Below are 56,295 nucleotides of genomic sequence, written 5' to 3'. Positions count from 1 at the left end.
TCAGGGTGTCGCGAGTCATGTTGTTAGACAGCGCTTTATCAACGGCCGCACGCAGACGCGGGTTGGAAGCCGGATCGCCGCCGCCCAGACGCGCGGCGGTGACCAGCTCGCGAATGATTTTCGTAAAGATTTTACCGCGTTTGGCATCCTGTGCCGCTTTGCGGTGTTTGGTGTTGGCCCATTTACTATGACCTGCCATAAAAAACTCTCCAAAAAGCGCGCCCTTTCAGGCGGCGTTAATTACAAATTCTTCAATCGCCTGCCGGTTGCTCCACGACTTGGTCAGCGCAGCGGCTTCCGTCGCGCTGACCCAGCGATAGGCCAGATGTTCGGTGAAAGTAATCTCCCGCTCATGAGGCAGCGCAAGACAGAACCAGAATTCCGTATTGCGCTCTACACCCGGCGCATAGCGATGACGCAAATGAGAAAATATCTCGAACTCCACCGTGCGCTGACAGTCGATTAAGGTCAGTTGCTCGCAGGCAACGTCAATGGCGACCTCTTCCTTTACTTCACGCGCGGCGGCCTGCAGCGCGGTCTCTCCAGCTTCCAGGCTGCCGGTGACCGACTGCCAGAACGCGGGATCGTCGCGCCGCTGCAACATCAGCACCCGTTTCGTATCTTCGGCGTAAATCACCACCAGCACCGAAACGGGCAGCTTAAATGACATATTACTTGTTCTCCAGAGACGCTTTTGCCTCTTTCTCCACAACCTGAATACCCAGTTCACCGAGCGCCGCAGGATTGGCGAAGCTTGGCGCTTCGGTCATCAGGCAGGCGGCCGCGGTGGTTTTCGGGAAAGCGATAACGTCGCGGATGTTATCGGTACCGGTCAGCAGCATGGTCAGACGGTCAAGACCGAAGGCCAGACCCGCATGCGGCGGCGTACCGTACTTCAGCGCATCCAGCAGGAAGCCGAATTTCTCACGCTGTTCCTGTTCGTTAATGCCCAGAATACCAAATACGGTCTGCTGCATCTCGCCGCGGTGGATTCGCACCGAACCGCCGCCGACTTCATAACCGTTAATAACCATATCGTAGGCGTTGGCTACAGCCTCTTCCGGCGCGGCTTTCAGCTCATCCGCGGTCATATCTTTCGGCGAGGTGAACGGATGGTGCATCGCCGTCAGGCCGCCTTCGCCGTCGTCTTCGAACATCGGGAAGTCGATCACCCACAGCGGCGCCCATTTGCTCTCGTCAGTCAGACTCAGGTCTTTACCCAGCTTCAGACGCAGCGCGCCCAGCGCGTCGGCCACTACTTTCTTGTTGTCGGCGCCGAAGAAGATCATGTCTCCATCCTGCGCGCCGGTGCGGTCAAGGATCGCTTCCACGATTTCAGCGGTCAGGAATTTGGCCACCGGGCTGTTGATCCCGTCCATGCCTTTGGCACGCTCGGTCACTTTAATATAGGCCAGCCCTTTCGCGCCGTAGATCTTCACAAAGTTGCCGTATTCGTCAATCAGCTTGCGGGTCAGAGAGGCCCCGCCCGGGACGCGCAGGGCCGCCACGCGCCCTTTCGGATCGTTGGCCGGGCCGGCAAAGACCGCGAATTCCACAGACTTCAGCAGGTCGGCGACGTCCACCAGCTCCATCGGGTTACGCAGATCCGGTTTATCGGAGCCATAGCGACGTTCGGCTTCGGCGAAGGTCATGATCGGGAACTCGCCCAGGTCGACGCCTTTCACTTCCAGCCACAGCTGACGCACCATCGCCTCCATGATCTCACGCACCTGCGGCGCGGTCATAAAGGAGGTTTCCACGTCGATCTGGGTGAATTCAGGCTGACGGTCGGCACGCAGGTCTTCATCGCGGAAACATTTAACGATCTGATAATAGCGATCGAAGCCGGACATCATCAGCAGCTGTTTGAACAGCTGCGGCGACTGCGGCAGCGCGTAGAATTTGCCTTTGTGCACGCGGGAAGGCACGAGGTAATCGCGGGCGCCTTCCGGGGTGGCTTTAGTCAGCATCGGGGTTTCGATGTCGAGGAAGCCATGGTCGTCCATAAAGCGGCGCACAAAGCTGGTAATTTTCGCGCGGGTTTTCAGGCGCTGCGCCATCTCCGGACGACGCAGGTCGAGGTAGCGGTATTTCAGACGCGCTTCTTCGGTGTTGACGTGATTGGAGTCCAGCGGCAGCGATTCTGAGCGGTTAATGATCGTCAGATCGGAAGCCAGCACTTCGATAGCGCCGGTGGCCATGTCCGCGTTGATGTTTTTCTCTTCACGCGCGCGAACGGTGCCAGTGACCTGAATGCAGAACTCATTACGCAGTTCAGAGGCTAACTTCAACGCATCCGCACGATCCGGATCGAAAAACACCTGAACGATGCCTTCGCGGTCGCGCATATCGATAAAAATGAGGCTACCGAGATCGCGACGGCGGTTGACCCAACCACACAGAGTCACCTGCTGCCCAACGTGGGACTGTCGAAGCTGTCCGCAATATTCTGTACGCATGAGATATCCCTTAACTTAGCCGTCGGCGGATTGTCGTCTGCCCTGCAGGCGACGAGGTCGCAGCTTTAGCTGATGTCACAACTGAATGAAAAAAGGCGGCTATTATACTGGAAATTCTGTCGTTCGATAAGTCCGACGCACGATGTACGCTGCTTTGCTGCGCGCTTAACATCCACACTCACATAAATTAACAAAATTTGTTACTCTTTTGCTGAAGCCGCAAAGGTATTGTAGCCGCCTGACAACAGATGAAGATACGGGGATACCATGTTAGAACTCAATGCAAAAAACACGGCGCTGGTGGTAATCGATCTGCAGGAAGGCATTCTGCCTTTCGCCGGCGGCCCGCATCGGGCTGACGAGGTGGTGGCGCGCGCCGCTCGCCTGGCAGACAAGTGCCGGCAACAGGGTTCGCCGGTCATCATGGTCCGCGTGGGCTGGTCGGCCGATTTCGCCGAAGCGCTGAAACAGCCTGTCGACGCTCAGGCCGGGGCGCATACGCTGCCCGAAAACTGGTGGACCTACCCGGCCACGCTGGGTAAGCAGGAGAGCGATATCGAAGTGACCAAACGCCAGTGGGGCGCGTTCTATGGCACCGACCTTGAGCTTCAGCTGCGCCGCCGCGGGATCGACACCATTATTCTCTGCGGCATCTCCACCAACATCGGCGTCGAATCCACCGCCCGCAATGCCTGGGAGCTGGGTTTTAACCTGGTCATCGCCGAAGATGCCTGCAGCGCCGCCTCCGCCGAGCAGCATCAGGGCAGTATGACGCATATTTTCCCGCGCATCGGCCGGGTGCGCAGTACCGAGGAGATCCTCACGGCGCTATGATTTATATTGGGCTTCCCCAGTGGTCGCACCCGAAATGGGTGCGCCTTGGCATCACCAGCCTTGAAGAGTACGCCCGCCACTTTAACTGCGTGGAGGGCAACACCACCCTGTATGCGCTACCAAAGCCGGAGATTGTCGCCCGCTGGTACGAACAGACCCACGATGACTTCCGCTTCTGCTTCAAATTCCCGGCCACCATCTCGCACCAGGCCGCCCTGCGCCATTGCGACGAGTTAAGCAGCGAATTTTTTGCCCGCCTGGCGCCGCTGGCCTCGCGCATCGGCCAGTACTGGCTGCAGCTGCCGGCGACGTTCGGTCCTCGCGATCTCCCCGCGCTATGGCATTTTCTCGACGGACTGCCGAAGGATTTCACCTACGGCGTCGAAGTTCGTCATCCCGAGTTTTTCGCCAAAGGGGAAGCGGAACAGCAGCTCAACCGCGGGCTGCACGAGCGTAACGTCAACCGCGTGATCCTCGACAGCCGCCCGGTCCATAGCGCTGCGGCCACCAGTCCGGCGATGATCGATGCCCAACAAAAGAAACCGAAGGTGCCGGTACATGCGGTGATGACCGCCCGACAGCCAATGGTGCGCTTTATCGGCGGTGACGATATGGCCCATAACCGGGAACTGTTTCGCGTCTGGCTTCAGACCCTGGCGAAGTGGCATCAGTCGGGGACCCCGTGGTTGTTCCTGCATACTCCGGACATTGCCTTCGCCCCGGCGCTGGTGGATACCCTGTGGGGTGACCTGCGCGCTGCCCTGCCGGCGGCAGGAAATGCGCCGTCGATTCCGCAGCAATCTTCTCTTTTCTGATATCCTGCTATCATATCCGGAGCCATCTGCCAGAGTTAAAGGGAGTTTTCGTATGGTCAGCGCGCTGTATGCCGTTTTAGGTGCGTTATTGTTAGTGAAGTTCTCATTTGACGTGGTGCGTCTGCGCACCCAATACCATGTAGGCTACGGTGACGGCGGCTTTAGCGAGCTGCAGGTTGCCATCCGCGTTCACGGCAATGCCGTCGAATATGTGCCGATTGGCCTCATTTTGCTGTTATTTATGGAGATGAACGGCGCTCAGACCTGGATGGTGCACGTTTGCGGCATTTTATTGATTGTCGGGCGACTGATGCACTCCTGGGGTTTTCATCACCGCGTCTACTACTGGCGCCGCTCCGGCATGAGCGCCACCTGGTGCGCGTTGTTGCTAATGGTGCTGGCCAATCTCTGGTATATGCCCTGGGAGTTGGTTTTCTCCCTCCGTTAGCGCACAATACGCCGTTTTCGTTTTTTCGGGTTTAACGTTATGTCTCACCGCGATACGCTTTTTTCCGCGCCGATTGCCAGCCTCGGCGACTGGACCTTTGATGAACGGGTTGCTGAAGTCTTCCCCGATATGATCCAGCGTTCTGTGCCCGGCTACTCCAATATCATCTCGATGATCGGCATGCTGGCCGAGCGCTTCGTTCAGCCCAACACTCAGGTTTACGATCTTGGCTGTTCGCTGGGCGCCGCCACCCTCTCCGTGCGCCGCAATATTAGCCATCCGGGCTGTCGCATTATCGCTATCGATAACTCTCCCGCGATGGTGGAGCGCTGCCGTCGCCATATTGACGCTTATAAAGCGCCGACGCCGGTCGAAGTGATTGAAGGGGATATCCGCGACGTGACCATTGAAAACGCCTCGCTGGTGATCCTGAACTTTACTATTCAGTTCCTTGAGCCGGGCGATCGCCAGGCGATCCTCAACAAAGTCTATCAGGGGCTGAATCCGGGCGGCGCGCTGGTGCTCTCGGAAAAATTCAGCTTCGAAGACGCCCACGTTGGCGAACTGTTGTTCAATATGCATCATGACTTTAAGCGCGCCAACGGCTACAGCGAACTGGAGATCAGCCAGAAACGCAGCATGCTGGAAAATGTGATGCTGACGGACTCCGTCGAAACCCATAAAGCCCGCCTGCGTCAGGCTGGGTTTGAACATGCCGAACTGTGGTTCCAGTGCTTTAACTTTGGCTCGCTGGTGGCTGTTAAAGCCGGGGAGCAGGCATGATCGACTTCAGTAACTTCTATCAGCTGATCGCCAAAAGCCCGCTGTCTCACTGGCTGGAGACGCTGCCTGCCCAGGTAGCCGCCTGGCAGCGCGATGCCCTGCACGGCAAGTTTCGTGAATGGGAGCGCGCCGTAGAATTTCTGCCGGAGTTAACGCCCTGGCGTCTGGATCTTCTGCACAGCGTCACCGCCGAGAGCGAAACGCCGCTCAGCGAAGGCCATCAGCGGCGGATCGAAAATCTGCTTAAAAACCTGATGCCGTGGCGCAAAGGCCCTTATTCGCTGTACGGCATCAATATCGATACCGAATGGCGATCCGACTGGAAATGGGAGCGCGTTCTGCCGCACCTGTCCGATCTCACTGGCCGGACTATCCTCGACGTGGGCTGCGGCAGCGGCTATCACATGTGGCGGATGATCGGCGCCGGCGCACATCTGGCGGTCGGTATCGATCCCACCCAGCTGTTCCTGTGCCAGTTTGAAGCGGTGCGTAAGCTGCTCGGTAACGACCAGCGGGCGCATTTGCTGCCGCTGGGCATCGAGCAGCTGCCGGCGCTGGAGGCCTTCGACACCGTGTTCTCGATGGGGGTGCTCTACCACCGCCGCTCGCCGCTGGACCATCTGTGGCAGCTGAAAGATCAGCTGGCGCCAGGGGGCGAGCTGGTGCTGGAGACGCTGGTGGTTGAAGGAGATGAAAATACGGTGCTGGTACCGGGCGACCGCTATGCGCAAATGCGCAACGTCTATTTTATCCCCTCGGCGGCGGCCCTGAAAATGTGGCTGGAGAAGTGCGGGTTTATTGACGTGCGCATCGTCGACGCCTGCGTCACCTCGACAGAGGAGCAGCGACGCACCGAATGGATGACGACCGAATCGCTGGCCGATTTCCTCGACCCACAGGATCAGCGCAAAACGGTGGAAGGCTATCCGGCGCCATTACGAGCTGTGATCATTGCCACCAAACCGGAAACCCAGCAGTCGCTGGCGAAAAAAGCGAGATAAAAAAAGGCCCCTGTTTAATGGGCAGGGGCCTGGTACGGGCAATCATCATATTGGGCGACATGATGTGCAGCAAAAAACCGTTTAACTTCTCCAGGCGGAGATAATCCTTTTCATCTCCGCCACCGCTGCGCCATTCACGGCGTAGCGTCTGTATTCATCGGCATCGGGATCGGCTGACATCGAAACGCCCGGATGACGAAAGCGCATTTCCGACGGCAACCAGTGGCCAGCCGAGCTATGGACCTCTTTCACCCCCGCCTGCAGAAACAGCGACAGGTTCGCGGCGCGGACTCCCGCACCGGCCATAATGATTGGAGTATCCCCTGCGGCAATAAGTTCCGTAATTAATGAAATACCTTTCTCCGCCGAGGATTGCTGACCGGAAGTCAGGATACGTTTGACCCCCAGCTCACCCAGCGTTTTCCAGGCCTGACGCGGGTCAGCGCACAGATCGAACGCGCGATGAAAGGTCACCGCCAGCGGCCCCGCCGCGGCCATTATTTTTTTCATCCGCGGGATATCGACCTGGCCATCAGCATCCAGCACGCCGGTCACCAGCCCGGGAAAGCCCAGATCCCGCACCATGCGAATATCGTTAAGCATCGCGGCGAACTCTTCCTCGGTGTAGCAGAAATCGCTGCCGCGCGGGCGAACGATCGGATGCACCGGGAGAGTAATCGCCTCGCGGGCCGAGACCAGCACCCCATAAGAGGGGGTTAATCCCCCTTCCTGCGGCGCGGCGCAGAGCTCAATACGATCGGCGCCGCAGCGCTCAGCCTCCCGGGCGCACGCCATGCTGTAGCAACACACTTCCAGTACCGCCATTCCTCTCTCCCTGATCCAGACAACCTTTGCAGCATGTCACAATTTCACGCGGCAGACGCCGCGCGGCTTCACACTGTTACGTATCGGCTTGCTCGCTGGCGACGATTTGTTCAATAGACCACGGATGAAATTTGACCGTCACGCTGCCGTCGGTCACCGCCAGGGTAGGATTCGGCAGGCGCTCATGCTCCCCTTTCGGCGAGCTGGTTTTGACCACGATCCCCGGCTGGCTGAGTCCGTCATCGGCCAGCAGCGCCAGCGCGCGGGCATTTAAGGTTGCCGGATCGCCGGGCAGGACGATTTCGATATGCTCCCAGCCTTCATGGGGATAACGCTTTTCACCCGGCCACGGCAGCTCAACGATATGGAAGCGCCAGTGCGCCACGCAGACCGGCTCCGCCAGTTTGAACAGGCAAATGGGCCGGCCGTTGATCATATTCTCCGACAGCAGGGTGCCGCACTGCTCCAGACCGCGGCGCCAGCGTTCCGCAGTGGTATTCTGATGACAGCGCAGGGAGATATGGTCGGCGTCGAGCCCGGCGATCTCCAGTCCCAGTCGCGCAGTGAAGCGCTGAAGCGCATCGGAAAATCGCGGGAGATCCGCCGTAATATCGGCCAGTTGTTCATTTTGCTGCCAGTTTGCCATGGGTTTGCTCGTCAATAATGCTCGTCAGTAATGAAAAGGTAATTTACCGTGTTTCGGCCTGCGGACCAACCGCCGCCCCGCTGATGGGCAACTGACCGGCGATGGATTGCGCACGCCGGCGCGCCGCGCGCAATGCTGACGGACGGGGACAAATGCAGTATACTCCCGCCCTAATTTGTCCACATTATGGCGCCGCCTCCCTCGGGGGCAGGCGCATTACACGTAAGGTATTCCGGTGAATATTCAGGCTCTTCTCTCAGAAAAAGTCAGCCAGGCCCTGATCGCGGCAGGCGCGCCTGCCGATTGCGAACCCCAGGTCCGCCAGTCAGCAAAAGTTCAGTTCGGCGACTATCAGGCCAACGGCGTGATGGCTGTCGCCAAAAAGCTGGGTATGGCGCCGCGACAACTTGCAGAGCAGGTACTGTCTCATCTTGACCTCAACGGCATTGCCAACAAGGTTGAAATCGCCGGGCCGGGCTTTATCAATATTTTCCTCGACCCCGCGTTTCTGGCGGACAACGTCAACCGCGCGCTGCAGTCTGAGCGCCTGGGCGTCACGAAACCGCAGGCGCAGACTATCGTCGTCGACTACTCGGCACCCAACGTAGCGAAAGAGATGCACGTCGGCCATCTGCGTTCGACCATCATTGGCGATGCTTCAGTCCGTACCCTGGAGTTCCTGGGTCATAAGGTGATCCGCGCCAACCACGTCGGCGACTGGGGCACCCAGTTCGGGATGCTGATCGCGTATCTGGAAAAACAGCAGCAGGAAAACGCCGGCGAGATGGCCCTGGCCGACCTCGAAGGTTTCTATCGCGAAGCGAAAAAGCACTATGACGAAGACGAAGCCTTCGCCGAGCGCGCGCGCAGCTACGTGGTTAAGCTGCAGGGCGGTGATGAGTATTTCCTACAGATGTGGCGTAAGCTGGTCGACATCACCATGTCGCAAAACCAGATCACCTACGATCGCCTGAATGTGACCCTGACCCGCGATGACGTGATGGGTGAGAGCCTGTACAACCCGATGCTGCCGGGGATCGTCGCCGATCTGAAAGCCAAAGGGCTGGCGGTTGAGAGCGAAGGCGCTACCGTGGTCTTCCTTGATGAGTACAAAAACAAGGAAGGCGAACCGATGGGCGTCATCATCCAGAAAAAGGATGGCGGCTATCTCTATACCACCACCGATATCGCCTGTGCGAAGTATCGCTATGAAACGCTGCACGCCGACCGCGTGCTCTACTACATCGACTCTCGTCAGCACCAGCACCTGATGCAGGCGTGGACCATCGTGCGCAAGGCAGGCTACGTGCCGGACTCCGTGCCGCTGGAGCACCATATGTTCGGTATGATGCTTGGGAAAGACGGCAAGCCGTTTAAAACCCGCGCCGGCGGTACCGTGAAGCTGGCGGATCTGCTGGACGAAGCGCTGGAGCGCGCCCGTCGCCTGGTGGCCGAGAAGAACCCGGATATGTCGGCTGACGAGCTGGAAAATCTGGCGAAAGTGGTGGGTATCGGCGCGGTTAAATATGCCGACCTGTCGAAAAACCGCACCACCGACTACGTCTTCGACTGGGATAATATGCTGGCGTTCGAAGGCAACACCGCGCCGTATATGCAGTATGCCTATACCCGCGTGCTCTCCGTGTTCCGCAAAGCCGGCATCGACGAAAACGCGATGATCGACGCGCCGGTGGTCATCGCCGAAGATCGCGAAGCTCAGCTGGCCGCGCGCCTGCTGCAGTTTGAAGAGACCCTCTCCGTGGTCGCTCGCGAAGGGACGCCGCACGTGATGTGCGCCTACCTCTACGATCTGGCGGGCCTGTTCTCCGGCTTCTACGAGCACTGCCCGATCCTCAGCGCGGAAAGCGAAGAGACCCGCAACAGCCGTCTGAAGCTGGCGCTGCTCACGGCGAAAACCCTCAAGCTGGGTCTCGATACCCTCGGTATCGAAACCGTCGAGCGTATGTAACAAGCAACCCGGCGAAAGCCGGGTTAGTTTTATTCGGCGCCTCGCCAGCGGGGCGCCCTGCTCAGAAGTACTTGCGTAGATACTCCGTCAGACAAAGGATCGCCATCGCCTGACCGTAGGGCATCGAGGTAAGCGGGATCTGGCGATAAAAGTCGAGGTCTGACCCCATCCCGGTGCCAAATGAGGTCTGCAGCAGCTCCCCCTGCGGCGAAATATTCTGCACAATCCCGCGAATCGCTTTTTCAGCCACCCCGGCGTAGTGCTGCCCGACGTAACGCTTGCGCACCGCTTTGAGAATCCCGTAGGCAAAGCCGGCGGTCGCCGAGGCCTCAAGATAAGAGTGCGGGTCGTCCAGCAAGGTATGCCACAGGCCGCTGTCGTCCTGGCATTCTGCTAAGGCGGCAATCTGTGCGTCGAGGACTGTAATCAGATAGCGCCGTACCGCATTCCCCTCGGGGAGATCCACCAGTTCCAGAAAATCCGGGATCACCATGGTGAGCCAGCTGTTGCCCCGCGCCCAACGCGCCCGGGCAAAGTTATGCCGCCCCTCATAGTTCCAGCCGTGAAACCACAGCCCGGTCTCCCGGTCCATCAGGTTCTGCACATGGAGCAGGAACTGGTAGGTTGCCTCCTCCACATACTGGGGGCGGTTAAGCAGCTTGCCAATTTTGGCTAACGGCAACACGGTCATCATCAGCGTGTCATCCCACATTTGCTGATGGTTCTCCTCCGCCAGAGTCATGTGCTGCATACCGCCCTGCTCGGTGCGCGGCATCTCGTGCATCGCCCACTCCGCCCAGCTCTCCAGCCACGGCAGATACGCCATACGGCCGGTCTCTTCAAAGCGGTAAGCCAGGGTCAGAAACGGGGCCATAGTATTGACGTTTTTGGTCGTTGCTCCCTCGGCGAAGCGGTCGGCAAACCAGCGATCGATGATATCACGCATCTCGATATCGCCGGTTTGCTGGTAATACTGATAGATGCCGTACAGCCCAACGCCGTGGGTCCACTCCCATCCGGCCCAGCCTTTGGTATCGATCACGCGCCCGTCATCCAGGCGTAGTAAAAATTGCCCGCTCTCATCCTTAATATTCACCAGGTTTTGCGTCACGTTGCGGATCAGCGCCTGCAGTTCGCTGCGGGCGATAAAACGCTCAGGCTGACGCAGTAATGGGCTATGTTTGACCGGCCAAACTTTCATGTTGTTAACCTCGGGTATATGTCGAATTCAAAGCGCCGCCCTTAATGAGCGCCGGGGCAGCAGGTTTATGACGATTCAGATAGCCAATATTGTTATTGCCCCACAGACAGTCGTAAGGCATCCCCGCCAGCAGCTCGACCACCGCACGGTGTTCCGCACTGGTTTGTTCCGACTGAGCGTAGCCGAGCTCGCGCATTCTGAGGGTCTCGCTGCGCAGGACGCTGTGGGTGTGCAGGTTGAGCTTGAAGCGCAGCGAGACGAGGAAGCCGCAGGCTAACACCACCAGAGTGCCGACGCTGAGGATCAGCAGAATGGTATGGCTGACCCCTTCAGGCTGTATTTTTTGCCCGGAAACAAACCCCGACAACTGCATAATGATCCCCACCAGCATCACCGCCCCCGCCTGCGAGGCTTTGCGGGTCAGGGTCATGATGCCGGCAAAAATCCCCTCCCGGCGCTGGCCGGTGATCGCTTCGTCGACGTCGGCAATATAGGTGTAGGTATTCCACGGTACGTAATTTATCCCGCCGCGTCCCAGTCCGGCGACAGCAGAGATGAGCAGCAATAAGGAATAGACGTCGCTCAGTCCGGCGTAATAGAGCAGCGCGTAGGAGAGTGAGCTCAGGCCAAACAGGACCACCACCATGCGGTACGACGGCGCGGGGCCAAAACGAATGCACAGCGGGATCATGGCGATTACTGCAATAAACTGGAAGATGGCCATCGTCCCCAGCAGGTTCGAGGCGACGGCGGCTTCCTGCATCAGAACAAAGACCACGTAATAGGTAAACACGGCATTGAAGACGTCCTGGGCGATATAGCCCCCCAGATACATGCCGAGGTGCTGGCGGAAAATTTTTATCCGCAGCGTAGAACTCAGCTCAATCACCAGGCGATTGAGGCTCTGAGCAAGGGTTAAGTTTTGTTTTTCCGCTTCCGCCCGCAGGGCCGCTTCCGACCACGCCTCCCGCGGTCGTTCCCAGGTGAAACACCAGACCAGAGTCAGCATCACCGCGCACAGCACCGAGAACACCAGACTGGCATAGAAGAACGAGCTGGCATTATCTTTGCCGAGCCAGGAGAGAAGGATCCCCGGCAGGAAGGAGGCTAAAATCGCCGACATCTGCGCCATCGAAATGCGCGCGCCGGAGAATTTGGTTTTCTGTTTAAAGTCATCGGTCATCTCCGGCACCAGCGTCTCATAGGGCACCAAAATCATGGTATAGACCATATCAAACAGCAGATAGGTCGCCAGGTAGTACCAGAAGCCCATCTCGCCGACCCACATCGCTGAATAGCTGAATACGCAGGGGATGCCGAGCAGAATAAAGAATTTTCTGCGGCCGAAGCGCTTACCAAGCCAGGTGGTGCCAAAGTTATCGGTGAGAAAGCCCATCAGCGGGCTTACCACCGCGTCCAGCACGCGGGCGGCAGCAAAAATAAGCGTGGCCTCAATCGGGGTCAGTCCGCAAAAGGTCGTGTAAAAGTAGAGCAGCCATGCGGCGGTTAACGCCGTCGTGCCGGCGCCGAGAAAATCGCCCGCGCCGTAGGCCAGATAGTTAGCCAGTCCAATTTTTCGTGTTTTCATCGCCGTGATCCTGTGTCTTTTTTTTAAAAGAACGCCGACAATCGTTCCGGATTTGCCACCGGAAGGGAGTGGGTACCTGGCTACACTAAAAGCTGTGAAAGGAGGTTACCTTTGTACTTTTGCCACGGAACAGTCGCCGGTGGCAAAATGACAAAGAGATGACGTCGCCACTTCACTCATTTATAAAACAGCATTTCTTTTTAATCAAAAGATGGGTTCATTGATGTGATCGGGTTGGAAGGTCGCCGACTAACGAACAGGCTCGCAAATCCCGGGATCGGCCCTTGCGCAGTCGGGGAAACAGGAGTAAAGAATGGAAGAAAGGGTTATTCCGCGTATCTCAAGGAGGCCAGATGCCTTATACCCATCTGCTGGTTGCCGTCGCGCCAACGCCGGAGAGTCAGGTGTTAATTAAAAAAGCGGTGTCGATAGCCCGCCCCGTTAACGCGAAAGTGAGCTTAATCACTCTCGCTACGGATCCGGAGCTGTATAACCAGTTCGCCGCACCGATGATGGAAAATCTGCGCGAAGTGATGCAGGAAGAGACGCGGGAGTTTCTCAATGAGCTGGCTCGCCACGCGGACTACCCAATAGAAAGAATGACCATCGCCTGCGGCGAGCTAGGCCATCATATTAAGGACTTCTGCCGGTCGCACCGTGTTGATCTGGTGATCTGCGGCAATCACAACCATTCCCTCTTCTCACGCGCCACCTGCTCGGCGAAAAGTATCGTCGGCAGCTGCGGCGTTGATGTCCTGTTGGTTTCCCTTGAAAAGGGCTAACGCCGGTTAGCCCTTTTCCTGAACTAGGCCAGTTTAGGGAAGGTGGCTATCTTCCCCCGCAGACGGCTCTCCTCGCTGCGCGGTGAAATATGCTGCAGATCCTCGACAAAGCGCGCCTGCCAGTTATGAATATCATTTTCTCTGATCACGTCCAGCATCGCTGAATGACGGGCGATACGTTCCGCCAGCGGCATGCTGAGCGCGCGATCCAGCGCGGCGGCAACCTCGTCGCGATCGTAAGGATTGACGATCAGGGCGCTGGTCAGCTCCTGCGCCGCCCCGGCAAACTGCGACAGGACCAGTACGCCAGGGTTATCCGGATCCTGCGCCGCGACGTACTCCTTCGCCACCAGGTTCATACCATCGCGAAGCGGCGTCACCAGCCCGACGTCAGAATAGCGGAAGACCTTCATCAGCAGCTTACGATCAAAATGCTGGTTCAGATAGTAGAGCGGTGTCCAGCCAAGCTGACCAAACTGTCCGTTGATGCGTCCGGCTGCGGTTTCCAGCTGGTGGCGGATATCCTGATAGGCCTGCACATCGCCGCGGGAGGTCGGTGCGATCTGGGTATAACGGATTTTGCCGTGGTGCTGAGGGTACTTCTCGAGCAGCGTCTCGTAGGCGAGGAATCGCTCCGGCAACCCTTTCGAATAGTCAAGACGCTCCACGGAGAAGATATTCTTCACATTTTTCAGCTCGTTCTTCAGCTGGGCCAGCTTCGGCGGCAGCGGACCTTTAGCGTTGCGCGTAATTTCGTCCGGATCGATCCCTATCGGATAAACCTCGGTACTGAACGCCTTACCCCATGCCTGATAGCGTTTATCGCCGAGGTCGGATAGGCGAGTCTGCATAGCAATGCTGTCGAGAAAAGCGGTTCTGTCGCTTTCGGTCTGGAAGCCCAGCAGATCGTAATCGCACAGTTGCTCCAGCAGCTCAGCGTGCGGCGGCAGAGCGTTAAAAATCTCCGGCGTCGGGAACGGAATATGTAAGAAAAACCCGATGCGATTATTCACTCCGCGCTTACGCAGCTCGCTGGCGAAGGGCAGAAGATGGTAATCATGGATCCACAGCGTATCGTCTGGCTCAATCAGCGGTAGAAGCTTGTCCGCCAGCATGGCGTTAACCCGCAGATATCCCTCCCAGGCTTCGCGCTGAAAGCTGACCAGATCAAGGCGATAGTGGAAAGCCGGCCACAGCACGGCGTTAGAGAACTGGTTGTAGTATTCATCATGGTCCCGTTCATTAAGGTTGAACGACGCCCATGAAATATTCCCGCGGGAGACCTGCTTGAGCGGCTGCTGGTCATCGCCAATCTCGCCGCTCCAGCCAAACCACAGACCCCCCGCCGCTCTCAGTGCCCCCAGGATGCCGACGGCCAGACCGCCAGCGCTCGATTTTTTATCGTCCGGTAAGGCGATACGGTTAGAGACTACGACTAAACGACTCATGGTCATCCCTCCTTTCGGTTTGCGCGTCATACGCCAGATGTTGCAACCACGTCCTTACAGCGGCGGCATCCGCCAACCGCCAGTGCGCCTGAGTTTCCCCGGCGCCAACTTTTACCGACATTCCCTGCAGTTGATTAACGACGCTGAATCCCGCCTCGTCGGTCAAATCATCGCCGACAAAAACCGGTTCGCGGCCGGCGAATGGCGCCTCCTGCATGAACGCGGTAATCGCCTCCCCTTTGTTGACGCCGCGGGGTTTAATCTCCACCACGCACTTGCCAAGCTGTAACGCCAGCAGCGGATAGCGCTGAACAATCCGCTGCGCCAGCTCCAGCACGGCGCTCTGCTGCTGCGGGGCCTGGCGATAGTGGAGCGCGAAAGCCATCTCTTTACTCTCCAGCTCACATCCCGGGAGCGCTTCCAGCGCCGACGTCAGCTCAGCCGCGATCTCATCGCGCAGCGCTGTCGGCAGAGAGACGATGTAGGTTTTACCATTGATATCACGGCGCTCGGCCCCGTGAACGCCGGCCAGCGGTAGCCGCCAGGGATGGGTTAGCGTGTCAAGTTCAGCCATTGAGCGCCCTGAAATCAATGCCACCGCGCCCCCCTGCTGCTGGGCCAGCGCATTGAGCGCCTGCAGCGTGCTGTCGGGTATCACCACCTGATCGGGGTGCGGCTGGATATCGGCAAGAGTACCGTCGAGGTCAAAGAAAAAAGCGTAGTTTCCGGTTAGCGCAGGCGGTACAGATATCTGGTTATCCACCCTGTTTCCTCCTTATCATGGCCAGCCGAAGCTGGTTGTTAATTATATGTGAGCCATGTAAGTATAGACAGTGTGACCAACCTCGCCATTTTTGATAGTTACCGCCAGCGAAACGGGCGCTGGCGGCAATTACTCTGTAAACTAAAAAGTTCGGTTTAAATTCAGGCCGCACGTTTGGCTTTTTGTTTGTAGCGGTCGAAGATCACCGCCGCCAGCAGGATCACCCCGCGCACGACGTATTGTGAGAATGGCGAGATATTCAGCAGGTTCATCGCATTTTCCACGGTTCCGAGGATCAGGATCCCGGCCACCACGTAGGAGATCTTGCCGATCCCGCCCTTCAGCGACACCCCGCCCAGCACGCAGGCCGAAATAACAATCAGCTCATAGCCAATCGAGGTCATCGGCTGGCCGCTGGTCATCCGCGACGCCAGAATGATCCCCGCTGCGGCCGATACCAGACCGGAGAGCACAAAGATAATAATCTTGGTGCGCACCACCGGGACGCCGGCCAGGCGCGCCGCCTCTTCATTGCCGCCAATAGCCAGCGTATTACGGCCAAAGGTGGTTTTGTTTAGTAATAATCCGAAAACCACCAGGCAGGCGACGGTCAGCCAGATCGGCGCCGGCAGACCAAACCAATTGGCATAGCCGAGGGTGAAGAAACGTTCATCTTCGATCCCCACCGCTTTGCCGTCGGAGATAATATAGGCCAGGCCGCGGACAATCTGCATGGTGGCCAGCGTGGTGATCAGCGCGTTGATCTTAAGGCGCGCAATGACAAAGCCGTTAACCAGGCCACTAAGCGCCCCCAGCAACAGGCCTGCGGCGATCCCCAGCCACAGGCTTTCGCTGAGATTAATCACCACCGCGGTGGTGACCCCGGCGCAGGCGATAACCGACGCCACCGACAGGTCAAAATCGCCGGAGGCCAGGCAAAACAGCATGCCGCAGGCCACCATCCCGGACATCGAGATCGCCAGCCCCAGCCCTTTCATATTGACGAATGAAGCAAAGTTGGGCACAAAAATCACACAGCCGATAAACAGCACCGCAAACACCACCAGCATGCCAAACTGATCCCAGATGCGGGCAAAGCTAAAGGTTGAGCGGGTAGCCCCGGACGTAGTCACTGATGACATCATTTACTCCTTACTCAGGCGACAGCCTGGCTCACTGTTGGCATCGCAAGGCTTAACGCCTGCTGTTCATTGGCTTCTTCATGCAGCAGTTCGCCGGCGATTTGTCCTTCGCGCATCACCACGATGCGGTCAGCGACGCCCAGCACTTCCGGCAGGTCGCTGGAGGCAAACACCACGGCGACACCGGAGGCGGCGAGGCCATAGATCACATTGTAAATTTCATGTTTGGCGCCGACGTCGATGCCGCGGGTTGGCTCATCAAGCAGGATCACCTTCATCTCTTCCGACAGCCAGCGGCCAAGGATCGCTTTCTGCTGGTTGCCGCCCGACAGGTTCATAATCAGCTGTTCCGGGCCCGGCGTTTTAATATTCAGCGACTGGATATGTTGATCGGCGTTGTCCGCCTCCCAGGCGTTGTTGATCAGGCAGCCAGCGTGAATATGCTTGCGCCGGGCGCTGATATTGATGTTATCGCGCACGGAATGCACCGGAATAATCCCCTCCGCTTTACGATCCTCCGGGCACAGCATCATCCCGGCCTGGATGGCCTGGGCCGGTTTGCGAATGGAGACGGGCTGGCCATCGATATACACCTGACCGCCGGTTATCTGCGTGCCGCCAAACAGGCCTTTCATTAGTTCGCTGCGCCCGGCACCCACCAGTCCGAACAAACCGACAATTTCACCGCTGCGCACCGAGAGACTAACCGGCGTGCGCACGCCCGGCGCTTTGACCTCCTCCAGGCGCAGCCGCTCCTCGCCATAGGGGCGAGGCTTCCAGCCATAAATATCGCCCAGATTGCGGCCTACCATTGCCTGGACCAGGGCGTCGTGGCTGACGCTCGGCATATCGTCAAAGGTGCAAACGTAGCGGCCATCTTTAAAGACGGTGATGGCATCGCTGAGGGCAAAAATCTCTTCCATCCGGTGTGAAACATAGATGATGACCCTTCCCTCCTCACGCAACTCGCGGATGACGCGAAACAGGTTGTCGATCTCTCTGGCGGAGAGCGAGCTGGTCGGCTCATCGAACGCGATAATCTTGGCGTTACGCGCCAGCGCTTTGGCAATCTCCACCATCTGCCATTGACCAATGGAGAGATATTTCAGCGGCGTCTCCGGGTCGATATCCAGACCCAGATGCTCCAGCTGCAGGCGGGCCTCATAGTTGAGCAGCGAGCGATTGACGATGCCGCCTCTGTGCGGCAGCTGACCGAGATAGATATTTTCGGCGACGGTCATCTCCGGGATCAGATGCAGCTCCTGGTAGATAATTGCCACGCCGGCGTTCAGCGCCTCCATGGTATTGGCGAATGCCATCTGCTGGCCGCCGATCTGCAGATGACCCGCGGTCGGGATATAGTTGCCGCTGAGAATTTTCAACAGCGTCGATTTGCCTGCGCCATTTTCGCCCATCAGCGCGTGGATCTGTCCCGGGTAGCAGTCAAAACTGATATCGGACAAGGCCTTTACGCCAGGGAACGTCATGGTGATGCCGCGAAATGAGAGATAAGGGGTAGACTGTTGCATAACGACTCCGCTCTTCTGCACTCAGCCCCCGCGCCGCGGCGGGGGCCAGTTTAATCAGGCTGTTACAGCCCTTTTTTCGCCAGCTCTTCTTTGAAGTTATCGCGGGTAATCAGCACCACATCGGTCACCGCCGTGAACTTCGGCGGCTCGACGCCCTTGGTGACCCAGTTGTAGAGCATTTCGCTGGTTTTGTAGCCGTGGATATCCGGGCTTGGCAGCAGAGAGCCATAGAAGCCGGTCGGCTGCGCCTTCGACAGTTCGTTGACGGCATCCACGCCGTTGATGCCGATGCCAATCACATCGGGAGCTTTAAAGCCCTGACCTTCGGTCGCGCGCACGCCGCCGAGGACGGTGTTGTCGTTCATCCCGACGATCAGCCAGTGTTTAACCTGCGGATGCTGGACCAGCATCGAGTTACCGGCGTCGAACGCTCCCGGGATATCGTTGGATTTTGTCGGCACGCGGTAGATTTGCGCGTCCGGGAAGCCGGCCGCCTTCAGGGCATCGATGGAGCCGGTGGTGCGACGGCGCGCGGTATCCAGCTCATCGGCGGTGATCGCCATTACGGCGGTGTCTTTGACATCCCAGCCGCGCTTTTGCATCTCTTTATAGAGTTCCTGCCCCTGACGGGCGCCAATTTCGCTCGCCGCCATCATCACCAGCGGTACGCTCTCCATCGGTTTGCCCTTCGCATTGACGAACTGGTCATCGACGGTAATCACCTTCATGTCATAGCCACGCGCTTTGGCGACAATCGCCGACCCGAGCTTGGGATCGGGGGTACAGATGACAAAGCCCTTCGCGCCGCTGGCCGCCAGGCTGTCAATGGCATTCAGGGTTTTCTCCCCATCCGGGACCGCAATTTTAATAACGTCAAAGCCTAAATCTTTTCCTGCTTTATCAGCAAATTTCCACTCAGTCTGAAACCATGGCTCTTCCGGCTGTTTCACCAGAAAACCCAGTTTAAGATTTTCCGCCATAGCTGATTGTGACATAACCGCAGCGAGACCAATGGCCGCCAGCGCTTTAGTAAATTTGTGCATGGTAAACTCCAGCTTTAATTCGCTTTCATGTAGGGAAAAATCGGAATTAACAATTTAATCGGCATCAAAACAAGGCATTAGAAAAATCGCATTCCCCACTGCCGTTGTTAGAGTAGTAATACCCGGAAATTATTTCTCCATACGAGAGCATTATCACATCGCGGAATTACAGTAATTGCGTACATACATTTAGCAAAAAATGACATAAAAAATGACACAATTGTCATACAATTTTACCGGGGCATAGCAGGATCATCTATACCATCAGCAGGCTTATCCTTGTGTTGTCAGAGGATGTTTAACGGTGGGTTACAGCACTGTTATCATCAGCGATTGACGGCGTTGCTGCGGGCGATCGCCTGTGCGCCACTCAAATGGCAACCCACCTCGCACCGCTGAGCCACATGGCCCGCTTAATATCGCGAAAAAACGGATCTTTGGCGTAATTTATTCCGAATAGAAAAAATATATTCCTCTTGATAAAAGCGCCTGCAACAAAAAATAAAAATAATGATCATCAACCTGAAACATTACTAATTAAATAACTTATTCCGTTCTCTTCTACGACGAATCTCGTAGTCAAATACTTATATCTTATAACCAATCTGAAACCAGCGAGCCCCTGCCAACGGCGCACAATCTCAGCCCTGGTAGTTTGCACAAATAATGGTGTAACAAAACGTAAATTACCGCGCTTGAGAGTTTTCTTAATTTCGTTGAGCGAGTATTCTTAAATCGTCGGCAAATGGAAAAAATACCCGACTCATACGGAATGTGTAGAGTTTTATTATTCTGCAACAGTGCCGCGTGTCACTATTTTATCTTGTAGTTATCCGCAGGATCCGCTGACGCGCACCAGTAACCCCTTCCCGGTTAATAAGGATATTTTTTATGGCAGTTCCAGGAATGGCACAAAAGCTAAACACCCAAATGAACCTTGAGTTTCACGCCTCTAACGTTTACCTGAACTTAAGCGAGTGGTGCGCCCGGCATCGCTTCGACGGCGCCGCGACGTTTCTGCGCACCCGCGCGCAAAGCAGCATCACCCTCACCATGCGCGTATTTGACTACCTGAAAAAAGCCGGCAGCTGGCCGATCGTCAATCCCGACCACGCCTGTAACCCTGAGTGCACCTCGCTGGAAGATCTGTTTACCCAAACCCTGAGCGATTACCAACAGCGCAGTCGTCTGCTGAGCGGTCTCGCTCAGGAAGCCAAAGCGCAAAGCGATGACAGTACCTGGCGGTTTCTCACGCTGTTGGCGGAAGAGCAGCAGCAGGATGGCCTGCTATTGCAAAGCGTGCTTGAGGAAATTCGTAATGCCGATAAAGCCGGTCTCGGGATGGAGCAGACCGATCGGCGTCTGATGGCTATCGTTGGAGAAGCGCAGAAAGCGCATTAATCAAGCCTTTATCGCTCTGCCAGGGGGAGCGCGTCTGCGCTGCCCCGCCCGGTTTATTAATCCATTACGTCTATTTTTTCTCCCCTATTATTCCTTTCAAGAATAAAAAAGTTTTAACTCGATCCCATTCCCTCATCACCGTTACCCCATAAGGGGGATTAGTGAGCGCGGTCACTTTTTGACGAACCATAAAGAAATATAAAAACAGTGTTTCAAAAATATAAAACACGAGGTTTATTTTTTATGGCTAGATACACGGCTTCAGCCTCTGAAGGGCTGCAGGGAAGACCGATCTTGTTACGCCATCAGTTAGCCTACGGCGGCGGAAATCTGTTAGGGAGCGGCGCACTGGCGATAAGCGGCGCATGGCTACTCTATTTTTATACGACCTTTTGCGGCCTGACGCTGATCGAGGCCTCATTTATCTTCTCCGTCGCCAGCATCATTGACGCTATCAGCAACCCGCTGATGGGCTATCTGACGGATAATTTTGGCAAAACGCGCCTGGGCAAGCGCTTCGGCCGCCGGCGTTTCTTTCTGCTAATTGGTATTCCGCTGATGATGTTCTACCCGCTGCTGTGGGTGGAAGGCCTGAGTTTCTGGTACTACCTTAGCACCTATGTGGTGTTTGAGATCATCTACACCTCTATCATGGTGCCTTATGAAACGCTGGCGACAGAGATGACCGATGATTTCTCACTGCGTTCAAAACTGACCGGCTATAAAGCTATCTTTGGTAAGCTGGCCAACTTCCTCGCGGCGTTTATTCCCGGCCAGTTCATTTTGCTGTATGGCAAAGATTCTGCCACCCCTTTCTTCCTCACCGGTCTGACCTATGGCGCGATCCTGATCGTCGCTATTTCCTGCCTGTGGTTGTGCAGCTGGGAGCGTGAGCGCGGGGAAGAGGTGGAAACCAGCGCGAAAAAAGGACTGCTGAGCACCCTGCTGTCGCTGGCGAAAGATATGCGTTCGACTTTTTATCTACGCGTATTCCGCAAACATCTTGGTATGTACCTGTGCGGCTTTGGCGCGGAATGGCTGTTTGCCTCCATCTTCACCTATTTCGTGATCTTCGTTCTACAACACGATCCAGCGATGGTGGCCGGGCTGAACAGCCTGAACTCGATTCTGCAGCTGATCTCTACGGCGCTGTTTATCGGCCTGTGCGTGAAAAAGGGCTTCAGCAAACCCTATATCCTGGCGCTGGGGATCGTGATTTTCGCGGTTCTGCTGTATACCTCGCTGTGGTTTTTCCATCTACCGTCCGGCCTGGCGACAGTGCTGATGTTCGGCATTACCGTGCTGTTCGGCCTGGGTACCGGCGGGGTTTACTATATACCCTGGACCGTTTACACCTTCCTGGCCGATGTCGATGAGATCTACACCGGACGCCGGCGGGAAGGGATCTATGCCGGCGCCATGACCTTCTCAGGAAAAATTCTTCGCTCGATTGTGGTGTTCTCGATGGGGGCGATCCTGAGCTTCTACGGTTTCCAGTCAAAAGCGCACAGCCAACCGGAAAGCGCGGTGACCGCTATCGCAGTGGTATTCTGCGTCGGGGTGATCGCATTAGCCCTGGCCGCCATCGTCTTCAGCAAGCAGATGAAGCTGGACCGGAAGGCCCATCTGGTGGTGCTGCAGGAAGTCGCGCGGATAAAAGCGGGCGGCAAAATTAGCGATATTGCGCCGGACGTGCGGGTTATCGTGGAGGATCTGGTCGGCCATCGCTACGAAGAGTGCTGGGGCAACAGCAAATTGTTCAAAGATGCTGCCCCTGCGCCTGCGCAGACCGTCGTTTCCCATTAAAGAAGAAGGCCCCGCCGGTATCCGGCGAGGCCTGGTATTAATGCGTTTCTTCCTGTGGAGTAAACTTCAGCTCAATCAACGCGATCGCTTTTTGCACCGCGCGAAGGGTCACCGGATCGGCAGAGGCCGGATGGCTGGCGAAGTCGATAGCTTTCAGCTGAGTGGTCATTTTTTCACGCACTTCCACCGGCGCAATGACGTCAATGACATCGAGGATCTGTTTGATAACCAGCTGGCAGGCAACCACATCGGAAACCAGCTCGTCGTGTTCGGTAAGATGTTGAGACATTAATTACTCCTTTTTTCAGGAGCGTAATAGTACCCTAAATCGTTAACGATAATAAAACCTGCCGTCGCAGGTTTTTTTATCTACCCTACTGGCTGGCGGGTCGTCTCCTGCCGCTTTGCACAGGATCACACTCTTGATGGCAGTGACAACATGAATACCGCGATCTCTTCCCGCGATGAACGTGCTTTTTCAGCGCCGGCGCTGCTGGTGGCCGGTGCCTTTTTTATGGAGTTTCTCGACGGGACGGTGATCGCCACCGCCCTGCCCGATATGGCGAGGGATTTTGGCGTCACCGCGGTCGAACTGAATATCGGCATCAGCGCCTATCTGATTACCCTTGCGGTCCTGATCCCGGCCAGCGGCTGGATCGCCGATCGCTTCGGCGCCCGGGCTATTTTTACTCTCGCCCTGGCGATCTTTACCCTTGCCTCGGTCTTCTGCGGCCTCTCCACCGAGGTGCATATCTTTGTCGCCATGCGTATCCTTCAGGGAGTCGGCGGCGCGCTGATGGTCCCCGTTGGTCGCCTTGCGGTGCTACGCACCACGCCGAAACACCAGCTGATCAAGGCCATCGCCACCCTGACCTGGCCAGCGCTGGTGGCCCCCATTATCGGCCCGCCTTTGGGCGGCTTTATAACCCGCTACGCCAGCTGGCACTGGATCTTCTTTATCAATGTCCCGCTGGGCCTTGCCGCCATCATCCTTTCGCTGCGCATTATCCCTGATATTCGCGAAACGGAACGGCGCTCCTTCGATCTCAGCGGATTTATCACTACCTCGGTCGCGATGGTCAGTCTGGTAACCGCGATGGAGCGGCTCGGCGATCGCCAGCCGCAGATCTGGCCGACGCTGGCTCTCGCCGCGCTTGGCTTCGGCTGTCTGTTATATTCCATTCGTCATTTCCGCCGGGTGGCGGCGCCTATGGTTCGTCTCGACGCCCTGCAGGTGCCGACTTTCCGGGTGACAATGTACGGCGGCTCGTTGTTCCGGGCCTCCATCAGCGCGGTGCCTTTTCTGCTCCCCCTGCTGTTCCAGGTGGGATTCGGTATGGATCCTTTTCATTCCGGCCTGCTGGTGCTGGCGGTGTTTGTCGGTAATTTAACCATTAAACCCGCCACCACACCGCTCATTCGCTGGCTGGGCTTTCGTCGGCTACTGCTGATCAATGGCGCGTTGAACGTCTGTTCGCTGCTGGCTTGCGCGCTGCTTACGCCGCAGACGCCGGTCTGGGCCATCATGCTGATCCTTTATCTCGGCGGTGTGTTTCGCTCAATCCAGTTTACCGGTGTAAGCACGCTGGCCTTCGCCGATGTCCCCGCCGCGCAGATGAGTGATGCTAATACGCTGTTCAGTACCGCGTCGCAGCTGGCGGTAGGGCTGGGGATCACGCTCGGGGCGATTGGCATTCGCCTGGGCGAGCAGGTCGGCGACTGGCTGCATCTTACTGAACTACCGGGGATCAGCTTCCGCCTGTCGTTTGTGTTTATCGCCTTGATATGTCTGGTAGGGATGATCGACAGCCTGCATCTGGCCAAAACGGCCGGCAGCAGCGTGTCGGAGAAGAAGAAATAGAAGAAAAAATAAACGACGGAAGGGCCAGCGGCGCTGGCCCTGATGACGGTTAAGCGACGATCTGGCGAACAAAGTCTTCGATTGCTTTATCCTGGCAGTTTTCGAAGAAGCACTGCTGGAAGCGTGGGCCGGAGACTGCGGTTTTCACCAGCTGCGGATCGATGGCGCGCAGGGTATCGAGGTAGTTCTCTTTTACTACTGCCGCTTTGACCTGGTTGAGGATCCCGGCATTGCGCACCTGCGGTTCTTTGCGCTCCGGCGGATAGCCTTCGCCGTTGCGGCCGGTAAAGGCTTTTTCAAAGATAAACCGCACATTCAGTTCGGCGCCCCAGCCGAAGCCTTTGGCAAACGGCAGCGACAGCGCATTACCGTTGTTGATCTGGGCAAACAGGAACGCATCCGCCGGATCGATACAGTAGCCGCAGACCACGCCCGGATGGATGTTCAGCGACATCAGCGCCCCCTGACCGGTACCGCAGCCGGTGACCACGAAGTCAACTGCTTTCGAATTCAGCAGAATACTGGCCATGATCCCAAGATGGATGTAGGTCAGATGATGATCGTTCTCATCGCTCATGCCGACGTTATAGACCGGGAATCCTTTTTCGTCGGCAACCGCGTTAAGCTCCTTGAGGATGATGGCGTTTTTGTTCGCCTGGCTGTTCTCCATCATCAGTGCAATCTTCATGGTTATTCTCCTGAATGCTGTGCGGGCCTGCCCGCAGAATGTCATTGACGTTGACTGCACTTTACTACCTTGAAAACAAACTTTCAAATTTTATGAAAAGTTGTTTTAAAATTTACGCAGTGCTTCACACTTTCGCAGGCTCCCCCTGTCTGTTGACCTCAGCCCTCTGCATGCTGGCGAATCCGCTTCGTCCTCCCTTACCACCCGCCGGCGACAAAGTCCTGACCGCCCAGGCAATAATGAATAATAAATTAAAAGCATTCTCATTTATTATTAAACTGCCAATGCGTGTTATTCCCATTAGCATTTTAAATAAAACATTTTTAAATTTACTTTTTGCAAATAATTAAATAACAAATTATAGTGGCAGCCAATAACATCTATTATTTAATTCCAGGAGTGCAACGATGCTGAAAACGGACATGATTGACAAACTGAATGAACAGATGAATCTTGAACTCTATTCTTCTCTTCTTTATCAGCAGATGAGCGCCTGGTGCAGTTACCACAGTTTTGAAGGCGCCGCGGCCTTCCTGCGTCGCCATGCTCAGGAAGAGATGACCCATATGCAGCGCCTGTTCGACTATCTAACCGACACCGGCAGCCTGCCGCGGATCAACGCTATCGCCTCCCCGTTTGCCGAATATGCCTCACTCGACGAGCTGTTCCGCCAGACCTACGAGCATGAGCAGCTGATCACGCAAAAAATAAATGAACTGGCGCACGCGGCCATGACCAGCCAGGATTACCCGACCTTTAATTTCCTGCAGTGGTATGTTGCTGAACAGCATGAAGAAGAGAAATTATTTAAATCGGTGATCGATAAACTGACCCTCGCTGGAAAAAGCGGCGAAGGTCTGTACTTTATCGATAAAGAGCTGGCTACCCTCGACGCGCAGAATTAATCCCCCGCGCCGCGACAGTCCGTGTCGCGGCCCCCTTAATGTCGGCAGATCTTATTTTCTGCGGTAGTAAAACCTTCCTCTCTGGCAATAAATTTGCCTTTTTTCTCTAAAAACGCCACCAGCTGTGCGGCGCTTAGATTCTCTGCTGAACAGGTGTGAAACCGCGCCTCTTCGCCAAAGCGGCGGCGAATGGCGGCCTCCAGCGAGGCGACCGTCCAGGATTCACCCGAGGCGAGCATCATCTGTAAAACTTCATGACCATGAATGGAAGACATAACCCCTCCTGCAAAAACCGCCAGCTTAGGCCAGACCGTCAACCCGCGCCTTGCGCCAGCGCAGGCTTTCGCCCTCTTATTATGTAAACATTTCATTACACAACTTGTAATCCCGATTTGACGAAAGCCGTAATATCCCCTACTCTGCGCGGCATAATTTATTGTTATTTGCTGTAGGGATAGCGAAAAGCGTGAAAAACCGCACTCTGGGCAGTATTTTAATCGTAGCTGGCACCACCATCGGTGCAGGAATGTTGGCAATGCCATTGGCCGCCGCAGGCGTCGGCTTTACCGTCACGTTGGGTTTACTTTTCACCTTGTGGGCATTGATGTGCTATACCGCCCTTTTGCTGCTGGAAGTCTACCAGCATGTCCCTGCCGATATGGGGCTCGGTTCTCTGGCGGCGCGCTATCTGGGCCGTTATGGGCAGTGGGTTACCGGATTCTGCATGCTGTTTCTGCTGTACGCCCTCACGGCAGCCTATATCAGTGGCGCCGGTGAATTACTCGCTTCCAGCCTCAACCAGTGGCTGGACTGGCAGCTACCACCGGCCGCAGGCGTACTGATCTTCACCCTCCTCGGCGGGGCGGTAGTGTGCATTGGCACTGCGCTGGTGGATCTGTTCAATCGCTTCCTGTTTAGCGCCAAAATCGTCTTCCTGGTGATTATGCTGGCCCTGCTGATGCCGCACATTCATCAGGTGAACCTTCTGACGCTGCCGGTTGAGCAAGGCCTGGCCCTGTCGGCCATTCCGGTGATTTTCACCTCCTTTGGTTTTCACGGCAGCGTCCCGAGCATCGTCAGCTATCTGGGGGGGGATATTCGCAAATTGCGCCGGGTATTTATCATCGGCAGCTTTATTCCTCTGGTGGCCTATATTTTCTGGCAGCTGGCGACGCTGGGCAGTATCGACGCCCCGGCCTTTACCGCCATGCTGGCAAATAACGCTGGTCTGAAGGGCCTGCTGGAGGCGATCCGCGAAGTGGTGGCGTCACCGCATGTGGAGCTGGCCGTTCACCTGTTTGCCGACCTTGCGCTGGCGACGTCATTCCTCGGCGTCTCGCTCGGCCTGTTTGATTATCTGGCGGATATGTTTCAGCGTAAAAACAGCGTCGGCGGGCGTCTGCAGAGCGGGATAATCACCTTCCTGCCGCCGCTGGCGTTCGCCCTGTTCTATCCCCGCGGTTTCGTCATGGCCCTCGGCTACGCCGGGGTGGCATTAGCCGTGCTGGCGCTGATAATGCCGGCCCTGCTGGTCATGAAGAGTCGCCGAGAGCATCCGCAGGCTACCTGGCGGGTCGCCGGCGGCGCACCGACGCTATGGCTGGTTCTGCTGTGCGGGATCGGCATCGTGGCTATTCAGTTCAGCATCGCTGCCGGGTTGTTGCCCGCGGTGGGATAAAAAAGGGGCCTGCTGGCCCCTTGTTCATTTCGCTAAGCAACACTGCTTATACTTTTTACCGCTGCCGCATGGGCAGGGATCGTTGCGTCCGACTTTCGCTTCATTTCTTATTGGCTGCGGGGCCTCCACCGGCTGCGGATTCGCTATCCAGTACTGGTAAAGCGCCAGCGCCGCCGGCGTGATACGCTCGATGCTGGCGATAAATTCATCCGCCGTCAGATTATCCAGCGCGCTAAACTGTTCTTCGCTGCCGTGGAGCGCGATAGCGTCCAGCTCCGGCTGGAGTTCAGCGGGCAACGTCGACCAGTCGCTCAGCGCCACGCCGCGCAGATAGCCAAAGCACCACTCCTCAACTATGGTCAGCTCCTGACCTTCCGCTTCGCGGGTGCCGAACAGCGGTTCGAACTGATCGGGATAAGACTCCAGCCGTTCGGCGATATCGCTCATATGCTGCAGCGTCAGATTGACAAAGCGATCGCGCTCGCGATCGTTGGCCCAGCGCGGGACATTATCCGCCCCGCCCCAAATCGCCAGCAGCCACTGAGCGGGTTCGATGTCGGTCGGCGCAGAGAGGATCGCCGTCAGCAGGCCATCCAGTTCAGAGACATCCAGAATGGCGCCTTCGGCGGCGTATTTCGCCAGAGTGTCATCCAGCCATTCCAGTTCGTTTTCGTTCAAAGGTCCGGTATTCATTCACAGGCTCGCATGGTAAAAATCGGGCCTACAGTAGCCGAATTGCCGACAGAAAGCCACCCGGCGATACCTATTGCGCCGGTGTCAACGATACGCGATCAGGCCAGGCCGCGCAGCGCCGACGCCACCTCACGACAGGCCTCCTCCCCTAACGAAAGCAAAGGACGGGGAAGCGAGTCTGGATCGCAGAGTCCGAGCACCGCTGCGGCGCTGGCTATCACTCGCAGGCTACCACCATAGCGATCAAAGCATCGCCATAGGGGGGCCAGCTGCTCATTCAGTGCCGCAGTCTGCGCCACATCGCCGCTACGTATCGCTCTTACCAGCGCCAGTGAGCAGCGGGGAAAGAGTCCGCCGCAGACCGAATACCAGGCTTCGCAGCCGGCCTGCAACCCGGCAGTGGCCCACGCATCGCCGCTGACGCCAAGCGTAACGCGAGAGGGAAGATGCTGACGCAGGGCCGCTACACGTTCGCTCGCCTGTGGCGCGGGCAGGCCGGGAATTTTAATCGAGGCAATGGCCGGCAAGGCGGCGATGCGCCCCTGCAGCTCATCCGCCAGCATTACGTGGGTAGTGCGGGGATTGTCATACAGGCAAACCGGCACCGAGACATGCCGACAGACTTCTTCGTAAAAGGCAAAGATCTCCTCCGCGGAAAGCGGCTGATAGGACATCATCGGCAGTAATAACGCATCCGCCCCTGCCTCCTGAGCATCCTCCACCAGGCGTAGCACCTCGTTAGTCGCAATGGCGCCGACGCCGACCATCATCGGGATCGACCCCGCATGCGCCTTCGCCACCTGCACCACTCGTCTGCGCTGCTCACGGCTGAGATAAGCGTAGCTACCGGTTGAACCTAAGATGCCCAGAGAGTCGACTCCGGCATCGGTAAGACGGGCGAGAATACGAATAAACGCTTTTTCATCAAAATCTTGCTGATGCAAAGGTGTCAAAGGAAATGCGCAAAGTCCACTGAACATGCTGCCTCCGGCAGGCTGGGCTGAGAGTCCTTTTGATAGTAGCAAGGCGCGATCGTTTTGTCCTGGGACAAATGAGAAATTGACTGTAAGGCAAGAGTTAACCGAAAAACGCCGTGGCGTCAGGCTGGCGGGAAAGGTATCAGAAAGCGAAAGTACAGAAACAAAAAAACCACCCGTAGGTGGTTTCACGACACTGCTTATTGCTTTGATTATTCTGTATTTCCCAATGGTACCCGGAGCGGGACTTGAACCCGCACAGCGCGAACGCCGAGGGATTTTAAATCCCTTGTGTCTACCGATTCCACCATCCGGGCTCGGGATATAAAGTGGAGGCGCGTTCCGGAGTCGAACCGGACTAGACGGATTTGCAATCCGCTACATAACCGCTTTGCTAACGCGCCTTTAATACTGAAGCACCCGCAACTGCCGATGCTGTTAATCTGGAGCGGGAAACGAGACTCGAACTCGCGACCCCGACCTTGGCAAGGTCGTGCTCTACCAACTGAGCTATTCCCGCATCATCAAGTTATTTGCTAATCACTTGATTTTGTTATCGTCTGGAAGACTGTGCCGCCGTTCGATGCGTTGCATTCTACTTATCTCTCGCGGTGAGTCAACGGTATTTTTCGCAACTTTGTATCGTTTGCTGAAAATAACGGCGAAACGATCACTGATCAAGCAAATCGCCGCGCGCCGCGTTCAAATACTGCAGCATCGACCACAGCGTCAGCACCGCCGCCACGAGGAAAAGCGCGATCCCGGCCCACTCCACCCACGGATAAGGACGCCACAGCATCCATACCAGGGCGGTCATCTGGGCGGTCGTTTTCACTTTGCCAATCCATGAGACCGCCACGCTGCTGCGTTTCCCCAGCTCCGCCATCCACTCACGCAGCGCGGAGATAATGATCTCACGGGCAATCATGGTCGCCGCCGGTAGCGTGACCCACCAGGTGTGATAGTGTTCGGCAACCAGCACCATGGCGATAGCCACCATGACTTTATCGGCAACCGGGTCGAGGAAGGCGCCAAAACGGGTGCTCTGATTCCAGCGACGAGCGAGGAAACCATCAAACCAGTCGGTTACCGCGGCAACAAAGAAGATCAGCGCGCAGGCAAACGGCGCCCAGCTAAAGGGCAGATAAAACGCCAGCACAAAAAACGGGATCAGGATGACGCGAAACAGAGTAAGCAACGTAGGGATATTAAATTGCATAGTGACGGGTAACTATCTGTTGTAAGTAAAAATTAGCCCTATGTTGCTACAGAGCCCCTAATGTTTCAACGAGTAGAAGATCTTTTCTGCCAGAGCGTGAGAGATGCCCGGTACTTTAGCAATTTCTTCGACGCTGGCCTGCTGTAGCCCCTGCAGCCCACCCATATACTTCAGCAGCATCTGACGACGCTTCGGCCCCACCCCCTCGATAGTCTCAAGCGAGCTGGTGCTCTTCACTTTCGCCCGTTTTTTGCGATGCCCGGAGATCGCATGATCGTGCGATTCATCGCGAATATGCTGGATCACATGCAGGGCCGGCGAATCCGGCGGCAGGCTAAACCCTTCCCCTTCCGGCTCAAAGAATAACGTTTCCAGACCCGCTTTTCGATCGCTACCTTTCGCCACGCCCAGCAGCAGCGGATGATGTTTATCCCAGGGGACGTCCAGTTCAGCAAACACAGCTTTCGCCTGGGCCAGCTGTCCCTTGCCGCCGTCTATCAGGATCACATCCGGGATCTTGTTGTCATCAATCGCTTTACCATAGCGACGGCGCAGGACCTGATTCATCGCCGCATAGTCATCGCCAGGGGTAATGCCGGTGATGTTGTAGCGCCGATACTCCGCGCGCAGTGGGCCATTGCTGTCAAACACCACACAGGATGCTACGGTCTGTTCGCCCATGGTGTGGCTGATGTCAAAACACTCCATTCGCTTGACGGCCGGCAGCTCCAGTACGCTGGCCAGCGCCTGCAAACGCTGATGAATGGTCGATTGCTGAGACAATTTGGTCGTTAACGCTGTCGCGGCGTTGGTCCGCGCCAGCTTAAGATAACGCGCTCTGTCGCCGCGCGGCTTAGTCTGCACATTGATTCGACGACCCGCCAGCTCCGACAGCGAGTCGGCCAGCAGCGTCTTATCCCCAAGGTTAAAGTCGAGCAAAATCTCCCCCGGCAGCGTGCGCATTTGGCTGCCCTGCAGGTAGAACTGGCCGACAAAGGTCTCCACGACCTCTCCCAGCTCGGTGCCGCCCGGCACTTTCGGGAAGTAGCTTCGGCTGCCCAGCACTTTGCCCTGACGGATAAACAGCACATGCACGCAGGCCATGCCGGCATCGAAGGCGACGCCGATCACGTCGAGGTCGTCACCGGTGTTGGAGACAAACTGTTTCTCCGTCACGCGGCGGACGGCCTGAATCTGGTCGCGGATGCGCGCCGCCTCTTCGAACTCCAGGTTCTGGCTCGCCTTCTCCATCCGCGCGATGAGCTGGGTCAGCACCTGGTCATCCTTGCCGGCGAGAAACAGCCGCACATACTCTACCTGCTGAGCATACTCTTCTTCGCTGACCAGCCCGGCCACGCACGGCCCCAGGCAGCGACCAATCTGATACTGCAGACAGGGGCGGGAGCGATTGCGGTAGACGCTGTTTTCACACTGACGGATGGGAAAGATTTTCTGCAGCAGCGCCAGGGTCTCGCGCACGGCATAGCCGTTGGGAAAAGGACCAAAATATTCGCCCTTCGCATGTTTGGCGCCGCGATGCATCGCCAGACGCGGATGAGTATCGCCGCTGAGAAAAATAAAAGGATACGATTTATCGTCGCGTAACAGCACGTTGTAACGTGGCTGGTACAGCTTAATATAGTTGTGCTCAAGCAGCAGCGCTTCCGTCTCGGTGTGGGTGACGGTCACGTCGATTTGCGCGATCAGCGCTACCAGCGCTTCCGTTTTACGCGACGCAAGGTTGCTGCGGAAGTAGCTACTGAGCCGCTTTTTCAGATCTTTGGCTTTGCCAACATAGATGACGGTTCCGCCAGCATCATACATCCGATACACACCGGGCTGGCTGGTCACCGTTTTCAGGAAAGCTTTTGCGTCAAAAACATCACTCACTGGCTTGCTAACGACTCCGCATTACACAGGCCATGGCGAATTGCCAGGTGGGTCAGCTCGACATCGCCATGAATGTTTAATTTACTGAACATCCGATAGCGGTAGCTGTTAACCGTTTTAGGACTCAGATTTAGCTGCTCTGAGATCTCATTCACCTTCTGACCTTTGGTGATCATCAGCATAATCTGCAATTCGCGTTCAGACAAACTGGCAAACGGCGATTCTGTCTTTTCGGGTTCAATCTGACTTAACGCCATTTGCTGGGCAATATCGGAGGCAATATAGCGCTGCCCGGACGCGACGCAGCGGATGGCATTCACCACTTCCTGCGGCGCGGCGCCTTTACTGAGATAGCCTGCCGCGCCCGCCTGCATGACCTTGGCAGGTAAAGGATTCTCGGTATGCACGGTCAACATGATCACTTTGGTGCCCGCCACGGAGCGCGCGATTTTGCGCGTCGCTTCAAGACCACCGATCCCAGGCATGTTCATGTCCATCAGGACGACATCTGCGGAATTAGCCCGGCACCACTTGACGGCGTCCTCGCCGCAGCAGGCTTCGCCAGCGACTTTAATCCCTTTTATATCTTCCAGAATGCGTCGTATCCCTGCGCGCACCAGTTCGTGGTCATCAACAAGAAGAACGTTGATCAAAGGAATAATCTCCAGAATGAGGGATAACGCTACTGATACTTTATCTCCCACATATTACCGGGTTTTATTGCTATTTTAAAAGGCAAAAAAATGCCCTCGCCTCGATTTGGCTCTCATTTATGGCAATGTCTGTGCACACTAAGTGGAAAGTCATTGAGAACAGTCAGTTGCCCGGCTCTTATTTTTTAACAATACTCATACAGAAGGCACAAAAAATACAACAGATTACGTAGCGTATAAATACGAAGCAAAATATGTAACAATTATTAACGAGCTAAATAGATCGGGGAAATTATTGGCTTGCCGACGGCTATTACGTATTATCCGAAGCATAAAAACATTCACAGCTCAGATGAGAGAACAGAAATTAAGCACACCTTTTTTTTCTGTCGCTTGTGGTATACTGCGCGGCCTTCACATTGAGTAGAGCGCAATAGCGCAGCGAGTAAACGAGGATATCGATGAGCACACCAGATTTTTCCACTGCAGAAAATAAGCAGGAACTGGCGCAGGAAGTCTCCTGCCTGAAAGCGATGATTACGCTGATGCTGCAGGCGATGGGCCAGGCGGATGCGGGGCGCGTGATTATTAAAATGGAAAAGCAGATTTCACAGATGGAAGATGAGGCTCAGGCCGCCGTATTCTCCAGCACCGTTAAGCAGATTAAACAAGCCTATCGGCAGTAATCCTGTGCCGGCTGAAAGTATCACTGACAGCCGGTATCACGTCTGACACGCAGAACGGCAGGCGCATTCAGATTAGCCCAGTCGCCACGGCGTAGCAGGCAATTTGCGTTTTATTCGGCGCATTAAATTTCCGCTGCATATTCTTCTGATGGAAATTCACCGTATTTTCCGAAATCGAGAGAATCATCGCCACCTCCGCCGAAGTCTTTCCTTCCGCCGTCCATTTGAGGATTTCCAGTTCGCGGCGGCTGAACTTCATCTCCGGCGGCATCACCATCTCATCTTCCAGACGCAGCAGCGTCAGCAAGCTTAGTTCAGTCAGCGTTCGCAGACGCAGCTCAAGCTCATCTTCAGGGTAACCGCCCGGCAGACGATTGTTCGCGGAGACAGAGAGAAATCCCTGAGCATGGTTTGGCAACGTCAGGCACTGCGTCACCCCCTTTTGCAGACCATGGTCACGCGCCCCGTCCCACAGTGCCGGCGCATCACGAAACAGGCTGTCGTTCCATGGCAGATGGCCACGCATAAAATTCTCCGGCCGTAACACAGGATCTATCGCGAAATAATTTTCTGCCTGATAGTGCGACATCCATGCGCGGGGGTAAGTCGACTGGAACGTAACGCGGGGGCGGGTGAAAGGCACCGGGTGGCGCACACAAAGCGTGTAGTAATCATATTCCAGCGCTTCGGTTTCACGTTGCAGGAGATTATAAACCTCCTCGCCGGTGGCCATGGACTGAAATTGGTGCAGCATATCCCGCCGCCAGCTGAAAAAATCATTGTCCCTCATAGCTGTGCAAATAACTCCTGATTGATAATCATTATTATAAATACAGAAAACTAACACATAAATCTTATTTATATGTATAAAATATCGTAGCTGTCGCATTTATTAGTCTGAAGGCTTGCCATTTTCCCGCTCGCCGCACAGAAACATAGCGTTTTTCTCCCATCATGTTCTACACCCTGCCAAGGGCGATGGGAAGCGGTGTATACGGCCGTGGGAGTCAATAGCGCAAAGACGTGTCGCGGGGGCGTTACCCCGCCGCGAGAGTGGGCTAAACGCGGCGGCTCCCGCGAAGCTGAGCCGCCGCGCCAGCCCATGCTTTACTGCATCAGGAATTTTTCAAGGAACTGACGGGTACGCGGCTGCTGGGGCGAAGCGAACAACGCTTTTGCCTCGCCTTGTTCGACAATGCGTCCCTGATCCATAAATATCGCCCGATCGGCTACGTCGCGGGCGAAACTCATTTCATGGGTCACGATCACCATGGTGCGTTTTTCCTGCGCCAGCTGACGGATGGTGTTGAGCACCTCCCCCACCAGCTCAGGATCGAGAGCCGAGGTGGGTTCATCAAACAGGATCACGTCCGGACGCATAGCCAGCGCGCGGGCAATAGCCACTCGCTGCTGCTGCCCGCCGGAGAGACGGCGCGGATAGCTATTCTCTTTTCCGCTGAGCCCCACCTTCGCCAGCAGTTCGCGCGCCCGCGCCATGGACTCCTGCTTATCTTCACCTTTTACGATGACCGGCCCTTCAATAATGTTCTCCAGCACCGTACGGTGGGGAAACAGATTAAAGTTCTGGAAGACAAAGCCGACGTGCTGGCGCAGCTGGCGAATGAGCCCTTTCTGCGGCCCGAGGCTGCGACCGGCGTCGATCGTCACATCGCCGACGCGGATAGTGCCGCTCTCCGGTTGCTCCAGCAGGTTGATGCTACGCAGCAGGGTGGTTTTGCCCGAGCCGCTGGGGCCGATGATCGCCACCACTTCCCCTTTCTGTACCTCCAGGTCGATACCATGGAGCACCGTCTGGCCATGGAATTTTTTTACCAGGCTTTTCACTTCTATCGCACTCATTTCGGATCACGCTCCTGGCGGTTCAGCTGGTTTTCAAAATAATTCTGCAGCGAGGAGAGCACTGTCGCCATTACCCAGTAGATCAGGGAGGCCGCCAGATACATGGTGAAGACCTCCAGGGTTCGCGAGGTGATTAGCTGCGCCTGACGAAACAGCTCCGGCACCTGGATCGTTGCCGCCAGCGAGGTATCTTTTACCAGGCTGATAAAACTGTTCGACAGCGGCGGCAAAGCGACCCGCGCCGCCTGGGGTAAAATGGCCCGACGCATCGTCTGCCAGGGCGTCATACCGATACTGGCCGCCGCTTCCCATTGCCCTTTATCAATCGAGGCGATGGCCGCGCGCAGCGTTTCCGCCGCATAGGCCGCAGTATTCAACGACAGGCCGATCATCGCCGCCGGGATCGGGTCAAGCTCAATGCCGAACTGCGGCAAGCCGTAGTAGATCATAAACAGCTGGGCGATAAGCGGCGTGCCGCGGAAAATGGAGATATACATGCGCGCCAGCCATTTTACCGGCCAGACTGGCGACATGCGCATCAGCGCCAGGATAAAGCCCAGCACCAGGCCGAAAAACATCCCGCCAATGCTCAGCTGCAGCGTAAAGACGGCCCCTTTCAGCAGAAAAGGGGCGGAATCAATGACCAGTTGGATACTTTCTTGCATGCTGTCGTTTCTGTATTAGAGGTGAGGATGATAGGCAAACAGCGCCGGCGCTCCGCCGGTGTGGACGAACAGTATCGGCCCTTCATCCTTAAAGCGCTTCTGCGTGATGCCGTCGATAAGCCCGGCCATCGCTTTGCCGGTATAGACCGGGTCGAGCAAAATACCTTCCAGCTGCGCCAGCAGCTTCACTGCGGCCATCCCATCTTCGTTTGGCGTACCGTATCCTGGGGCAAAGTAGTCATCCCACAGTATAATTTCAGCCTTCGCCTGTAGCTCGAGACTGTTGGCCACGGCCCGCTGCAGCGCCTCCACTTTCGGCAACTGGTCAGCCACCGAGCGCGACACGGTCACCCCAATCAGTTCCGCCTGCGGCATCAGCTGTTCAAGGCCGACCGCCAATCCGGCATGGGTGCCGGCGCTGCCGGAGGCAACCACGACTGACGAGATCGCCACCGCGTCTTCGCACTGCTGGCTGATTTCCAGTGCGCTTTCCACATAGCCTAACGCGCCGAGGGCATTGGAGCCGCCGACCGGAATAACATACGGACGATACCCCTGCGCCTCAATGCGGGTCGCCAGCTCATCGAGCTGGGCGGCGGGATCGGTCAGGGCATCACACATCTCAACCTGGGTGTTAAAGAGATCCAGCAGCAGACGGTTGCCATTGCTCAGATAGTTCTCCGCCCGGGTGCCGATGGGATTTTCCAGTAGCGCCACGCAATGCAGTCCCAGTTTCGCAGCGACTGCCGCCGTCTGACGCACATGGTTAGACTGGATCGCGCCGGCGGTGATTAAGGTATCCGCGCCCTCGCGCAGCGCATCGGCGGCGAGAAACTCCAGCTTACGCAGTTTGTTGCCCCCCATCGCCAGCGGCGTCGTATCATCACGTTTAATAAAAATTTCGCGCCCAAGGTGATCGGACAGACGCGGGAGATACTCCAGCGGCGTCGGCGCGCCGATCAATTCCAGGCGCGGAAAGCGGGTTAAGTTTTGCAGTGACATGGCCCCTCCTGACTCAGTTATGCTTCATTATGCACACAGTTACGCGCTAAATAAAAAAAGGCGCTTCCAGGAGCGCCTTTTTTCACCGCTGTCCGTTATTTCGTCACGTCAGCGCCAAACCATTTCTCGGACAGCGCCTTCAGGCTGCCATCTTTCTGCATGTCTGCAATCGCGCCATCTACCGCTTTCAGCAGGTCGTCGTTGCCTTTACGCAGCGCAACGCCAGCTTCCTGACGAGAGAAGGCTTCGCCGGTTACCGCCAGCGTATTGTTGGTTTTCTTCACCAGATCCAACGCCGCCAGACGGTCTACCAGAATGGCGTCAATACGGCCTACACGCAGATCCTGGTATTTGGTGGGATCGTCATCATAGGTACGGACGTCCACGCCCTGGACATTCTGACGCAGCCACTCTTCATAGTTAGTGCCCAGTCCGACGCCCACTTTCTTGCCTTTCAGATCCGCCGCGGTTTTAATCACGCCTTCGTTACCCTTCTTCACCAGCGCCTGCACGCCGGAGACGGTATATGGGGTGGAGAAATCGTATTTCTTCTTACGTTCGTCAGAGATAGTGACCTGGTTAATCACCACGTCGATACGCTTGGAGTCCAGCGAGGCCAGCATACCGTCCCACTTGGTCGGTTTGAGATCGGCCTTCACGCCAAGATGTTTCGCCAGTTCGTTAGCGAATTCCACTTCAAACCCGGTCAGCTTGCCGTCATCCCCCTGGAAACTAAAGGGAGGGTAGGTGCCTTCGAGGCCCACGCGTAGGGTGCCGCGCTCTTTAATCTGATTGAGCAGGTTTTCCGCCGCAAAAGTTTTCACGCTGACGCCAGCCATCAAAACAACGGCCATCGCGCCCATCATCGCCTGACGACCCAGAAGTGCTAATTTCATAGATACCCCGAAGGTTAGGATTTTCCTGTAGTGTAAGGCGCTTAACGCCCTGACACCAACATCGTTACGCTACATCTTATGCAAATTTATTATATATGATCCGCTTTAGGGTATAGCGAAAATCAGGGCTTTCCTCACCCTTTTTGCTGGATATCTCCCATACTGCTAAGGTCAGCCTGTTGACGTCTGGAGCATGGAAGATGAAAAACCCCACCTTATTGCAATGTTTTCACTGGTACTACCCCACCGGCGGCGAGCTGTGGCCTGAGGTCGAAGCGCTGGCGCCCAGCCTGAATGAAATCGGCATCAATATGGTCTGGTTGCCACCCGCCTACAAAGGCGCCTCGGGCGGTTACTCCGTCGGCTATGATACCTACGATCTCTTTGACCTCGGCGAGTTTGATCAAAAAGGGTCTGTCGCCACCAAATATGGCGACAAAGCGCAGTTGCTGGCGGCGATCAACGCCCTGAAGGAGCACAATATCGCCGTGCTGCTGGATGTGGTGGTCAACCATAAAATGGGCGCTGATGAAAAAGAGGCTCTGCGCGTTCAGCGCGTCGATGAGCAGGATCGTACGCAAATTGACGAGGAGATCATTGAGTGCGAGGCATGGACGCGCTACACCTTCCCGGTGCGCGCCGGACAGTATTCGCAGTTTGTCTGGGACTACAAATGTTTTAGCGGCATTGACCACATCGAGAACCCGACGGAAGACGGTGTGTTTAAAATCGTCAACGATTACACCGGCGAAGGCTGGAATGAACAGGTCGATGATGAGCTCGGCAACTTTGACTATCTGATGGGCGCCAATATCGATTTCCGCAATCATGCAGTGACCGAGGAGATCAAATACTGGGCGCGCTGGGTAATGGAGCAGACCGGCTGCGACGGTTTTCGTCTTGACGCGGTCAAGCATATCCCCGCCTGGTTTTATAAAGCGTGGATCGAGCATGTTCAGGAGGTGGCCCCGCAGCCGCTGTTTATTGTAGCGGAATACTGGTCCCATGAAGTGGAGAAGCTCCAGCAGTATATCGACCTGGTCGAGGGCAAAACGATGCTGTTTGATGCCCCACTGCAGATGAAATTTCATGAAGCGTCGCGCCAGGGCCGCGATTATGACATGAGCCAGATTTTCAGCGGGACGCTGGTCGAAGCCGACCCTTTCCATGCCGTCACTCTGGTCACCAATCATGATACGCAGCCGCTGCAGGCCCTCGAGGCGCCGGTTGAACCCTGGTTCAAGCCCCTCGCCTATGCGCTGATCCTGCTGCGGGAGAATGGCGTGCCCTCGGTCTTTTATGCCGATCTCTTCGGCGCTTCCTATGAGGATACCGGCGGCGACGGAGAGACATATGCCATTGAGATGCCCGTTATCGAACAACTCCACGAGCTGATCGACGCCCGTCAGCGTTTTGCCCATGGCGTGCAAACCCTTTGGTTCGATCATCCTAACTGCATCGCCTTTAGTCGTAGCGGTACTGACGACGATCCAGGCTGCGTGGTGATCATGTCCAATGGCGATGAGGGCGAAAAGACGCTGACGCTGGGCGAAAACTATGGCTACAAACGCTGGCGGGATTTTCTCGGTAACCGGGAAGAGATTGTCGAAACCGATGGCGAAGGCTGCGCGACCTTTACTTGTAACGGGGGGAGCGTGAGCGTGTGGGTATTAGAGGAGGTGCTGTAGTTCCCTGACGCCGGGCGGGCCAGCTATGGCCCGCCAAAATCTCAGCGCGTGGAGGCCGGCGCGCTGACGGGCCCCGTCGCTCGCGCTTTGGCCCACGCCTTCTCGCACTCCGGAGTGAGACGTTCAACACGGGACAACGTCATCCGATCGTAGGAGATCGTGTTGCCCTCGCGCTCGACAGGATAGATGTCCAGGGAAGCGGTCACGTTGTAAATCTCACTGTCACGATTCATCAGTTTCCCCGGCTGCGCAATCACGCGCTGCCACTGGCGGCAGTCGAAGGTGTCCCCTTCTTTGGTGACAATCAGGCTGGCAATGGCGTCAGGACTCATCATCGCGCTCTGCGGCCCTTTCGTTTGCCAGAAACCTGCAAGGCCAGCCGGCGCCGGCGCTTTAACCACGTCCTCATAACGATCAACCTGTACGCAACCGGCCAGCGCCACCACCATGCCAGCAAAAAATAACTTTTTCATCATTCATCCCACAAGCCGATAAAAAAGTATTGTGGCATTAAAGCGTTAAGCCTTCCACCCCCACCGCAAAGGGATAAGCGAGCAAGCCAGCAACCGCTAACGTGGGTTTCATTTGAAGTAAGGAAATTCTGAAAGTAAAATAATACTGGGCGCGTAACCATAGCATCTATGGGCACTTTTTGTTTTTAATTCGGTCACACTACCGGTTCTTGACTTTACTTTAAGAGTTTTCCTGGCAAATTATATGCATAGATGCGGAATAGTTTAATGGAGCTAATGGGTTCTTTCTAAACCTACTATTATTATCGCCCGCAAGGACTGCTTCGCACAGCCAGTGCGAAGTGTATATCGTTACGTGTTGATTGAGGATGGGTCATGTCAACGATGATTATGGATTTGTGCAGCTATACCCGGTTGGGATTGACGGGATATCTGACCAGTCGGGGAATTAAAAAACAGGAAATCGTTGAGGTCAACAATGCTGCGGATCTGCAGAAACACTTTACGTCGTGTTGCCCGGCGGTGGTGTTTCTGAATGAAGACTGTTTCGTGCATGATGATGAAAGTAATGGCATTATTCGCCAGATCATTACGCAAAACCCGGCGACGCTGTTTGTTATCTTTATGTCGCTGGCGAACATCCATTTTGACCGCTATTTGCGGGTACGGAAGAATCTGCTAATCAGTTCAAAATCGATAACCCCAAAAGACCTTGATGTTATTCTGGTTAATTATCTTAAATACAAAAACACCAGTGTAGGGCAGTTAACTTTACCGACATTGTCACTGAGTAAAACAGAATCAAATATGCTGCAAATGTGGATGGCCGGGCATGGTACTTCGCAAATCTCAACGCAAATGAACATCAAAGCGAAGACGGTATCGTCGCATAAAGGCAATATTAAAAAGAAAATACAAACGCATAATAAGCAGGTGATTTATCATATCGTTCGGCTGACCGAAAACATCACCTCCGGTATTCAGGTAAATATGCGCTGAAACAAACTGGCGGCGCTCCCGCCAGTTCAGTTTTACGAGACCTCTTTTTCCACGAAAATCCCATCCGGGTGGCCTATTTCATTAAAAAACCAGATCCCCAGAGGATAGTCTTCCAGTGAAACCAGATACATCGTTCCTTCACTAAACGACTCAATCGCCAGCACTACCCCCGATCGACGTGGGCCACCGTCGGTCTTCACCGTGACACGATCGTTCACCTGCATAATCATCTCCTCTATATTTTCAGCCAGTGTAGAACAAAACCACGCAACTCGCAGCGTCGCGGCACGTGACTGGCGCTTTTTTAGACCGGCTATACTTAGAGAGGCTTGAGCAACGCTCAGCGAGGGGGTAATGATGAAGCACCAATTAACAGGCCAGACCGGGGACGACCTTGACGTCAACGTAGATGCCCTGCTGGCGGCGATAAATGAGATCAGCGAAAGCGAAGTCCATCGCACGCTGGACGACCCGCAGCGCGCCAGCATCGATGGCCGCGGGTCACATACCTGGCGTGAGCTGGCGGAGGCATTCGAACTCGATATTCACGATTTCAGCGCCAGTGAAGCCAACCGTTAGCGGCAGGCGAAAAAAATCCCGACTCGCAGGAGTCGGGATCAAACTTGCTAATGCAAGAAGCACTTGAAAATTCGTTACACCGGGAAATCCGATGCGTTGAAACATTATCCTCAATTATTTTGCATGACAAGAGATATTCATGACGCAAAATATTGAGAATGTTGGCGCCTGGTGACTGACCGGGCTGCAAGGCTGATGTGAGAAGGCTTAGCCGCAAACCGGTTTCATTCGATAGCGCGATCGCCTGCGATCACTTTAAGATAATTCTCATTTTGCCAATCGGCATCGAAACGTTTTACTCACGCTGCGCTGCGGAAACAGACCTGGTTACGCCCATTTTGCTTGGCCAGATAGAGTCGCCCATCGGCCACCGACTGCAGCGCTTCAAACTGATACTCCCCCCGCTCTTCGCTGGCGCTCACCCCTAACGAGGCGCTAACCCGCAGCGTCACGTTGTTATGCAAAAAGACTTCCCGTCCCTGGATACGCTGGCGCAATCGCTCCGCCACCGCCGCCGCTTCCTGCAGGGTGGTATTCGGCATCACGATACAAAACTCTTCTCCGCCCACTCTGCCCAGCAGATCGCCCTGCCGAACCGCGCTGGACAGCGTACTGGCCACCATCGACAGCACCCTGTCCCCCGCCTGATGACCATAGCGATCGTTGATGTGCTTAAAATGATCCAGATCGAGTTGGATCACCGCCAGCGGCCGTCCGCTGCGCTGGCAGTCGCTGGCTACCGCCATCGCCTGTTCAAACAGCGCCCCGCGATTGAGCAGGCGAGTCAAGGCATCGTGCCATGCCTGCCACTCCAGAGAGGTTTGCAGAACGCTCATGTTGCGGACCATGCGGCGGATCACCAGCAGGAGAGCAACAGCATCAAGGTGAAGAGGACCCACATCAGGGTCAGGGCGATGGTGATGGTGCCAAAGTTCCCGCGGACGCCTTCCCGCAGAGTGTGGATCCGCAGCAGCACGCCGTCAAAATTGCGCAGTTTGGCCCAGCTGATATAGCGCGTCAGCAGACGCAGCCCTCCCTGGTTATCATGGACAAACGCGCGGCTCAGCAGCTCCTGCTCGCGCGGGGACAGCAGGGTCAGGACATTCCCCGGCGCGGAAGAAGCCAGCAGGTTCAAATGGCTATCATAAAGTTGGTACTCTCCCTCTTGTCCCCCCTCCATGGCGCTAACCAAAAACGCTTTGATTTCACTGACTGAGAAATCCATCGCCAGCACGCCGCGCCAGTAACCGGCAAAATCCAACGGTATCGAAGCGGTGACCACCTGCTCTTCCAGCTGCGGGTCATCGTCAGGAAAGGTTTGCCAGATAAAGCCTCGCCCCGGATTATTTCGCTGGGTCTGGCGGGTAAACCACGGAGCGCCGAGGGCTTGGGAATAGTGCGTTATCACCTGCGACTCATCCCGCAGCGGCAGGGTCGAGGTAAAAAAGCCGCTACGAGAGATATACTGCATCCGCTCGGCGAAATCGCGATCGTGCTGCGTCAGATTTAGCAGATAACCCAGCTCGAGCGTCGCCATTAGTTCATCAGCCGCCAGCGGATCGTCCACCAGCAGGATAGGGTTGTGGCCAGCGACGCTGCCTGAGATGCCAAACACCGGCAGCTTACGCCGATTCGGTAGCGCCACCCGCCAGGCCTGCTGATGGCGCTGGCTCAGATAGCGTTGGCTGGCCTTACGCAATACATCGATATCAAGCGGCTGTTCGAGCGCCGCCTGCATCCCATGGCGAAAAAACATCATTCTGTCGATGTTGAACTGCAACAGTCCATCCATTTCATGAGCGACGTTAGACAGATTGTTACGCTGGTTGGCCACGTAGGCCTCTTCCAGGTCATTGATTTCACGCCAGATCAGCAGCGTGGAGAAAAACACCACTGCGATAAAACAAGCGTTAACCACATGCGCCGGGCGAGCCAGGTGGTAGCACTTTTTTAACTTCAACCGCAGTGGCTTATCCATCTTTCTCTCGCAATACGTTGCGCAAACCTCGCGGCGTCAGCGCCCCGGTCTCTGTCGATACCCGGGGCGTTTTCAGGGTAGAACACGCGGCGCCGTTACGCTGCGTTTCGCCATGCTACTTTCCAGCGCCACGCAGGCTGCTCACCGCCTTAACGCCCGCCAGCACCACCGCGCCGATGATAAAACCCAGCACCAGGTTGGCGACGACCGGCAGCGTGGAGGCCATCACCCCACCCAACCCCGCGCTCCAGTGCTCGATGGCATGATGCAGCGGCGCAATACCGTGAACGACTATCCCCCCGCCGACGAGGAACATGGCCAGCGTCCCGACGATGGACAACACCTTCATCAGGCGGGGAGCGACGGCCAGGAGCCCTTTACCCAGCCACTGCGCCAGCGCACTACGTTTTTCCGCCAGCCAGTAACCCATGTCGTCCAGCTTGACGATCACCCCCACCAGGCCATACACCCCGATAGTGACCAGAATCGCAATCCCCGAAAGAATAAGGATTTGGTTAAGCAGCGGAGCTTCCGCCACGATGCCGAGGGTAATGGCGACAATTTCCGCGGACAAAATAAAATCGGTGCGAATCGCGCCTTTTACTTTGTCACGCTCAAAGGCCAGCGGATCGCGCTCCGCCAGCGCGGCGAGACGCTGCTGCCGCCGTTCAGGATCCTCTTTGTGTTTCCGCGCTTCCAGACTGTGCAGTACCTTCTCCACCCCTTCGAAACAGAGAAACGCGCCGCCCAGCATCAACAATGGCGTAATCGCCCAGGGGATGAAGGCGCTGATCAACAAAGCCAGTGGCACGAGGATCACTTTGTTAACGAACGACCCTTTCGCCACTCCCCAGACCACGGGCAACTCGCGATTCGCCCGCACGCCGGTAACCTGTTGGGCATTGAGAGACAAATCGTCGCCCAGCACCCCCGCCGTTTTTTTCGCCGCTACCTTGCCCATCACGGAAATATCGTCCAGCAGCGTGGCGATATCATCAAGTAATGTTAAAAGACTACTTCCTGCCAAAATGATTTTCCTTCTCTTTTCATCAATGTCTCCCTCGAGTATGCGTTAAAAAACGGCCGGTGCCCAAGGTACAATTAGTCAATATAAATTTAACAACCTGACGCAAATTAACCACTCGCCAGCACGATAGTTTTCACGTTTACTATATGTCCCCTTTCTATCTCTGCACCGTCGTGAGGAAGTATGTCTACCCGTCAGCTTTTACCGCTCATCGGGGCGCTGTTTGCGCTGTATATCATCTGGGGCTCTACCTATTTCGCTATCGCCGTCGGGGTCGCCAGCTGGCCGCCGCTAATGATGGCCGGCATTCGTTTTCTCGCTGCCGGCGTGCTGTTGCTGGGGTGGCTACTGGCCACCGGCCATAAGCTACCGGCGCGTCGTCCGCTGCTTAACGCTGCGCTGATCGGCGTGTTGCTGCTTGCGGTTGGCAACGGCTTCGTGACGCTGGCTGAACATCAGCACGTCCCCTCCGGCATCGCGGCGGTGATGGTCGCCACCGTACCGCTGTTCACCTTATGCTTCAGCCGCTTTTTCGGCATCGCCACCCGTAAACTGGAGTGGCTGGGCATTGCCATTGGCCTTGCGGGTATCGTGATGCTCAACAGCGGAGGCAACCTGAACGGCAACCCCTGGGGCGCACTGCTGATCCTGATTGGTTCCCTAAGCTGGGCCTTCGGCTCGGTTTACGGTTCGCGAATCGTACTGCCGACCGGCATGATGGCGGGGGCAATCGAGATGCTCGCCGCCGGGATCGTCCTGCTGGTGGCCTCATGGCTGAGCGGTGAAACCTTAACCCGCGTCCCTTCCTGGTCCGGGATCGCTGCCCTGGCCTATCTGGCCATCTTTGGCTCGCTGATCGCCATTAACGCCTACATGTTTTTAATCCGCAATGTCACCCCGGCGGTCGCCACCAGCTACGCCTATGTTAATCCGGTGGTCGCGGTGCTCCTCGGTACTGGGTTCGGCGGCGAGAGCCTGTCGCTCATTGAGTGGCTGGCGCTGGCGGTGATTATTTTCGCCGTAGTGCTGGTGACGCTGGGGAAATATCTCTTCCCCGTCCGCAGCGAGGCTACTCCTTGTAAGGCGTCGAAGTAGTCGTCAGTTCGCGGATCCCCTGCGTATCGATCTGCGCGTCGTGTCCGGCGCCGCAGATCCACTCTTCCAGACGCTCGGTGAGCGCCGCATCACTCAGCCTAAGGCGCCCGCGCAGGGCGCATTCCCAGATGATTAATACCCGCCAGCCCTCTTCGGCCAGCTTTTGCCGGTCGCGGGCGTCGCGCGCCACGTTACCGGCGATTTTGTCCAGCCAGAATGCCGTGCGGGTGGCCGGCACCTTAAACAGATAACAGTCATGGTGATGCCAGAAACAGCCGTGAGTAAAGATAACGCAGCGGTAGTCGGGTAAGGCGAAATCGGGGCGTCCCGGCAGCGCGCGATCCTGGGCGACAAAGGTGAATCCCGCCCCGGTCAGCAGCGCCGCTATCCGCTTTTCAATCGCCGTATCGCGCGTGGCGATCGCCCGCATATTTTTACTGCGCGTCGCTTTATCGTGAACATCCGCCATCATTATCATCCGCTTCGCGGCGCGCCACCGCCTGAGCGATGCGCGGCGCCAGGAGTTTCGCCACCGCGGCGAAGACCGGAACCACCACCGAGTTGCCAAACTGACGATAGGCCTGCGTATCCGATACCGGGATGCGAAAACGCGCCCCCTGCGGGGATTCAAAGCCCATCAGCCGGGCGCATTCGCGCGGCGTTAACCGGCGAGGGCGCCGCTGTTGATTCAGCGGATCGTCAAAATGCTTCTCACCGAGCGGCCGGTCCCAGCCGCGATCGACGAGAATTTCGGCACCATCTTTATAGTAGCGGGCAGAAAGCGTCCGGGCCACGCTGTGGGGATTGGCGGGGTCAACCAGGCCATAACCAAAGCCATTGCCCCGCGCCTGATGCTTGCGGGCATAACGATAAAGATATTTCCACAGCACCGGCGTAAGAATAAATTTCGCATCGACCGTCGGCTCCAGTAGCTCGCCAAATGTTGGCCGCACCGCCGGGTACTGCGCCGCGATGTCGCGCAGCGTAAATCCAGCATGCAGCTGCAGATCGCGACGGAAACCCACCAGCACGATGCGCTCCCGGTGCTGAGGCAAGAAATGGCGCCCGTCAATCACCTTCGGGTCATCCGGCCCGGTATGCCCCGCGTCAGCTACTTCATATCCCAGCTCATCCAGCGTCTGCATGATGATACGGAAGGTGCGCCCCTGATCGTGGCTTTTGAGGTTTTTGACATTCTCCAGCACAAAAATCGCTGGCTGACGAGCCGCGATAATTCTCACCACGTCAAAAAACAGCGTTCCCTGGGTTTCGCAGGCAAAGCCATGCGCACGGCCCATCGCATTTTTCTTAGAGACGCCGGCAAGCGAGAAAGGCTGGCAGGGGAAGCCAGCCAGCAGCACATCATGCTGAGGGATAGATTCACGAATATGCCGCGCCGCCTCCTCGTCGCTAACGTCAGAACGTTGGCTGAGGGTAATATCACGGATATCTTCATTAAAACGGTGCTGCTGCGGATCACAGTACCAGTTGGCCTTATAGGTGCGTACCGCGTGCTTGTTCCACTCGCTGGTGAAAACGCACTGCCCGCCGATGGCTTCAAAACCACTGCGGATCCCGCCAATACCGGCAAACAGATCGATAAAACGGAACCCATAGTGCGGATGATGGGCCGGCGGCGAAGGCAGGAGCGTCGCCAGATGAGCAACTTCCTGCGGGCGCAAACGCTCCGCCACGCGGCCAAGCGCCACCACGCGCTTGAGGATCGCCGCGCTCCAGTGCTGTTCGCCGACGCTCACCAGTTCGGCAACCAGCGTTTTTACATCGTAGATCGTCATCAGCTGACGCAGCAGCGCCTCAGCGTCTTCCCCGGCCTGTTCAGCCAACGACAACGACCTGTGTTCCTTGCTTAACTTTTGCGGCATATCCTCAACCAACGCGGACGATTTTGGCAGAGAGTACCATAAATCACCGGTCGGTTGACGCCTGCGGTGCAAAGCGGCGCAAAACCGCTTCATCCAGCGCCAGCGGCTCCCCCTGCAGCTCCGCGCTGAGCTTAGCCATAAATTCGACGAGAAAACGGGCATTATGCTGCGCCATCGCTTTCCCCTTGTCAGTTTGCATGGTTTCCGGCAAGCGCAGAAGTTTGCACTGGAAATGGTCGAGGGCATATTTGCGGTCATCCAGCGCCCGCCGATCAGCAAAAGGATCTTCGGCATCAAACAAGATGGTATTCAGGGCGCCGGCGACAGCGAAGACCCTCGCCAGACCAATGGCTCCCAGCGACTCGAGTCGATCGGCATCCTGAACTATTTTCGCCTCCAGCGTGCGCGGTGGGATCGCCGCGCTGAAGCTGTGCGCCTCGATGGCATGGCTGACCGCCGGGTAACGATCCGCAGGAAAATCAGCAAAGGCCGACTGCAGAATGGCGAGGGTTTTCTCGGCGGCCATCATCGAGGATCGACTTCGCTCCGGATGATTTTTTGGCAAGCTGACGATGTCATGAAAATAGCAGGCCGTGAGGAGTACCAGCCGGTCGACTTCCTCCCCCGCGGCCAGCTGAGTGGCGGTCGCCCAGACGCGACGAAAATGGGACAGATCGTGTGCGGCGTCATCCTGCGCATGGTGCGTCAGTATCCAGCGCTCAAATCGTTGCTGCCAGTCAACCAGGTCCATAGGCTTTCCTTTATCTGAGGGTCAGCCTCGAGCATAGCAATTTTAGCGCTGATGATCCTGCTCGCCGCGGGATGGACGCGTATACCAGACGACCGCGCCGAGAATAGAGCCAATGCCGCCGAGGACCAGCATGCCCAACAGGGCGCCAAGCCATTTCCCGGCCGTTGTTCCAAAATCACCCTCCACGCTGGCGCCGGGAACGCTGTGAATTTTTCCCACTACCCACCAGTAACGCACAATGACCCAGACACAATATCCGCAAAAAGCATACAACGCCCAGAGCGCAAGTTTCCCTCCCGGGCTGCGTTTTGCCTGCTCTTCCATCTCATTCCTCTCCGTGACACAACAGACTATTGTCACTCAAAACGTGACACGCATCACATTATACCGCTAACCTGCGTCACAGGCAGCAGTTTCATCTTCGTCTTCTGCGCCTTCTCGCGACTTATGCTGCCAATGCGCACAAGCTGAAGAGATGTCCTTATTATCTCCCGTACGCTGAAAGCTATTCATTCCTTAATTATCGCAAGCTGGGTTGATAATTCCCTGGATATTTACATTCACACAAAATAAATTTCCATAATGAATAATGCGCCTGATTATTATTTGTGCAATTTATTTCATAAAATTCACAACGACCAACAAAATATACAATAACGTATTGCTATATAAGAAAATAATAAATTTTGCACAAACATCCAAATTTAATATAAAGAACCACTTAGAAATATTTTGAAATATTTAACATTATTTATTTACATATTTTATTTTAAATAAAGATGAACTTAGTCGTTAGTATCGGATCGTCATTCCGGAGGGATTGTCATAATTCATAGAAATTATTATTAAAAGGGAATATATAATGAAAAGAAAAGTACTGGCACTCATGGTTCCGGCATTATTAATGGCTAGCGCCGCTAATGCCGCCGAAATCTATAACAAAAACGGTAATAAACTGGACCTCTACGGGAAAGTTGACGGCCTGCATTACTTCTCTGACGACGCTTCAGAGGACGGCGACCAGACCTATGTTCGCTTTGGTCTGAAAGGCGAAACGCAGATTACTTCCGAGTTAACCGGCTACGGTCAGTGGGAATACAACATTCAGGCGAACACCAGCGAAAAAGAAGGCGCGAACTCCTGGACCCGTCTCGGCTTTGCCGGCCTGAAGTTTGCCGACTGCGGGTCGCTGGACTATGGCCGTAACTACGGCGTGGTCTACGACATTGAATCCTGGACCGATATGCTGCCGGAATTCGGCGGCGATACCTACACCCAGACCGACGTTTACATGACCGGCCGTACTAACGGCGTGGCCACCTACCGTAACAGCGATTTCTTCGGCCTCGTCGACGGCCTGCATTTCGCCCTGCAGTATCAGGGTAATAATGAAAACGCCGGTTCTGGCGAAGGCACTAATAACGGTGGGAAACGTAAGCTGGCGCGGGAAAATGGCGACGGTTTTGGTATCTCCAGCTACTACGATCTCGATATGGGCATCAGCTTCGGGGCAGCGTATTCGTCTTCTGACCGTACCCATAACCAGCTGGCGGCCGCGCGTAGCAGCCAGCGTTATGCCAACGGCGATAAAGCCGATGCCTGGACCGTCGGCGCGAAATATGACGCCAATAACATCTATCTGGCCGCCATGTATGCTGAGACCCGCAACATGACCTTCTATGGCAACGATAGTTTTGGCGGAATTGCCAACAAAACGCAGAACTTCGAAGTGGTCGCGCAGTATCAGTTCGACGACTTTAATTTACCGCTGCGTCCGTCCGTGGCCTATCTGCAGTCGAAGGGTAAAGATCTCTACGCCTATTCTCGCTACGGCGACAAGGATCTGGTCAAGTATGTCGACGTGGGCATGACCTACTACTTCAACAAAAATATGTCCACCTATGTGGATTATAAAATCAACCTGCTGGATGAAGACGACCGCTTCTACAAAAACAGCGGTATCGCGACCGATGATATCGTCGCCCTCGGCCTGGTCTATCAGTTCTGATCCCCGTCAAAGCCCGCGTTCAGCGGGCTTTTTTATGTTCCCGCTCCGTTGAGATCACTCTTTTCGACATTGCCGCTTTCCAGGCGTACCTTCCCTCTTTATGATGCGTTTAAGCTCGTTCGGGCTAAAAGCGGCGATAAGGTGCCAAAAGGATAAAGCGCGCTACCGCGACTCTACGCTGAAACCAGGACGATGATGATGGTGATACCCCAGCGCAGGCGTTATACCTGAAGCTAACGGTGTTATTGAAGGGAAGGTTAGAGCAAGAAAAGTGGCGGAGAGAGGGGGATTTGAACCCCCGGTAGAGTTGCCCCTACTCCGGTTTTCGAGACCGGACTGTTTTTATTTAAAAACAGATAGTTAGCTATTTTTCTGAGAAAATACCTCAAATTTCACACACAACCTTTTCAATAAGTTAGCCATCCTCAAAACTTCATTTTCTCATGAAAATTTGGCATTAGCCCTTAATGATTGGCTGGGAATACTTTCTTCATATTACTGGATAATCATCATCATCCTTCCCTATCCGGGTAATAACGAATGTCACTATTCCTAAAACTACCACGTCGTCGAGTGCTTCGCCTTCCAGCGCCTCACCGTCTCTTGTAATAAATGCGCGGCCCATGACTTTTGCAAAATCTGTACCGCCGGAGTACTGGATCAATACCGTGTCCTGCTGCTTTGGTTTAACGGAGAAATCAACCACGGCATAACCGGTTTCTGTTTGCACGATCCGAGTATTAGGGCCGGTACCGCAGAGTTTATCGACGGTCAGTCGCCCTTCCACATAGTCTGCTGCTGGCGATGGAAAGCCCACGATTACAGCCCTCCATTCGGGTTGTAAAGCTGGAACGTGCGATCGTCACCTTCCTGAGTTGAAACGTCGCGGAATGTTGTCACGTAGTGCTCTATCCACTGGTTAGCCTGGCGCGGTGACCAGTGCCAGTTATATCTCTCCAGTTCCTGCAGAAATCGCCTGGTGGTGAGGATGCGCTTTCCGTTAGGCAGGATATCTATTGCGTTCCGGCACGCCGTCTCGATTTCGTATAAACGCGGCATACTACCCCCTATCAAATATACTGTATATAAATACAGTAAATGCATGTGTGCAGCAGATCAATATTGGCAGTGGCTATCAATGATCTGCACAGACGCAACATAATGATTATTCAGAAGCAGGCAGGTACCTATAGATAGTTTTCACGTCTACACCTATCACATCGGCTACCTGCCGCCGGGTGGCCCCATTCTCCAGCATTCTGCGGCTTCGCTCCGCAACCTCAGTGGTCATTACCCGGCGGCGGCCGCCGACTCTCCCCTGCTCTCTCGCAGCGGCTAAACCGGCTCGGGTACGCTCCACTATCAACTCGCGCTCCATTTCCGCTAGGGCGCTCATGACGTGGAAGAAAAAGCGGCCTGCTGGCGTACTGGTATCGATGCTGTCGGTCAGGCTGCGGAAATTCACCCCACGCGCCTGCAACTCCGATACGAGCGTAATCAGATCGCGCACGCTGCGGCCAAGCCGATCCAGTTTCCAGACCACCAGCACATCACCCGGGCGGAGCCGTCGCAGCGCTCGCTTTAAACCTGGCCGCCGGGCATTCTTCCCGCTGGCCATATCCTCGAAAACCAGCTCACATTCTGCGCGGATCAGCGCGTTTTTCTGTAAATCGAGGTTTTGATCCCCGGTTGATACCCTCGCATAGCCAATCAGCACTATCTAACTCCTTGAAATAGCTGATTGTAAAAAGCCGCGGCCATTCGCTCAAACCCTCGTTTGGGCGAAGCCTCTTTTTGGAGCAAAAAACATGGCCTTTACTCCCCCGCTCGGGAGCACCTCCCCGGAGGTGTTGCTGGATAATGCCACGCGCCTCGATAAACTGGTGAACGGCCCGGAGGCCACCATCCCGGATCGCGCCGGAGAACCATTAGACTCATGGCGACGGCAACAAAAGAAAGTTGACGATACCCTGGTTAATTTCCAGGAGAACGGCGGCGCTATGGGTTTCAGTTCTTTGCAGGAACTGCTGGCCTTTACACCTGATAAAGCCAATGTTCTGGCTGTCGATACCAGTACAGGAGAACAATATTTGTGGAATGGTACCGAGTGGGTACCTTCTGAATACCAGGTCAATAAGCAGATTAAATCGCTTAACGAAATCGTTGAGAAAAGCCACAGCACGAAGTTCTTTCATCGGTGGAAGGACAGGATCGGAACTATTATCGCCGGGTGGAAAAACGATGATGTGGGCGGTGTTTATTTTCTGTCACGGCTGCTGAAATTCGGCCCGAATGGTTTTTTTGGCGCGGGCATGCAACTGTCAGAAAATGAGATATCGAATAAAACCATCGCATTCAAAAAGGGGCTGGACGGTAAAACCAGAATCTTCGATAAACGCGGCGTGATGCTGGCCTCGATTGAGAACGGCAAACTGCAGATGGCAAAAATGAATATTGAAACCATGCTGCAGTTAGCTGTTAAGTCCGGGAATACTTCTCTAACCATCAAAAAAGATGGCAAGGGGATCAGCGTTTCTGACAAGCGGGGAGTGGTATGTTTCAGGATTGATGAAAGGGGTTACGTTCACGGTAATTTTGTGAATAAAGGCGGGAGCGCCACTCCGGTTTTGACTGAGGAACAGATTATTCAGCAGCTTGAAACTTCAGCCTTTGCAAAGCAGTCAAACCGCTTCAATAAAATTTTCAGTTGCTCTCCAAAGTCCCGTAAAAAAGTAAAAGTCATTCTTGTTTACGGGCAGTCTTTCGCCGCTGGCGCGCAAAGCAATGCAGCGCTCACGACTACACCGCTTTATGGAAATGTGATGTTAGGTCAGTCGCCTCGAGGATCATTCTTCTCTAACCCTCCGGCAGGGAGTGAGGTATACGGGCCGGTTGGCGGGGAGAATAAATTTTATCCTTTGCATGAAGTTTGTCAGGACGTGGACGGAACCATTATCCCGCAAAGTGGATATGGCGAAACGATTTGTTCAACGGTAGGCAATGAGTTCAAGCGCCTGCACAACGAAGCAATGGGGGTCGCCAATGACGATGACATGGTTGTTTGTGTAGGTAGTTGCGGTGTATCAGGGCGGTCGATCGCGCAACTACAGAAAGGAGCATCCCCGGAGCTTTACAACAGAGTTGAAACCTTTCTTGCAGGCGTCGCGGAGGCCTGTGCAGCTGATGGGGTGGAGTTTGAGGTTATTGGGATCATTTACCTGCAGGGAGAAAATGATAATTCCGCCAGCACCACTTACTATGCCGCCCAGTCACAGACTATGCGGCAGAACCTTATCAATTCCTGTAAGGCGGCATCCGGGCAGACCTTCGAACCAATTTATTTGATTAACCAGATTGGTAACACCTATATCAACACAATGGGCGTACCACAGGCGCAGAACAGACTGCCGGAGCAGGCCGACAAAACCATTCTGGTTGGTTCGTATCAGGGACTGCCTAATCCCGGCGCACATCTCTGCTCGAACTCATACCGCAAGCTGGGTTGCCTCTTCGCGCGGGAACTATGGCGCTATTACTCTGGTAATGGTGATTTCACTTTTCGGATAATGAAAGCTGTTCATCGCGAGGACAAAGTTTATTTGTCTCTAACGCCACGGGTAGCGCCACTGAAGTTTTCTGCTGTTTACGATAAATGGACAGAGACACTCCACGCAGATAAAGGGATAACGCTCTCAGATGGTGCAGGGACATTTTCCCCGGAAGATTTTAGTGTTGAAATAGTTTCTGACCGTGTGATCCGCATTAATGCCAGTCGTGCCTTAACTGGAGCAGTGACTGTGTCCCTGGGCGATAAAAGCCATAACGGGACTCATAATATTAGCGACTCGTCCAATGAAGTCGGTGGACTTAACTGGGTATACGGAATAAACGGTCAGTATACTCAGGAAAATATATCTTCTCTCGTTAATAAGCCGTACGCGCTCAATAATTTTGCCGCCATTCAACAAATTCAGTCAGAGGAAATTAAATATGTCTCTTGATTTAGTTATGGGTGATTCTGTTTTTGCATCCGGGATAGGTATTGATGTTCCTGTATCAGAAAACCTGCTTTCTTTTGGTCTTGGGGGCGATCTTTTCGGTGTGAATCTTGTAGAAGATGGTATGCAACCGACAATTGTCGGTGCACCTGCCAGACTGGACGCATACTCAACGCTGCTTGGTCCGGGAGGGTATCTTGATCTGAATATTAAGGAGTCGGAAAACTTCACTTACTTTGCAGTGTTTAAACTGTGGAATTCTGGCGGGGGCGGAAATACCCAACTTATAGGCACATTCCAGAGTTATGCAGCAGATGGCACTACCGCAGTTGTGGGATCGGGGATTGTTCTTGAGGCTCAGGGATACCGTGATGTTATCTGTTCAACGTATGACGGCGGCACTGGTTCATCGTCTGCAAACAACGTGATAATTACGGATGTTGCTGATTTGCCGACAACAGCAGCTACAGCCTCCTGGCGCTGCCTTATTGGCTGCTATGACGGAACTGGCATTAACGGCACTCCGCGACTCAAACGAATAATGGATAAAACAGCTGGAAAATCCGGTTCCTCTCTGACGCCGACGGGTGTGGTTCGTGATATGCGTGGGACATCTACTATCAGGGTAGGGAATACTGGCCCTCGGGTTACTCAAACGAAATCGCTGGCATTTATGGGATATGCTTGCTACGACCGCCAGTTAACTAACGCAGAAATGGATCTGATGTATAACCGGTTTAAAGATATTGGTGAAGTTCAGGGAATGTCACTGTAATAACATCCCCCCGGTTAAAAAACGGGGGGATTGCACCTCATTTCCGAAACTAACTACTCTTAGGTGCGCTCCAGATTCCCGCTTCTACACCTACGACATTCCGCAACCAGTTCATTACTGTGGTTATGTTTGTCCTGCCAATATCGTTGTTGTAAATGAGCACTGCAGAAATTCCAATATCGTTAATAAACTCGCTGGTATCGTAACTTGCGCCGATACGGAGCGTTCGGGAGTTTATGGCTCTCGCGGGTAATGTAGCGATAGTGGCGTCCGGTGGTAGGCTTTCCGACATTGACCATGCACCAACGGCAGGAGTAGAAGATATTATGCCACCAAGGACACCAAAATCGCCGGTATTGAATGCTGATATATCTCTGGTTACCGATGTAATACTACTTGCACCAGTTTGCGCATAGTATCGCAATTGTTTTACAGTGGAGATAATCTCCATTAGAGAGTCACCTGAAATGCTCCCCCCGCTGTCTTTAAAATAGTTTGATGCAATAACGCCTGTTGCAGAAGGTACTTTTGCAATGGCGACAATAGTCTGCGAGGTGGACGGAACTATTTGTGTGTCGTAATATCCTCTGTTAACACTTAAAATTGAACATTTTGAGTCGCTGTAGTCTGGGCTCAAATGCTGAATTAAAGGCAGTGACGGGTTTGCAAAGTTATATGTTGGGTCTGCATTTCGGGAGCCTAAAAAATATGACCCTACCAATCCAGCGGTAACAGGAACCTGCGCCATAATATCAAATAACTTAAAATCATTGAGTTTTGGGTAGTTCAATGTCGGAGGTAATACAATACCTTTTAATTTAACGGTCATGACTATTGCTCCAGAAAATATTTATTCAGTTGATTGAGGAGGAATCGAGCCCCGAC

58 protein-coding genes, 3 tRNA genes and 2 pseudogenes (1 of these 63 only partly in view) are annotated in these 56,295 nt (G+C 55.2%); 22 read left to right on the top strand and 41 right to left on the bottom strand.

The features are described 5' to 3' along the window. The 3 genes in view from RRF55_RS08690 to aspS are tightly spaced (at most 27 nt apart) and all read right to left on the bottom strand, a layout consistent with a single transcriptional unit that may run on beyond the window. A protein-coding gene (locus RRF55_RS08690; RefSeq protein ID WP_002911459.1) for a YebC/PmpR family DNA-binding transcriptional regulator crosses the window boundary here: on the bottom strand, positions 1–199 show its beginning. Its footprint begins 542 nt before the window's first position; 199 of the gene's 741 nt are visible here — the first part of the coding sequence; the start codon lies at positions 197–199; its stop codon lies off the left edge, out of view. Between the two features lie 27 nt (positions 200–226). Further along, positions 227–670, bottom strand: coding sequence for a dihydroneopterin triphosphate diphosphatase (nudB, locus tag RRF55_RS08685; RefSeq protein WP_002911477.1), 444 nt, complete (start codon positions 668–670; stop codon positions 227–229). Between the two features lies 1 nt (position 671). After that, positions 672–2,459, bottom strand: a complete 1,788-nt coding sequence (aspS, locus tag RRF55_RS08680; RefSeq protein WP_002911479.1) for an aspartate--tRNA ligase — start codon at positions 2,457–2,459, stop codon at positions 672–674. 267 nt (positions 2,460–2,726) lie between these two features. Here aspS and RRF55_RS08675 point away from each other — a divergent pair, with 267 nt between their 5' ends. The 5 genes from RRF55_RS08675 to cmoB are packed head-to-tail and all read left to right on the top strand — an operon-like array spanning position 2,727 to position 6,340. Continuing rightward, positions 2,727–3,293 (top strand): hydrolase, encoded by a 567-nt coding sequence (locus RRF55_RS08675; RefSeq protein WP_004145564.1) that lies wholly within the window; start codon positions 2,727–2,729, stop codon positions 3,291–3,293. Beyond that, the gene (locus RRF55_RS08670; protein ID WP_002911483.1) at positions 3,290–4,108 is read left to right on the top strand and encodes a DUF72 domain-containing protein; all 819 of its coding nucleotides are present in this window, start codon (positions 3,290–3,292) and stop codon (positions 4,106–4,108) included. The genes RRF55_RS08675 and RRF55_RS08670 overlap by 4 nt, the downstream gene beginning before the upstream one ends. A 52-nt stretch (positions 4,109–4,160) precedes the next feature. Next, positions 4,161–4,556: an MAPEG family protein gene (locus RRF55_RS08665; RefSeq protein WP_002911484.1), complete on the top strand. Its 396-nt coding sequence runs from the start codon at positions 4,161–4,163 to the stop codon at positions 4,554–4,556. 39 nt (positions 4,557–4,595) lie between these two features. Beyond that, positions 4,596–5,339 carry a carboxy-S-adenosyl-L-methionine synthase CmoA gene (gene cmoA / locus RRF55_RS08660; protein ID WP_002911486.1) on the top strand — a complete coding sequence of 248 codons (744 nt, stop codon included), beginning with the start codon at positions 4,596–4,598 and terminating at the stop codon, positions 5,337–5,339. Beyond that, a complete protein-coding gene (cmoB, locus tag RRF55_RS08655) occupies positions 5,336–6,340 on the top strand; it encodes a tRNA 5-methoxyuridine(34)/uridine 5-oxyacetic acid(34) synthase CmoB (protein ID WP_004151451.1) in 1,005 nt (334 codons plus the stop codon). The genes cmoA and cmoB overlap by 4 nt, the downstream gene beginning before the upstream one ends. Positions 6,341–6,421: 81 nt before the next feature. On the opposite strand, the gene cutC is transcribed toward cmoB, so the two are convergent. Together cutC and RRF55_RS08645 are read right to left on the bottom strand one after the other, a co-directional pair. Continuing rightward, on the bottom strand, positions 6,422–7,165 hold the full coding sequence (gene cutC / locus RRF55_RS08650; RefSeq protein WP_064153315.1) for a copper homeostasis protein CutC: 744 nt from the start codon (positions 7,163–7,165) through the stop codon (positions 6,422–6,424). Positions 7,166–7,241: 76 nt separating this feature from the next. Continuing rightward, on the bottom strand, positions 7,242–7,811 hold the full coding sequence (locus RRF55_RS08645) for a VOC family protein (RefSeq protein WP_002911491.1): 570 nt from the start codon (positions 7,809–7,811) through the stop codon (positions 7,242–7,244). 235 nt (positions 7,812–8,046) lie between these two features. On the opposite strand from RRF55_RS08645, the gene argS reads away from it, so the two are divergent. Then, a complete protein-coding gene (argS, locus tag RRF55_RS08640; RefSeq protein WP_004151452.1) occupies positions 8,047–9,780 on the top strand; it encodes an arginine--tRNA ligase in 1,734 nt (577 codons plus the stop codon). Between the two features lie 61 nt (positions 9,781–9,841). On the opposite strand, the gene bglB is transcribed toward argS, so the two are convergent. Further along, a complete protein-coding gene (gene bglB / locus RRF55_RS08635; protein ID WP_002911497.1) occupies positions 9,842–10,981 on the bottom strand; it encodes a beta-galactosidase BglB in 1,140 nt (379 codons plus the stop codon). 4 nt (positions 10,982–10,985) lie between these two features. Continuing rightward, positions 10,986–12,569 carry an MFS transporter gene (locus tag RRF55_RS08630; RefSeq protein WP_002911499.1) on the bottom strand — a complete coding sequence of 528 codons (1,584 nt, stop codon included), beginning with the start codon at positions 12,567–12,569 and terminating at the stop codon, positions 10,986–10,988. Positions 12,570–12,922: 353 nt separating this feature from the next. Here RRF55_RS08630 and uspC point away from each other — a divergent pair, with 353 nt between their 5' ends. Next, positions 12,923–13,351 (top strand): universal stress protein UspC, encoded by a 429-nt coding sequence (gene uspC, locus RRF55_RS08625; protein ID WP_002911500.1) that lies wholly within the window; start codon positions 12,923–12,925, stop codon positions 13,349–13,351. A gap of 23 nt (positions 13,352–13,374) precedes the next feature. On the opposite strand, the gene otsA is transcribed toward uspC, so the two are convergent. The 5 genes from otsA to RRF55_RS08600 all read right to left on the bottom strand — a co-directional run bounded on the left by otsA (position 13,375) and on the right by RRF55_RS08600 (position 19,276). Next, on the bottom strand, positions 13,375–14,799 hold the full coding sequence (gene otsA / locus RRF55_RS08620; protein ID WP_004175414.1) for an alpha,alpha-trehalose-phosphate synthase: 1,425 nt from the start codon (positions 14,797–14,799) through the stop codon (positions 13,375–13,377). Further along, the gene (otsB, locus tag RRF55_RS08615) at positions 14,774–15,562 is read right to left on the bottom strand and encodes a trehalose-phosphatase (protein WP_032415194.1); all 789 of its coding nucleotides are present in this window, start codon (positions 15,560–15,562) and stop codon (positions 14,774–14,776) included. Before otsB ends, otsA begins: the two co-directional genes overlap by 26 nt. Positions 15,563–15,723: 161 nt before the next feature. Then, a complete protein-coding gene (gene araH, locus RRF55_RS08610) occupies positions 15,724–16,704 on the bottom strand; it encodes an L-arabinose ABC transporter permease AraH (protein WP_002911507.1) in 981 nt (326 codons plus the stop codon). Between the two features lie 14 nt (positions 16,705–16,718). Further along, positions 16,719–18,233 (bottom strand): L-arabinose ABC transporter ATP-binding protein AraG, encoded by a 1,515-nt coding sequence (gene araG / locus RRF55_RS08605; protein ID WP_002911516.1) that lies wholly within the window; start codon positions 18,231–18,233, stop codon positions 16,719–16,721. A 62-nt stretch (positions 18,234–18,295) separates the two neighbouring features. Next, positions 18,296–19,276: an arabinose ABC transporter substrate-binding protein gene (locus tag RRF55_RS08600; RefSeq protein ID WP_002911518.1), complete on the bottom strand. Its 981-nt coding sequence runs from the start codon at positions 19,274–19,276 to the stop codon at positions 18,296–18,298. Between the two features lie 361 nt (positions 19,277–19,637). Between RRF55_RS08600 and RRF55_RS08595 the strand changes: the two are divergent. Both RRF55_RS08595 and RRF55_RS08590 read left to right on the top strand, forming a co-directional pair. Beyond that, positions 19,638–19,733: pseudogene (locus RRF55_RS08595) on the top strand (hypothetical protein); the annotation flags it as partial. Between the two features lie 434 nt (positions 19,734–20,167). Further along, on the top strand, positions 20,168–20,677 hold the full coding sequence (locus tag RRF55_RS08590; protein ID WP_004175413.1) for a non-heme ferritin-like protein: 510 nt from the start codon (positions 20,168–20,170) through the stop codon (positions 20,675–20,677). A gap of 70 nt (positions 20,678–20,747) precedes the next feature. Here the strand turns inward: RRF55_RS08590 and RRF55_RS08585 are convergent, their stop codons facing one another. After that, a complete protein-coding gene (locus tag RRF55_RS08585) occupies positions 20,748–20,906 on the bottom strand; it encodes a succinate dehydrogenase (protein ID WP_004148869.1) in 159 nt (52 codons plus the stop codon). Positions 20,907–20,971: 65 nt separating this feature from the next. Between RRF55_RS08585 and RRF55_RS08580 the strand changes: the two genes are divergently transcribed. Continuing rightward, on the top strand, positions 20,972–22,483 hold the full coding sequence (locus RRF55_RS08580; RefSeq protein WP_002911522.1) for an MFS transporter: 1,512 nt from the start codon (positions 20,972–20,974) through the stop codon (positions 22,481–22,483). A 37-nt stretch (positions 22,484–22,520) separates the two neighbouring features. Here the strand turns inward: RRF55_RS08580 and RRF55_RS08575 are convergent, their stop codons facing one another. Further along, positions 22,521–22,772, bottom strand: coding sequence for a DUF2766 family protein (locus RRF55_RS08575; protein ID WP_002911524.1), 252 nt, complete (start codon positions 22,770–22,772; stop codon positions 22,521–22,523). 150 nt (positions 22,773–22,922) lie between these two features. Here RRF55_RS08575 and RRF55_RS08570 point away from each other — a divergent pair, with 150 nt between their 5' ends. Continuing rightward, positions 22,923–24,344 carry an MFS transporter gene (locus RRF55_RS08570; RefSeq protein ID WP_064153321.1) on the top strand — a complete coding sequence of 474 codons (1,422 nt, stop codon included), beginning with the start codon at positions 22,923–22,925 and terminating at the stop codon, positions 24,342–24,344. Positions 24,345–24,393: 49 nt separating this feature from the next. Here the strand turns inward: RRF55_RS08570 and RRF55_RS08565 are convergent, their stop codons facing one another. Continuing rightward, positions 24,394–25,032, bottom strand: coding sequence for an RpiB/LacA/LacB family sugar-phosphate isomerase (locus tag RRF55_RS08565; RefSeq protein WP_002911528.1), 639 nt, complete (start codon positions 25,030–25,032; stop codon positions 24,394–24,396). A gap of 170 nt (positions 25,033–25,202) precedes the next feature. Between RRF55_RS08565 and RRF55_RS08560 the strand changes: the two genes are divergently transcribed. Next, on the top strand, positions 25,203–25,382 hold the full coding sequence (locus tag RRF55_RS08560; protein ID WP_020324969.1) for a hypothetical protein: 180 nt from the start codon (positions 25,203–25,205) through the stop codon (positions 25,380–25,382). 57 nt (positions 25,383–25,439) lie between these two features. After that, the gene (gene ftnA / locus RRF55_RS08555) at positions 25,440–25,937 is read left to right on the top strand and encodes a non-heme ferritin (protein ID WP_004141101.1); all 498 of its coding nucleotides are present in this window, start codon (positions 25,440–25,442) and stop codon (positions 25,935–25,937) included. A 35-nt stretch (positions 25,938–25,972) separates the two neighbouring features. Here ftnA and RRF55_RS08550 read toward each other — a convergent pair whose 3' ends face one another. Further along, the gene (locus RRF55_RS08550; protein ID WP_004175410.1) at positions 25,973–26,212 is read right to left on the bottom strand and encodes a YecH family metal-binding protein; all 240 of its coding nucleotides are present in this window, start codon (positions 26,210–26,212) and stop codon (positions 25,973–25,975) included. Positions 26,213–26,403: 191 nt separating this feature from the next. Here RRF55_RS08550 and tyrP point away from each other — a divergent pair, with 191 nt between their 5' ends. Continuing rightward, entirely contained in the window at positions 26,404–27,615 is a 1,212-nt protein-coding gene (gene tyrP, locus RRF55_RS08545; RefSeq protein WP_048332897.1) for a tyrosine transporter TyrP, read from the top strand. Positions 27,616–27,639: 24 nt separating this feature from the next. Here tyrP and RRF55_RS08540 read toward each other — a convergent pair whose 3' ends face one another. The 8 genes from RRF55_RS08540 to uvrY form a co-directional block, all read right to left on the bottom strand. Continuing rightward, on the bottom strand, positions 27,640–28,308 hold the full coding sequence (locus RRF55_RS08540) for a YecA/YgfB family protein (RefSeq protein WP_004141106.1): 669 nt from the start codon (positions 28,306–28,308) through the stop codon (positions 27,640–27,642). 98 nt (positions 28,309–28,406) lie between these two features. Next, entirely contained in the window at positions 28,407–29,288 is an 882-nt protein-coding gene (locus tag RRF55_RS08535; RefSeq protein WP_004189231.1) for a dihydrodipicolinate synthase family protein, read from the bottom strand. Positions 29,289–29,515: 227 nt separating this feature from the next. Then, a tRNA-Leu gene (locus tag RRF55_RS08530) sits at positions 29,516–29,602 on the bottom strand. 13 nt (positions 29,603–29,615) lie between these two features. Beyond that, positions 29,616–29,689: transfer RNA gene (locus RRF55_RS08525), tRNA-Cys, on the bottom strand. Between the two features lie 40 nt (positions 29,690–29,729). Then, positions 29,730–29,805: transfer RNA gene (locus tag RRF55_RS08520), tRNA-Gly, on the bottom strand. A gap of 150 nt (positions 29,806–29,955) precedes the next feature. Beyond that, complete coding sequence (gene pgsA, locus RRF55_RS08515) at positions 29,956–30,504, bottom strand: CDP-diacylglycerol--glycerol-3-phosphate 3-phosphatidyltransferase (RefSeq protein ID WP_004141115.1); 549 nt, start codon at positions 30,502–30,504, stop codon at positions 29,956–29,958. A gap of 57 nt (positions 30,505–30,561) precedes the next feature. Then, positions 30,562–32,394 carry an excinuclease ABC subunit UvrC gene (gene uvrC, locus RRF55_RS08510; protein WP_002911538.1) on the bottom strand — a complete coding sequence of 611 codons (1,833 nt, stop codon included), beginning with the start codon at positions 32,392–32,394 and terminating at the stop codon, positions 30,562–30,564. Continuing rightward, positions 32,391–33,047 carry a UvrY/SirA/GacA family response regulator transcription factor gene (gene uvrY, locus RRF55_RS08505; protein ID WP_002911539.1) on the bottom strand — a complete coding sequence of 219 codons (657 nt, stop codon included), beginning with the start codon at positions 33,045–33,047 and terminating at the stop codon, positions 32,391–32,393. Before uvrY ends, uvrC begins: the two co-directional genes overlap by 4 nt. Before the next feature lie 461 nt (positions 33,048–33,508). Between uvrY and RRF55_RS08500 the strand changes: the two genes are divergently transcribed. Beyond that, positions 33,509–33,733: a DUF2594 family protein gene (locus RRF55_RS08500; RefSeq protein ID WP_002911541.1), complete on the top strand. Its 225-nt coding sequence runs from the start codon at positions 33,509–33,511 to the stop codon at positions 33,731–33,733. Between the two features lie 67 nt (positions 33,734–33,800). Here the strand turns inward: RRF55_RS08500 and sdiA are convergent, their stop codons facing one another. The 5 genes from sdiA to tcyJ all read right to left on the bottom strand — a co-directional run bounded on the left by sdiA (position 33,801) and on the right by tcyJ (position 38,156). Next, positions 33,801–34,523, bottom strand: coding sequence for a transcriptional regulator SdiA (gene sdiA, locus RRF55_RS08495; RefSeq protein ID WP_002911542.1), 723 nt, complete (start codon positions 34,521–34,523; stop codon positions 33,801–33,803). Positions 34,524–34,840: 317 nt separating this feature from the next. Beyond that, a complete protein-coding gene (gene tcyN, locus RRF55_RS08490; protein ID WP_004151455.1) occupies positions 34,841–35,593 on the bottom strand; it encodes an L-cystine ABC transporter ATP-binding protein TcyN in 753 nt (250 codons plus the stop codon). Continuing rightward, on the bottom strand, positions 35,590–36,258 hold the full coding sequence (tcyL, locus tag RRF55_RS08485) for a cystine ABC transporter permease (RefSeq protein ID WP_002911547.1): 669 nt from the start codon (positions 36,256–36,258) through the stop codon (positions 35,590–35,592). The genes tcyN and tcyL overlap by 4 nt, the downstream gene beginning before the upstream one ends. A 15-nt stretch (positions 36,259–36,273) precedes the next feature. Then, positions 36,274–37,260: a D-cysteine desulfhydrase gene (gene dcyD / locus RRF55_RS08480; RefSeq protein ID WP_021313403.1), complete on the bottom strand. Its 987-nt coding sequence runs from the start codon at positions 37,258–37,260 to the stop codon at positions 36,274–36,276. A gap of 95 nt (positions 37,261–37,355) precedes the next feature. Continuing rightward, on the bottom strand, positions 37,356–38,156 hold the full coding sequence (tcyJ, locus tag RRF55_RS08475) for a cystine ABC transporter substrate-binding protein (protein WP_004141135.1): 801 nt from the start codon (positions 38,154–38,156) through the stop codon (positions 37,356–37,358). Positions 38,157–38,356: 200 nt separating this feature from the next. Between tcyJ and amyA the strand changes: the two genes are divergently transcribed. Further along, a complete protein-coding gene (gene amyA / locus RRF55_RS08470; protein WP_004899206.1) occupies positions 38,357–39,844 on the top strand; it encodes an alpha-amylase in 1,488 nt (495 codons plus the stop codon). 41 nt (positions 39,845–39,885) lie between these two features. Here amyA and yedD read toward each other — a convergent pair whose 3' ends face one another. Next, positions 39,886–40,320 (bottom strand): lipoprotein YedD, encoded by a 435-nt coding sequence (gene yedD / locus RRF55_RS08465; protein ID WP_004189223.1) that lies wholly within the window; start codon positions 40,318–40,320, stop codon positions 39,886–39,888. Positions 40,321–40,692: 372 nt separating this feature from the next. On the opposite strand from yedD, the gene rcsA reads away from it, so the two are divergent. After that, entirely contained in the window at positions 40,693–41,316 is a 624-nt protein-coding gene (gene rcsA, locus RRF55_RS08460) for a transcriptional regulator RcsA (protein ID WP_439419118.1), read from the top strand. 32 nt (positions 41,317–41,348) lie between these two features. On the opposite strand, the gene dsrB is transcribed toward rcsA, so the two are convergent. Then, entirely contained in the window at positions 41,349–41,540 is a 192-nt protein-coding gene (gene dsrB / locus RRF55_RS08455) for a protein DsrB (RefSeq protein ID WP_002911586.1), read from the bottom strand. Positions 41,541–41,673: 133 nt separating this feature from the next. On the opposite strand from dsrB, the gene RRF55_RS08450 reads away from it, so the two are divergent. Further along, positions 41,674–41,895, top strand: coding sequence for a YodD family protein (locus tag RRF55_RS08450; protein ID WP_002911589.1), 222 nt, complete (start codon positions 41,674–41,676; stop codon positions 41,893–41,895). 299 nt (positions 41,896–42,194) lie between these two features. On the opposite strand, the pseudogene dgcQ reads toward RRF55_RS08450, so the two are convergent. Both dgcQ and RRF55_RS08440 read right to left on the bottom strand, forming a co-directional pair. After that, positions 42,195–43,873, bottom strand: a pseudogene (gene dgcQ, locus RRF55_RS08445) (cellulose biosynthesis regulator diguanylate cyclase DgcQ). A gap of 115 nt (positions 43,874–43,988) precedes the next feature. Beyond that, complete coding sequence (locus tag RRF55_RS08440) at positions 43,989–44,900, bottom strand: DUF808 domain-containing protein (RefSeq protein ID WP_002911591.1); 912 nt, start codon at positions 44,898–44,900, stop codon at positions 43,989–43,991. 183 nt (positions 44,901–45,083) lie between these two features. Here RRF55_RS08440 and yedA point away from each other — a divergent pair, with 183 nt between their 5' ends. Then, positions 45,084–45,995, top strand: coding sequence for a drug/metabolite exporter YedA (yedA, locus tag RRF55_RS08435; protein WP_016529443.1), 912 nt, complete (start codon positions 45,084–45,086; stop codon positions 45,993–45,995). Here yedA and RRF55_RS08430 read toward each other — a convergent pair. The 4 genes from RRF55_RS08430 to drpB all read right to left on the bottom strand — a co-directional run bounded on the left by RRF55_RS08430 (position 45,970) and on the right by drpB (position 48,953). Further along, positions 45,970–46,464, bottom strand: coding sequence for a very short patch repair endonuclease (locus tag RRF55_RS08430; protein ID WP_015874955.1), 495 nt, complete (start codon positions 46,462–46,464; stop codon positions 45,970–45,972). The genes yedA and RRF55_RS08430 overlap by 26 nt on opposite strands. After that, positions 46,445–47,845, bottom strand: a complete 1,401-nt coding sequence (locus RRF55_RS08425; RefSeq protein ID WP_004175390.1) for a DNA cytosine methyltransferase — start codon at positions 47,843–47,845, stop codon at positions 46,445–46,447. Before RRF55_RS08425 ends, RRF55_RS08430 begins: the two co-directional genes overlap by 20 nt. Before the next feature lie 76 nt (positions 47,846–47,921). Beyond that, positions 47,922–48,629: a phosphohydrolase gene (locus tag RRF55_RS08420; protein ID WP_002911594.1), complete on the bottom strand. Its 708-nt coding sequence runs from the start codon at positions 48,627–48,629 to the stop codon at positions 47,922–47,924. A gap of 42 nt (positions 48,630–48,671) precedes the next feature. Continuing rightward, positions 48,672–48,953, bottom strand: a complete 282-nt coding sequence (gene drpB, locus RRF55_RS08415) for a cell division protein DrpB (protein ID WP_004151461.1) — start codon at positions 48,951–48,953, stop codon at positions 48,672–48,674. Positions 48,954–49,491: 538 nt separating this feature from the next. On the opposite strand from drpB, the gene ompC reads away from it, so the two are divergent. Continuing rightward, entirely contained in the window at positions 49,492–50,637 is a 1,146-nt protein-coding gene (gene ompC, locus RRF55_RS08410) for a porin OmpC (protein ID WP_002911596.1), read from the top strand. Positions 50,638–51,127: 490 nt separating this feature from the next. On the opposite strand, the gene RRF55_RS08405 is transcribed toward ompC, so the two are convergent. The 3 genes from RRF55_RS08405 to RRF55_RS08395 form a co-directional block, all read right to left on the bottom strand. Beyond that, the gene (locus RRF55_RS08405) at positions 51,128–51,454 is read right to left on the bottom strand and encodes a hypothetical protein (RefSeq protein ID WP_039104012.1); all 327 of its coding nucleotides are present in this window, start codon (positions 51,452–51,454) and stop codon (positions 51,128–51,130) included. 2 nt (positions 51,455–51,456) lie between these two features. Continuing rightward, complete coding sequence (locus tag RRF55_RS08400; RefSeq protein WP_032735112.1) at positions 51,457–51,696, bottom strand: hypothetical protein; 240 nt, start codon at positions 51,694–51,696, stop codon at positions 51,457–51,459. Positions 51,697–51,802: 106 nt separating this feature from the next. Continuing rightward, entirely contained in the window at positions 51,803–52,354 is a 552-nt protein-coding gene (locus tag RRF55_RS08395) for a recombinase family protein (RefSeq protein ID WP_420693019.1), read from the bottom strand. Positions 52,355–52,445: 91 nt separating this feature from the next. Here RRF55_RS08395 and RRF55_RS08390 point away from each other — a divergent pair, with 91 nt between their 5' ends. Both RRF55_RS08390 and RRF55_RS08385 read left to right on the top strand, forming a co-directional pair. After that, entirely contained in the window at positions 52,446–54,638 is a 2,193-nt protein-coding gene (locus tag RRF55_RS08390; RefSeq protein ID WP_439419117.1) for a sialate O-acetylesterase, read from the top strand. Then, complete coding sequence (locus tag RRF55_RS08385) at positions 54,628–55,410, top strand: hypothetical protein (RefSeq protein ID WP_439419116.1); 783 nt, start codon at positions 54,628–54,630, stop codon at positions 55,408–55,410. Before RRF55_RS08390 ends, RRF55_RS08385 begins: the two co-directional genes overlap by 11 nt. Before the next feature lie 49 nt (positions 55,411–55,459). On the opposite strand, the gene RRF55_RS08380 is transcribed toward RRF55_RS08385, so the two are convergent. Beyond that, positions 55,460–56,239: a hypothetical protein gene (locus tag RRF55_RS08380; protein ID WP_439419115.1), complete on the bottom strand. Its 780-nt coding sequence runs from the start codon at positions 56,237–56,239 to the stop codon at positions 55,460–55,462. Positions 56,240–56,295 lie beyond the last annotated feature (56 nt).

The organism is Klebsiella sp. K47, assembly GCF_051858335.1.
GTDB classification, from domain to species: Bacteria; Pseudomonadota; Gammaproteobacteria; order Enterobacterales; family Enterobacteriaceae; genus Klebsiella; species Klebsiella pneumoniae.
This window is presented reverse-complemented; position numbering and strand designations above follow the sequence as displayed.

Bases quoted from the DNA above. Each gene is read 5' to 3' on its own strand.
- bglB (WP_002911497.1), bottom strand. From the start codon at position 10,981: ATGAAAGTTTGGCCGGTCAAACATAGCCCATTACTGCGTCAGCCTGAG.
- cmoB (WP_004151451.1), top strand. From the start codon at position 5,336: ATGATCGACTTCAGTAACTTCTATCAGCTGATCGCCAAAAGCCCGCTG.
- RRF55_RS08450 (WP_002911589.1), top strand. From the start codon at position 41,674: ATGAAGCACCAATTAACAGGCCAGACCGGGGACGACCTTGACGTCAAC.
- RRF55_RS08535 (WP_004189231.1), bottom strand. From the start codon at position 29,288: ATGTTCAGTGGACTTTGCGCATTTCCTTTGACACCTTTGCATCAGCAA.
- RRF55_RS08390 (WP_439419117.1), top strand. From the start codon at position 52,446: ATGGCCTTTACTCCCCCGCTCGGGAGCACCTCCCCGGAGGTGTTGCTG.
- RRF55_RS08540 (WP_004141106.1), bottom strand. From the start codon at position 28,308: ATGAATACCGGACCTTTGAACGAAAACGAACTGGAATGGCTGGATGAC.
- nudB (WP_002911477.1), bottom strand. From the start codon at position 670: ATGTCATTTAAGCTGCCCGTTTCGGTGCTGGTGGTGATTTACGCCGAA.
- pgsA (WP_004141115.1), bottom strand. From the start codon at position 30,504: ATGCAATTTAATATCCCTACGTTGCTTACTCTGTTTCGCGTCATCCTG.
- otsA (WP_004175414.1), bottom strand. From the start codon at position 14,799: ATGAGTCGTTTAGTCGTAGTCTCTAACCGTATCGCCTTACCGGACGAT.
- RRF55_RS08645 (WP_002911491.1), bottom strand. From the start codon at position 7,811: ATGGCAAACTGGCAGCAAAATGAACAACTGGCCGATATTACGGCGGAT.
- tcyN (WP_004151455.1), bottom strand. From the start codon at position 35,593: ATGAGTGCGATAGAAGTGAAAAGCCTGGTAAAAAAATTCCATGGCCAG.
- drpB (WP_004151461.1), bottom strand. From the start codon at position 48,953: ATGGAAGAGCAGGCAAAACGCAGCCCGGGAGGGAAACTTGCGCTCTGG.
- RRF55_RS08675 (WP_004145564.1), top strand. From the start codon at position 2,727: ATGTTAGAACTCAATGCAAAAAACACGGCGCTGGTGGTAATCGATCTG.
- rcsA (WP_439419118.1), top strand. From the start codon at position 40,693: ATGTCAACGATGATTATGGATTTGTGCAGCTATACCCGGTTGGGATTG.
- araG (WP_002911516.1), bottom strand. From the start codon at position 18,233: ATGCAACAGTCTACCCCTTATCTCTCATTTCGCGGCATCACCATGACG.
- RRF55_RS08500 (WP_002911541.1), top strand. From the start codon at position 33,509: ATGAGCACACCAGATTTTTCCACTGCAGAAAATAAGCAGGAACTGGCG.
- RRF55_RS08560 (WP_020324969.1), top strand. From the start codon at position 25,203: ATGCTGGCGAATCCGCTTCGTCCTCCCTTACCACCCGCCGGCGACAAA.
- RRF55_RS08575 (WP_002911524.1), bottom strand. From the start codon at position 22,772: ATGTCTCAACATCTTACCGAACACGACGAGCTGGTTTCCGATGTGGTT.
- RRF55_RS08630 (WP_002911499.1), bottom strand. From the start codon at position 12,569: ATGAAAACACGAAAAATTGGACTGGCTAACTATCTGGCCTACGGCGCG.
- ftnA (WP_004141101.1), top strand. From the start codon at position 25,440: ATGCTGAAAACGGACATGATTGACAAACTGAATGAACAGATGAATCTT.
- RRF55_RS08430 (WP_015874955.1), bottom strand. From the start codon at position 46,464: ATGGCGGATGTTCACGATAAAGCGACGCGCAGTAAAAATATGCGGGCG.
- tcyJ (WP_004141135.1), bottom strand. From the start codon at position 38,156: ATGAAATTAGCACTTCTGGGTCGTCAGGCGATGATGGGCGCGATGGCC.
- cmoA (WP_002911486.1), top strand. From the start codon at position 4,596: ATGTCTCACCGCGATACGCTTTTTTCCGCGCCGATTGCCAGCCTCGGC.
- RRF55_RS08565 (WP_002911528.1), bottom strand. From the start codon at position 25,032: ATGAAGATTGCACTGATGATGGAGAACAGCCAGGCGAACAAAAACGCC.
- dsrB (WP_002911586.1), bottom strand. From the start codon at position 41,540: ATGCAGGTGAACGATCGTGTCACGGTGAAGACCGACGGTGGCCCACGT.
- yedA (WP_016529443.1), top strand. From the start codon at position 45,084: ATGTCTACCCGTCAGCTTTTACCGCTCATCGGGGCGCTGTTTGCGCTG.
- ompC (WP_002911596.1), top strand. From the start codon at position 49,492: ATGAAAAGAAAAGTACTGGCACTCATGGTTCCGGCATTATTAATGGCT.
- amyA (WP_004899206.1), top strand. From the start codon at position 38,357: ATGAAAAACCCCACCTTATTGCAATGTTTTCACTGGTACTACCCCACC.
- uspC (WP_002911500.1), top strand. From the start codon at position 12,923: ATGCCTTATACCCATCTGCTGGTTGCCGTCGCGCCAACGCCGGAGAGT.
- RRF55_RS08670 (WP_002911483.1), top strand. From the start codon at position 3,290: ATGATTTATATTGGGCTTCCCCAGTGGTCGCACCCGAAATGGGTGCGC.
- RRF55_RS08665 (WP_002911484.1), top strand. From the start codon at position 4,161: ATGGTCAGCGCGCTGTATGCCGTTTTAGGTGCGTTATTGTTAGTGAAG.
- RRF55_RS08400 (WP_032735112.1), bottom strand. From the start codon at position 51,696: ATGCCGCGTTTATACGAAATCGAGACGGCGTGCCGGAACGCAATAGAT.
- araH (WP_002911507.1), bottom strand. From the start codon at position 16,704: ATGTCATCAGTGACTACGTCCGGGGCTACCCGCTCAACCTTTAGCTTT.
- tcyL (WP_002911547.1), bottom strand. From the start codon at position 36,258: ATGCAAGAAAGTATCCAACTGGTCATTGATTCCGCCCCTTTTCTGCTG.
- RRF55_RS08380 (WP_439419115.1), bottom strand. From the start codon at position 56,239: ATGACCGTTAAATTAAAAGGTATTGTATTACCTCCGACATTGAACTAC.
- aspS (WP_002911479.1), bottom strand. From the start codon at position 2,459: ATGCGTACAGAATATTGCGGACAGCTTCGACAGTCCCACGTTGGGCAG.
- yedD (WP_004189223.1), bottom strand. From the start codon at position 40,320: ATGATGAAAAAGTTATTTTTTGCTGGCATGGTGGTGGCGCTGGCCGGT.
- cutC (WP_064153315.1), bottom strand. From the start codon at position 7,165: ATGGCGGTACTGGAAGTGTGTTGCTACAGCATGGCGTGCGCCCGGGAG.
- RRF55_RS08590 (WP_004175413.1), top strand. From the start codon at position 20,168: ATGGCAGTTCCAGGAATGGCACAAAAGCTAAACACCCAAATGAACCTT.
- RRF55_RS08550 (WP_004175410.1), bottom strand. From the start codon at position 26,212: ATGTCTTCCATTCATGGTCATGAAGTTTTACAGATGATGCTCGCCTCG.
- RRF55_RS08420 (WP_002911594.1), bottom strand. From the start codon at position 48,629: ATGGACCTGGTTGACTGGCAGCAACGATTTGAGCGCTGGATACTGACG.
- dcyD (WP_021313403.1), bottom strand. From the start codon at position 37,260: ATGTCACTGCAAAACTTAACCCGCTTTCCGCGCCTGGAATTGATCGGC.
- RRF55_RS08570 (WP_064153321.1), top strand. From the start codon at position 22,923: ATGAATACCGCGATCTCTTCCCGCGATGAACGTGCTTTTTCAGCGCCG.
- RRF55_RS08385 (WP_439419116.1), top strand. From the start codon at position 54,628: ATGTCTCTTGATTTAGTTATGGGTGATTCTGTTTTTGCATCCGGGATA.
- RRF55_RS08600 (WP_002911518.1), bottom strand. From the start codon at position 19,276: ATGCACAAATTTACTAAAGCGCTGGCGGCCATTGGTCTCGCTGCGGTT.
- sdiA (WP_002911542.1), bottom strand. From the start codon at position 34,523: ATGAGGGACAATGATTTTTTCAGCTGGCGGCGGGATATGCTGCACCAA.